Consider the following 54,378-nt stretch of genomic DNA (forward strand, 5'->3'; position numbering starts at 1 on the left):
GGGTTCATTGGATGGGGCTGACGCGTAAGGGTGTGGGGATCCATGGTACTGACAATCCAAGTAAGATCGGCCGAGGTCGCAGTTCTGGTTGTGTGCGTATGGCCAATTGGGACGCGGCTCGCATGCCTAGTATCCTCCGTCCCGGTGCTGTGGTGATTATCAAATAGTTTCAATACCCAAAGGTAGGCCCGAGGCTTTTTTCTCGCTGAATTACGTGAATGCTCGGCCTAGCTATTGAGCATGCGTAGGGCGCCGCGGAGGAGCTCTTCGGTTCCGATGTCTGGCTGAGCAGCTACGACTGCTTTCACCGCTTTGCGGGCTTCGGCCTGCTTATACCCCAAGCCAATGAGTGCGAGTTCGGTGTCGTTGATCGCACTCGGAGCGCTGGATTCGCTGGCAGTTTTCCACCCATCCGCGACACCAACTTTGTCTTTGAGTTCCAACACGATCCGTTCCGCCGTTTTTTTTCCGAGACCTTTAATTTGTGAAAGGGCTGCGACATCTCCTTCAACCACAGCGGACTTGAAGGCATCAACGCTCATCCCACTGAGTACTGCCATCGCAATTGCAGGACCAATGCCAGAGACGCGATCGATGAGTAGGAGAAAAACATCGCGCTCCGCGTCTGAGGCAAAGCCGTAGAGACTCTGTGAGGTTTCACGTACCTGCAGATGGGTGCGTAAGTCGACCTCCACACCCTCGCTTAAGTGTAAAGAATCAAAAGTCGATACGGGAATGTTTACTAAATATCCCACTCCTGAGACATCGATGATGACTCGATTCGGGAGTGCTTCTAGTACCGTTCCTCTTAGGCGCGCTATCATTCTCATAGCATTACAGTCACAGCAAGCCTATGACCAGTCTCTTCATCGAGCAATCCATGAAAAAACAATTGTTGGAGGTCTGTTGGATCGTAATTCATTCAGGATAAATGTAATGTGTTCTGGTGGTGCGCGCCAGGACATGCCCAATCGCTCGACTGACGAGGCTTCGCGTGTCGGAAATTAAAAAATACGACTTTTTGGATGATTTCTCTTGGCAAGGTTGATCTGATTTCATAAATGTTGAAATTTGCAGTCGCTTTTTTTGGAGTGGTGTGCTAAAGTGGGTTTGTTATGGCAACTACTAAAAGAACTCGCTTTTCTCGTCGCGTCCCGGATCACGTGACTGATGAGATCGTTCATGTCCTTGGAGCGGATGATCGCTTGTTTGGTTTCAATGAACTATTCGAGAGTGTTTTTGATCGCCTCAAAGAACGCAACGCTGTGAGTGGCGGGGAAGAAATGTTACGTCTTCGTGCGTACGAAAAGCTTCAAAACCTAGTCACGCGTGGCATGGTTGAAAAGCAGGGCAAAGAATACAAAGGTCTTTCGCGTCTTCCTGAAGCACACAGCTCGTTCGAAGCAGAATAGACTCCCCAATTTAGAATCACTCTAACCACGTTTTCATTAGAAAACATATCTTTAACCTTTAATTGTAGCTCACACTGGTGTAACCAGTGTGAGCTACTTCTTTTTAGGGGGTAGTATTTGAAAGAACCCAGACTGAGCAGATGCTAGAATCCTATTTACCCGTAGTCTTACAGGCCGTCATTGCGATTGGCTTTGCAGCCATAGCCCTTGGGTTGAGTGTGTTGTTAGGTAAGAAGGGTTCTGGGATGGAAGCGAAAGACACAGTCTACGAGTGTGGCATGTTGCCCATTGGTGGAGGCACGCCCCGATTCTCGGTGAAGTTTTATTTGGTGGCGATGTTATTTGTGCTGTTTGATATTGAGGTGGTATTTATGTATCCATTTGCGGTGCAGTTTCACGATTTAATCCGCGAGAGTTCTACGGCATTGTATAGCGTTTTAGGTTTTGCTGGCATATTGGCGGTGGCCTATGTTTACGCCTTGAAGAAGGGTGCGTTTAGTTGGAACGAATAGGGGCATCCAGGCCGCTAGTATGCTCAAATATGTGAAGCTTTGAGCAAGAATTGATAAGTCCAATTTGTGGTGCTGTGATGCAAGCGATTGGATGCCTGAATTCACTCTTGCCCCTTTGGGATCGATGTCCATACTACCCGCGTGACTGACAAGAACCAGATTAGAGAAAATTTACGTAGCGAGGGCTTTGAGCTTATTGACAGCACGCTATCGTTATTGGTCGATAGCTTGAGTGATGCTCTGAAGAGCCTTGGCGAAGACGACCTTATTCCATTCTTGCCGTGGCGTGGGGAGACCCCGGCCTCTGAGGCTCCGGAAGGAGTTCAGCAGCTTTACTCGATTGGCTTCCAGCTGCTTAATATGGTGGAAGAGCGTGTGTCTTCAGCAATCCGTCGCGAGCGTGAAAAGGAAATTGGCGCGGAGTCGATTCGTGGGCTCTGGGCGCGTTCGCTCTCCGAGATGCAGAAGCTTGGGATGACTGAGGATCAGATTATAGAGGTGCTCAAGGATGTGCATGTTGAGCCGGTACTCACCGCTCACCCGACCGAGGCAAAGCGTGTGACTGTGCGCGAGCGCCACAGCGAGATTTACCAACACCTCGTGGTCAGCGACTATGAAAAGTATAGCAAGACTGAGCGTAGCCGCGTGCAGAACAAAGTAACTGCTGCACTCGAAACGCTATGGCGTACGGGGGAAATTCACCTTCACCGACCAGATATCAACGCGGAATTGCGTAATGCCCTCTATTACTTGCGCGAGATTTTCCCGGCTGTTTTGACTCGACTGGACGGGCACTTCTACGACGCGTGGAAGGAAGCGGGCTTCTCTACGGACAAGCTGCAGTCTGCTGACGCCATGCCACGATTGACGTTTGGCACGTGGATCGGTGGTGACCGAGATGGCCACCCGTTGGTCACACCGGAAGTGACTGAGCGCACACTCAATGACCTTCGTGATCACTCGTTTGTGCTCCTTCGCAAGGAGCTCAAGGAAGTGGCACATCATCTAACTATTTGTAGCCAGCTTCAGGATACTCCGGAAGAACTTACGACACGTATTGCGCAAATCCAAGGCTCCCTGTCGGATCCAGTATGGGCAGCAAAAGTGATGGCGCAGAACCAAGAAGAACCATGGCGCCAGATCGTTTACCTCATGCGAGGCAAGCTTTTCGAGACCGCTAATGGTAAGGGCGGCTACGCGACTCCAGAGTTGCTCGATGAAGACCTCGCCTTGGTGGAGAGAACCTTGAATGAAATCGGTTGTACCCACCTTGTGGAGCTCTACATTCTTCCGCTTCGTCACAAAGTGAAGACCTTTGGATTCCATCTAGCCACGATTGATATCCGCCAGAACTCTGAGTACCATGATAAGGCGCTCTCTCAGCTGCTTGTCCGTGCAAAGATTGCCGACGGTGAGAGTTTCGCTGATTGGTCAGAAGAAAAGCGTTGCGAATTCCTTAGCAAAGAGCTTGAGACCACACGTCCCTTCATTCACAACCGTTGTTCTGCAGGGGCAGAGGCTGACAATGTACTCAATGCCTACCGGGTGATTGCGAAGCGTATTCACGATCACGGGCATCACGGGATCGGTGCGTTCATCGTTTCGATGACTCGCTCGGTTTCTGATCTTTTAGTGGTGTATATCCTGATGCGTGAAGCTGGCCTGCTCATCAATACGGAAGATGGCTTGGCCTCTCCAATTGAAGTGGTGCCACTTTACGAAACGAAGGAAGACCTCGATGCGTCTGAGCGACTACTCGCTGGTTTCCTCGACCATCCAGTCACCCAGCGGAGCTACCAGTTGCGCTTCCAAGGAGCTCAGCCATTCCAACAGGTGATGTTAGGCTACTCAGATTCCAACAAAGATTGTGGAATTCTCACGGCGGCTTGGGCACTGCACCGCGCGGAGAAGGCGATGGTGGATGTGGCAGCAGAACGCGGCATCAAGCTTGGTTACTTCCACGGCCGTGGTGGCACGGTGTCTCGTGGGGCTGGCCCAGCTCAGTGGTTCATGGCTGCATTACCGCATGGATCCATGTCTGGTCATTTCCGTATGACCGAGCAGGGTGAGACCATTGCGCAGAAGTACGCAAACCTCCCGAATGCTACATTCAATGCTGAGATCCTTCTTGCTTCAGCAGCGGCGACGGCTGCAGATCATCAATACGGCAACAAAGTGGAGGATCCATGCATCGAGCTTGTGCCGGCACTGGCGCAAGGTTCTGAGTCGGCATACAAGGAGCTCCTACGCACTGAGGGCTTCATTCCATTCTACCGCGAGGCTACCATCATCGATGCGCTTGAAAACTCACGTATTGGTTCACGTCCGTCACGCCGTACTGGCAAGACAAGCTTCTCGCTCGACGACCTTCGCGCGATCCCATGGGTGTTCTCATGGACTCAGGCGCGCTACTACCTGCCAGGTTGGTTCGGTACTGGTTCTGCTCTGAAGGCGCTCAAAGATGAGAAGCCGGAGAAGTTCCAAATGCTTAAAGAGAATCTGGCGAGCTCGGTGTTCCTTACTTACGTGCTCACCAACGTGGAGACCAACCTCGCATCCGCGAATCGCGAGCTTATGGAAACATACGGTGCGCTCTGTACTGACGCTGCGCTCCGCGATAAGTTTCTTGGGATTATCACCGATGAGTATGAGTTGACACGAGAGCTTCTTGCTGAGGTCTTCAACGGTTCATTTGCAGAGCGTCGTCCGCGCATGCACAAGACCCTAGAGATTCGCGAAGAGCCGCTCAAAGTACTTCACAAGCAGCAGGTGGGCTTGATCTCACAGTGGCGTGCACTCAAGGCAGAAGGTAAAGAGGAAGAGGCTGAAGCCATGTTCCCGAAGATCCTTCTTTCCATCAACGCAATCTCCAGTGGTCTTCGCACCACTGGTTAAGCGCTGATCTATTAGTCATAGAGCCCGCGCCTTCTTCACGGAGGCTGCGGGTTTTTTATTCCTAAGCTCGAAATGCGGTGAGCGTTGAGTGTTGTGCTTAGCCTTCTGGTATGTGGCCAGAGTCTACGGCTTGTCGAACCCGGGTATGAATGTAGTCCCAGAGCTCTGGGTTGGCCTTCGCTATCTTCTGGTTGCGCTGCACAATCTGAGCGTAGCTTACCTTATTTTTGATCCAGGCTTCGTAGTTGGTGTTGAGGTTGTGAAGGATCGGAATCATGCGGTCTAGAGCTGCTGCAAATTGCGACTCCTGCGTTTCCTCAGCTTCAAATTCATCCCAAATCGCACGGAATTGCTGCGCTTGTGGTGAGGGTAGAAGTCCAAAAAGTCGATCTGCAGCTGCTTGCTCGCGTTCGGCTTTGTCCTCGTAACCTGCATCATCATAGCAAAAGGTGTCACCCGCATCCACTTCGACAATGTCGTGGAGCAAGAGCATATGAATCACTTTATTGATGTCGGTGCCTGGTTTCGCGTAGTCAGCCAAGGTCAGCGCGAAGGTGGCTACCGCCCAGCTGTGTTCGCCCGAATTTTCATAACGCGACTTAGACATTAGTAGCGTCTGACGCTGCACCTCTTTGAGGCCGTCGATCGCTTTGATGAAATCGATTCGTTGCTGGAGCTCGGACATGCAAGATCAGTAGCACGTGGGGGGGATGATGAGAATCCTAGATTACATCGTATGGGTGCTGTTCGCTTTCCGAATTGCTTTAATGCGCTTCTAGCCAGTTGTTGCCGGTGCCAGCGTCGGTTTTTGCTGGGACTTGGTGTGGGAGTGGGAGGGCGGATTGCATGGCTTCTAGAATTTTTGGGACGAGTTCATCTTGTTCGTCTAGGGCGAGGTCGAAGATGAGTTCATCGTGGACTTGGAGGATCATCTTGGTGCGGTACTTGCCGGTGCGGAGGAGTTCGTCTACTTTGATCATGGCGTGCTTGATCATGTCGGCGCCGGTGCCTTGGATCGGGGTGTTGATGGCGGCGCGTTCGGCATTTTTGCGGGTCATGCCATTGCGTGAGGTGATATCGCGGAGGACGCGCTTGCGGCCGCTGAGGGTGGTGACGAAACCATCTTGTTCTGCTTGCTCGATGGTATTCTCCATGAAGTCTTTGATGGCGGGGTATTGCTTGAAGTAGGTGTCGATGATTTCGCCGGCTTCGCCGCGCGGGATGCCGAGGCGTTGGGAGAGTCCGAAGGCGGAGATGCCGTAGATGATGCCGAAGTTGACCATCTTGGCGGTGGCGCGCATGTCGCGGGTGACTTCATCGATTTCCACGCCGAAGACTTTGGCGGCGGTGGCGCTGTGGATGTCTTGATCGTTTTGGAAGGCTTCGATCATTGCTTGGTCGCCGGAGATGGCAGCCATGACGCGGAGTTCGACTTGCGAGTAATCGCAAGCGAGGAGGGTGAAGTCGTCGCCGCGTGGGATGAATGCTTTACGGATCTCGCGGCCGGCTTCGCTGCGGATCGGGATGTTCTGGAGGTTTGGATCCGAGGATGCGAGGCGCCCAGTGGCGGTCATGAGCTGGTGGAGGTGGGTGTGGATACGGCCATCGCTCGGGCAGATGTGCTCTGGCAGGGCATCGACGTAGGTAGACTTGAGCTTGGTGGCCTCGCGGAATTCGAGGATCTCGGCGACGATTGGGTGTTTTGGCGCGAGGGTTGAGAGGGTGGATTCGTCGGTCTTGAACTGGCCGGTTTTGGTCTTCTTTGGCTTTTCAACAAGCTGCATTTCGCCGAAGAGGATTTCTCCGAGTTGCTTTGGTGACTTGAGGTTGAATTCTTTGCCAGCTTGTTGGTAGATCGATTTGGTGAGCGATTCGATTTTGGTGGCGAGGGTTTCGCCGATGGTGCCGAGTCCGTCTTTATTGACTGAGATTCCTTCGTGCTCGATGCGTACGAGGACTGGGAGGAGGGGGGACTCGATCTCGTAGAAGACTTCACTTTGGCCGGATTCATCCAGTTTTTCGGCGAGGATCTCGGCGAGTTGGAAGGTGATATCGGCATCTTCGCAAGCGTAGTTGGTGAGTGCCTTGGCGGGGATGGCCGTCATATCGATGAAGTCTTTTTTCTTGGTCTTCTTTTTCTCGGCGAAGGAGAAGAGGTCGTCTCCAAGGCCCGGGCTCTCTTGGTCAGGGCTTGGGTTTTCTGCCGCTACCTCAGAGAGTTTGATCGGGGTGTAGCCGAGAATGGATTCGGCGAGGAAGTCCATGTTGTGGCGTTGGTCTGGGTCGACGAGGCTGTGCGCGAGCATGGTGTCGAAAAATGGTGGCGCTACGTCGGCTCCTTGGGCAAGCATGACTGAGAGGTCGAACTTGAGGTTGTGGCCTATCTTGGTGGCGCTGGACTTGAATGCTGCACCTAGCGTTGTCAGGATTTGTTCGAGTGATAAGCTTGGGTTTGGTGTGACGAAGTAGGCCTCGCGAGCTTTCCATGAGATGGCGATGCCGAGGATGTCTGCGGTGCGTGGGTTGAGCGCGGTGGTTTCGAGGTCGAAGCACCAGAGGTCTTGCTTCTCGAGGTTCCTGGCGAGCTTTGTGAGCGCCTCAGGGGTGTCGACGAGTTGGTAGTTGGTCTTGAAATCTGAGAAGGTTTTGAGCTCAGCTTGTAGGAGGTCGGCTTGTTCGAGGCTTCCAGCGCTGGTGGTGCTGTGGCCGCGACCGGCTCGGAAATCGTTTCCGAAGAGTCGTTTGCCTAGCGAGTTGAACTCGAGTTCGGTAAAGAGCGATTGAATGGCTGCGTCGTCACGGGTGCCGAGGAGGAGTTGGTCGAATGTGGTGTCGACTGGCACATCGAGGATGATGGTGGTGAGGGTCTTGGAGAGGAGCGCTTGTTCCTTATTGTTCTCCACATTTTCCTTTTGCTTCCCTTTGAGTTGTTCGGTGGATTCTAGGAGGGCTTCGACCGAGCCAAATTGCTTGATGAGTTTTTTGGCGGTCTTTTCACCAACGCCTGGAACGCCTGGGATGTTGTCTGAGGCGTCGCCCCAGAGGGCTAGGATGTCGATGACTTGCTTTGGGTGCTCGATTTCCCACTTTTCGAGAATCGCTGGGACATCGAGGAGCTCGACATCGGAGCCTTTGCGGCCGGGCTTCCACATGGTGGTACCCTCACTGACGAGCTGGGCGTAGTCTTTATCTGGAGTGACCATGAAGGTGTGGAAGGATCCTTCCTGGTCGGCTTTCAGTGCCAGAGTTCCAATGATGTCGTCGGCCTCGAAGCCGTCGAGTTCGATGACTGGGATGTGGAAAGCTTCTAAGAGTCTTTTGACCTCAGGGATGGCCTTAGCGAGGTCCTCAGGCATGGCTTCGCGCTGGGCCTTGTATTCGGGGAATATTTTGTGACGCGGGGTAGGTGCTTTGGTGTCAAAAGCGACGCCTAGGTGGGTGGGCTGATGGTTCTCAAGAATGTCGAGCAGGGTGTTGATGAATCCAAAAACAGCAGAGGTATTCATCCCTTTGCTATTGTAAATTGGGTTTCTGATGAGCGCAAAGTGGGCTCGGTACACCAATGCCATACCGTCGAGTAGGAAGAGTCGCTTTTCAGATGATGCCATGCAAGTATGATGCTTGGGCGGCGCTAGGGGTCAATGATTTGTCTTTGAAATAGTGAAATAATGATCGATTTCAATGGGTAATAGGTTATGAGTTCTAGCAGTTGAGAAGATGATTAAGACGAGTATCTACGTAATTGTATTGTGTGCGGTGGGTGGCTATGTGCTGCAGCCATTGGTTCATCCCCTGATTGTAAAGAATCTAGGGATCACGGTGGATGAAGAAAAATTGCAGGCACTTGTCCAGCAATCCAAGGATCAGATTGCAGAAGCTAAAGAGAAGGTGCAATCGCAAGGTGATGCAGATAGCGCCGAGCCAGAGCAAGAAGCAGAGGTGGTTATGGCGGGAGACGATTCTGAGGCAGAGGATGCTCCAGAGGAGCCAGTGCTAGACAATTCTGTGGTGGGTGTCATGCGCAGCACCTTGAAAGAAAACCCTACATCACGATTCAGTTATGATGATGTGCAGGAATGGCATGATGTGGGTGAAGTGCGTATCGAGGGGAAGATGTACCGCGAGGGTGCTATTGTGGTGGAAATGGAAACCATTCTCGGAAAACATCCGCACAGAGTGCAGGCTTTGATTGCTGGAGATACAGTGGTGCGTTGGATTTTGTTGAGCACCGATGAGAGTGTGCTGTAGAGGCTGACTTCTATGATGCGCTGAGTTGATTGGAGCTACTTGAGTAAGTAATAAGTGGCTTATTGACCTTGTGTGGCGAATGTTTCGCATAAATTGTGTGTGAATGACTTGCGTCTTGTTTGGTGTGCTAAGTGAGGGGGTCTCCAGTGAGTTACGCCTTTGTGTCTAACTGCATTCGGAGTGGGGTTTTGAAAAAAAAGCAATTCGCGAGCAAATTAATTTTGACAGTTGCTGTTTAATTGGTAATTTCCGCCCCGCCTCATTCTCTAAACAGACTTTGAGTGTGGCGAATAAACCAAATGGTTGCTCTTGTAGCTCAGCGGTAGAGCGCGTCCTTGGTAAGGACGAGGTCGGCAGTTCAAATCTGCTCAAGAGCTCCATTAGTTTATTTCTCTTGCATCCAGCAAGAACCCAAATCTAAAGCGCAAAAAACATCTAATATTATGGCTAAAGAAGCATTCGAAAGAAACAAGCCACACGTGAACGTCGGTACTATTGGCCACGTTGACCACGGCAAAACTACTCTCACCGCGGCTATCACCAACACACTTGCTGAAGCAGGTGGTGCTGAAGCTAAGGCTTACGACGAAATCGACGGTGCTCCAGAAGAGCGCGAGCGCGGTATCACGATCTCTACTGCTCACGTTGAGTACGAAACAGAAGGTCGTCACTACGCACACGTTGACTGTCCAGGTCACGCGGATTACGTGAAGAACATGATCACTGGTGCTGCTCAGATGGACGGCGCGATCCTCGTTTGTTCCGCTGCTGATGGCCCAATGCCACAGACTCGTGAGCACATCCTTCTTGCTCGTCAGGTAGGTGTTCCAGCAATCGTAGTTTTCCTTAACAAGGTTGACCAGGTTGATGATGATGAGCTTCTCGAGCTTGTTGAAATGGAAATCCGTGAGCTTCTTTCAGCTTACGAATTCCCAGGTGATGACATCCCAGTAGTGATGGGTTCAGCACTCAAGGCGCTCGAAGGTGATACAGATCACAGAGCAAACATCCACAAGCTTATGGATGCAGTTGATTCCTACATTCCTGAGCCAGAGCGCCCAGTGGATCAGCCATTCCTCATGCCTGTTGAAGACGTGTTCTCCATCTCTGGACGTGGTACAGTTCTTACAGGTCGTATCGAGCGTGGTATCATCAAGAAGATGGAAGAAGTTGAGATTGTTGGTATCAAAGACACAATCACAACAACCATCACTGATATCGAAATGTTCCGTAAGCTTCTCGACGAAGGTCGTGCAGGTGAGAACGTAGGTCTCCTTGTTCGTGGTCTTAAGAAAGAAGACGTAGAGCGCGGTCAGGTTGTTGTTAAGCCTGGTTCCGTTACTCCACACGCTAAGTTCACTGGTGAAGTGTACGTGCTTTCCAAGGATGAAGGTGGTCGTCACACACCATTCTTCTCCAACTACCGCCCGCAGTTCTACTTCCGTACCACTGACGTGACCGGCGCTATCAAACTCCCTGAGGGTGTTGAGATGGTGATGCCTGGTGACAACGTTCAAATGGAAGTTGAACTCATCACAAAGATCGCGATGGAGAAGCGTATGCGCTTCGCTATCCGTGAAGGTGGTCGTACAGTAGGTGCTGGCCGTGTGGCTGACATCCTCGACTAATTTTACGCGCTGGGTTTCAGGATATTCCTGAAAGCTGGATTTATAAGGGTGCTCTCAAGCGAGCTTGAGAGCGCTCCTTATCCCGCGTAACGTAATTTCCAAGGTTCAAGGGGTGTAGCTCAATTGGTAGAGTAGCGGTCTCCAAAACCGTTGGTTCAGAGTTCGAGTCTCTGTGCCCCTGCCACCTTTTAAAATTACAATTTAATTCACTATGTTTGATAAGATTAGAACATTTCTTGAGCAGGTTAAGTCCGAGCTCAGAAAAGCGACATGGCCATGGGATTCTGATCCTAAGGCGAAAGGTCTAAAGAAGTATAAAGAGTTGGTTGATTCCACAGTGGTGGTCATCGTGGCAATTGTCCTTCTAGCGGGCTTTGTTGCTGTATCTGATCTTTTCTTATCCAAAGCGTTGGTCTTGCTCACAAGAGCGATGAGCTAATGCTTGACTTGCTTAGTTGGTCTTCCGCTAAGCAATTTTTCTCTCACAAATACAATATTTCTCATTTCACACGATGCCTAAGATTCCACCAGCACGCAGCCAATGGTACGTAGTTCATGTCCTTTCTGGTCAGGAGCAACGCGTCCAAAGGCGTATTCTTCGCCAGATTGAGGCGGAAGAGATGGGTGACAAGATTTTTGAAGTCTTGATGCCGACTGAAGTGGTTTCTGAGGTTCGCAAAGGAAAGACTTCTGAGCGCAAGCGTAAATTCTATCCAGGTTATATTTTGATCAATATGTATCTCCTCACTGAGGATGAGCAATTGGTTGAAGATACATGGTACTTCATCAAGGAGATGGAAGGTGTGATTGGCTTCGCGGGGACTAAGGTTCGTCCGATTCCGATGCGTCAGAAGGAAGTGGATGCGATGCTTGCTCAGATTAAAGAGCGCGAAGAAAGTGTGCGTCCAGCAGTGGCATTCGAAGTTGGTGATACCGTTGTGGTGAATGACGGCCCATTCCAATCTCAGAATGGTGTGGTCGAAGAGATTGACGTTGAGCGTGGTAAGCTACGTGTTTCCGTTACTATCTTTGGTCGTTCAACTCCGGTTGAGCTCGAATTTTGGCAGGTTGAACAAGGCGAGTAAACCTGTGTCGTGGATGTTACTATTCCACTCTCTAATATCGCAATTAACAATTAACAACTAACCCTATAGCAAATTATGGCTAAGGAAATTAAACAAGTTCTCAAACTTCAGATCCAAGCGGGTCAAGCGAATCCATCACCACCAGTAGGTCCTGCACTCGGTCAGGCAGGTGTGAACATTATGGCATTCTGTAAGGATTTCAACGCTGCTACTCAAAAGCAAGCTGGTGACCTCCTTCCAGTAGTGATCACCGTGTACAAGGATGCGTCATTCGACTTCATTACCAAGCAGCCACCAGCAGCAGTTCTTATTAAGAAGGCTGTAGGTATTGCTTCAGGTTCTGGTGAGCCAAACAAGAACAAGGTGGCTCACATGACCAAGGAACAACTCATGACAGTTGTTGAGCAGAAGATGCCTGACTTGAATGCAAATGATCCAGAAGCGGCAGCAAATATCATTGCTGGCACCGCTCAGCAGATGGGTATCACCGTTGAGGGGTACTAATCTGAGCCCCTGGCTTTGCCAGTGGTAAAAATAAATTTAGCACTAAGGTGCTTGACAAAGGGGGGTCTAAATGAGAGTCCCCTTTGTCCGCTCTGCACGCATGGTGTGTGTTGAGTAACAAAACCGCAGGAGTATCTGATGCATCGGGTACGATTGCACTGCAACTATAAATACAATGGCTAAACGTAGTAAACGTTACACACAGGCCGCAGCTTTGGTTGATGCAACCAAAGCATACGGGCTCGATTCTGCTGTAGAAGTGATTAAAAGCTTCCCAGCACCTAAGTTTGATTCAACTGTAACCCTTTCATTCGCACTTGGTGTGGATCCTCGTAAGAGCGACCAGATGGTGCGTGGTTCAGTAGCACTCCCACACGGTACAGGTAAGAATGTGCGCGTGGTTGTTTTTGCAACTGGAGACGCAGCTAAGGCTGCAGAAGCTGCTGGCGCAGACAAAGTGGGTATGGATGACCTTATCAAAGAAGTTCAAGGTGGTTTCACTGACTTTGACGTAGCGATCGCAACTCCAGACGCAATGGCTGAAGTTCGCAAGATTGCTCGTGTGCTTGGTCCACGTGGTCTCATGCCGAACCCTAAGACTGGCACCGTAACAGAAGACACCGCTGCAGCAATCGCTGAAGTCAAGGCTGGTCGTATCGATTACAAAATTGACAAGAGTGGCAACGTTTCTGCTGCTGTAGGTAAAGTGTCCTTCGATGCAGCAAAGCTCGTTGAGAATGCTCAGGCCTTTGTTGATAGCATCGTTAAGGCGAAGCCGGCATCTGCAAAAGGTAACTACATCAAGTCCGCTACTGTAACTGCTTCCATGAATCCAGGTGTGAAGCTTGATTCAAGCGTCTACTCAGTAACTGCATAATTTTACGAAAGGAACGATCACTATGAATCCTAATAAATCTTTCATCATCGACGAACTTTACGAGCGCGTAAACGCTTCTCCATTCGTCATCGTTGTGGACTACACTGGTACGACTGTGCCACAGTTCGCAGACCTTCGTTCTAAGCTTCGTGACTCAGGTGCTGAGTGCCACGTAGCCAAGAATACTTACATGCGTGCAGCAATGACCAAGGCTGGCCTTCCAGACATTGGTGCTGAACTCGTTGGTCAAACAGCGTTCATTACTGGCGACAGTGATGTGTGTGCTGCAGCAGGTGCTGTTAAGGCATTTGCTAAAGCTGCTGACAAGAAGGACGTGTTCAAGGCTGGTGTGCTCGACGGCGAGGCTCTCGACGTTGCTAAGCTCACGACTCTTGCGAGCCTTCCATCACGCGAAGTGCTCCTTGCACAGCTCCTCGGTGTCATCAACGAGCCTGGTACACAGATCGCTCGTGTGCTTAACGAAAAAGTTAAAGCAGACGGTGGCGAAGGTGCTTCCGCTCCAGCTGAAGAAGCAGCTGCTGAATAATAAACAATCTGAACTGATAGCAGTGTGGGGTAACTTGCGCTGCTTGATAACCAACCTTGGTTCCTCGTCGGACCTCCGGTCTGGAGAACTGAAATGCCCCTGATGCTCAGGGCGCGACGAAACCTAACTATAGAAAACACAATATAATGGCTGATCTAGAAAAAATCGCTGAAGAACTCGGCAAACTCACTGTAATCGAAGCTGCTGAGCTCGTTAAGAACCTCGAAGAAGCATGGGGCGTATCCGCTGCTGCTGCTGTAGCTGTTGCTGGCCCTGCTGCTGGTGGCGAAGCTGCTGAAGAGAAGACTGACTTCGACGTAGAACTCACTGAAGCTGGTGGCAACAAGATTGCTGTCATTAAGGCAGTACGTGGTGTTGCATCCGGTCTTGGTCTTGCAGAAGCTAAGAAGCTCGTTGAAAGCGCACCAGTTGTAATTGCTGAGGCTCTTGATAAAGACGCTGCAGATGCTGCTAAAGCTGCTCTCGAAGAAGCTGGCGCTAAGATTACACTCAAGTAATTTTTGAATAATCTTCTTGAGGTGACTCCGTTTTTACGGGGTCACCTTTTTGCGCCTCATTGATCAGAGTTCAAGTTTCTGTTAGTTAATGCTCGAAATTTGAACTCTGGTGAATGAGACTCCATCAATGTAGTTGCTGGAATCTCACAAACTGGAAACAGGATCCTAAACCAAGCTGCCCGAATCAGTAAAATGATATCGGGTTTAACCGCCTAAATAATACTCGTACTTAACCATGGCCGAAAGACGCTACTTCGGAACAATTGATGAGGTGATTGAACCACCGAACCTCATCGAAGTTCAATCCAAGTCCTACGAGGACTTCCTTCAGAAAGATGTGCCTGCTACTCAGCGCATTGAGACTGGTCTTCAAGCAGTCCTCAAGGAAGTTTTCCCAATCAAGAGCTACGATGAGACCATCGAGCTAGACTTCAGTGCATATGACATTGAGGAGCCTAAAGCCACTGCGCTTGAGAGCCTTCAGACTGGAGAAAGCTTTAGTGCTGCTCTCTATGTTACCTTCAACTTGAAGGATGAGACTGGCACCAAAAAAGAGCGTGTGTACATGGGCGAATTGCCAATGATGACACGTCGAGGCACCTTCGTGATAAACGGTGCTGAGCGTGTGATCGTTTCACAGCTTCATCGTTCTCCGGGTATTTGCTTTGAGAAGTCTCTTCACCTTAATGGCAAAGAGCTCTTCAGCTTCCGTATTATTCCAGATCGCGGTTCTTGGCTTGAAACACAATTTGACACCAACGATCTTCTTTACGTCTACCTCGACCGTCGTCGCCGTAGAAGAAAGTTCCTTGCCACCACATTCCTTCGTGCACTTGGTTACCCAAGCAATCGCGAAATTTGTGAGCAATTTTACGCCATCAAGAAGCTCAAGCTTGCTGAAGAGATGGATGAAGAAGAGCTTGCATCAATGGTGCCTTTTGAAGACGTCATGGATGGCGAAGTTGTCGTTGCAAAGTGTTACGAGCCACTCACTATCGGTGTGGTGCGTCAGCTCCTTCCACTTGGTCTTAAGAACCTGGACGTGATTGACTCACGCGAAGACGAAGTACTCATCAAGTCCCTAAAGAAAGACCCATCACACGATGAAGAGTCTGCACTCAAGGACATCTACAAGAAGCTTCGCCCAGGCGATCCACCAACAGCCGCGAATGCTCGCGCACTTCTCAAGCGTCTCTTCTTTGATGACAAGAAGTATGACCTCACCCGTGTAGGCCGTTACAAGATCAACCAAAAGCTCGGCATCGAAGTCGAATCCTCGACCCGCACCATGGTGGGCGAAGATTTCCTCAATGCTACCAAGTACCTTCTCAAGCTGAAGAAGGGTGATGGTGTGCTGGATGATATTGATCACCTTGGCTCACGTCGTGTGCGTGCTGTAGGCGAACTTCTCGCTAACCAGTGCCGCGTAGGTCTTGCTCGTACCGAGCGTCTTGTGAAAGAGCGTATGACGCTCTTTGATGTGAACATCGAGGGTATGACCCCTCAGAAGCTAATTAACCCAAAGGCTCTCTCAGCGGTGGTTCGCGACTTCTTTGGTCGTTCCCAGCTTTCCCAGTTCATGGACCAGACGAACCCACTTGCAGAGCTTACGCACAAGCGTCGTCTCTCAGCACTTGGACCTGGTGGTTTGAACCGTGACCGTGCAGGCTTCGAAGTGCGTGACGTTCACCCGTCGCACTACGGACGTATTTGCCCGATTGAAACTCCTGAAGGTCCAAACATTGGTTTGATCAACTCGATGTGTACCTATGCGCGTATCAACGAGTTTGGTTTCATTGAGACACCATACCGCAAGGTGAAGAATGGTGTGGTTAGCAACGAGATTGAGTACGTCACTGCTGACCAGGAAGAAAGCTTCCTCATTGCTCAGGCGAACAACCCGATCGACAAGGGTGGTAAGTTCCTCAACGAACGCGTGACTGCTCGTGAGAGTGGTGGCGAATTCATTGAGGTTGAGCCATTGACAGTTGATTATATGGATGTTTCGCCAAAGCAACTTGTTTCTGTTGCTGCTGGATTGATTCCATTCCTCGAGCACGATGATGCGAACCGCGCCTTGATGGGCTCAAACATGCAACGTCAGGGTGTGCCGCTTCTCATCTCCGAAGCTCCGTTCGTGGGTACAGGTCTTGAAGCAAAAGCTGCTCAGGATTCCCGCGCAGTGGTAGTGTCGGAATCAGAAGGTGTGGTGGCCGCATCCACTGGTGAAGTCATCATCGTCACAAAAGATGGTGAGCTCCCAGTTACTGACAACGAGTTTCTCTCAGACAACACCGCGGTGAAGACTGACTTCAGTAAGGGTGTGTTTGTCTACCCACTGCGTAAGTTCATGCGTTCCAACGCAGGTACTTGCATGAACCAGAAGCCAGTAGTCCACCGTGGCGACAAGGTGAAGATTGGTTCTGTTCTCGCTGATGGTCCGAACACCCAAGGTGGTGAGCTCGCACTCGGCCGTAACGTTCTCGTGGCCTTCATGCCATGGAATGGATACAACTTCGAGGATGCTATTGTGATCTCCGAACGCGTGGTGAAGGAAGATGTGTACACATCCATCCACATCTCTGAGTACGAATGTGCTGCTCGTGATACCAAGCTCGGCCCTGAAGAAATCACTCGTGATATTCCAAACGTCGGTGAAGAGGCTCTCAAGAACCTCGACCACGACGGTATTGTACGCATTGGTGCAGAAGTGAAGCCTGGCGATATTCTCGTCGGTAAGATCACTCCGAAATCCGAAACTGAGCTCGCTCCAGAAGAACGCCTCCTACGTGCGATCTTCGGTGAGAAAGCTGCAGACGTGAAGGATACTTCACTCCGCGTGCCATCAGGCACCATCGGCATCGTTCAGGATATTCGCATCTCAACTCACGGACTCGCTCGCCGCAAAGGTGGTGACATGGATCCTGCTGAGATGAAGAAAAAGCTCAAGAAGATTGACGACGAGTACAAGAAGAAGAAAGACGCCCTCACGGACCAGCTCACTGAGCGTCTCTCCGACATCCTTCTCGGCGAAAAGATCCCACTCGATGTAGTGAATGCACAGTCAGGCGAAATCATCATCCCTGCGAACCGTAAGATCACCAAGACTCTCCTTCGTAAGCTTGCAGCGATCCACGATCACATCGAAATCGATCCATCACCGATCCGTAACAAGATCCTCGAAATCATTTCTACCTTCGAAGGTCGTTTCTCTGAGCTCGATACCGATCGCGAACGCCGTCTTGACCAAATGGAGTCAGGCGACGAAGTCGATCCAGGTGTGATCAAGGAAGTCAAAGTCTACGTCGCGAAGAAGCGCAAGCTCTCCGTGGGTGATAAGATGGCAGGTCGTCACGGTAACAAAGGTGTTGTCGCGACAATCGTACCTGAAGAAGATATGCCGTTCCTCGACGACGGAACTCCAGTGGACATTTGTTTGAACCCACTTGGTGTACCATCTCGAATGAACGTTGGTCAGGTTCTTGAAACCCACCTTGGTGTTGCAGCCAAGGCACTTGGATTCAATGTAGCCACACCGATTTTCGACGGTATCCCTGAAGCAAAAGTTTGGGACTTCATGTCCGAAGCTAAGAAAGTTGATGGATTCACTTGGATTGGAGACGGCAAGGACGGCTCCACAGGTGGTAAGTCCACTCTCTACGACGGTCGTACTGGCGAGGCATTCCACCAGCCAGTCGTGGTAGGTCAAATTTACATGCTGAAGCTCGGTCACCTTGTGGCTGACAAGATTCACGCACGTGCAGTTGGTCCGTACTCACTTGTTACCCAGCAGCCGCTCGGTGGTAAGGCTCAGTACGGTGGTCAGCGATTTGGTGAGATGGAGGTGTGGGCTCTCGAAGCCTACGGCGCCGCCTACACCCTACAGGAGATGCTTACAGTCAAGTCCGATGACGTTCAGGGCCGTACGCGAATCTATGAGGCGATTGTCAAAGGTGACAACAACCTCGAAGCTGGTACTCCAGAATCGTTTAACGTTCTCATGAAAGAGATGCAATCACTCGGTCTAGATGTTCGCCCAGGTAAGGGCTACGTCAAGGATTCCGAATCAGCTGCCCCTGGTGCTGACTTAGGATCTGACGACTTCTCACTCGATGATCTTACTCTCTAATCAACACGAAAAGTGGGCGGCAATCGCCGCCCCATATTCCCAATTACTAAAAACAAATAACAATTTACTAATAAAATGAGTGTTGAAACTAACTTGCGTGAACTATTCGGAGTCGACGAAAAGCCTGACTCATTCGATCACGTCGCTATCACCGTTGCGAATCCAGAGATCATCCGCGGATGGTCTAAGGGCGAGGTGAAGAACCCTGAAACAATCAATTATCGTACATTCAAGCCAGAGAAGGGTGGTCTCTTCTGTGAGCGTATTTTCGGTCCAACTCGCGACTGGGAGTGTGCTTGTGGTAAGTACAAGCGTATTAAGCATAAAGGCGTCGTTTGTGACCGCTGTGGTGTGGAGGTGACTCTCTCCCGCGTGCGTCGTGAGCGTATGGGCCACATCGAGCTCGCAGTGCCTGTGACTCACATTTGGTTCTACAAGTGTATGCCATCACGTATCGGCCTGATGCTCGATATGTCTGCGCGTCACCTTGAGCGTGTGATTTACTACGAAGACTTCATCGTTACTGAGCCAGGTGACACGCCACTTGAGCGCGGCCAGCTTCTCACTGAGCTTGAGCTTCGCGATGCTGAAGACGACTACGGCGAAGATTCATTCCGTGCTGCCATGGGTGCAGAAGCTCTCCAAGACCTTCTTTCCCAGTGTCAGCTGCAGGAAATGATCGTGGATCTTCAGGAAGAAATGGAGAACACACGTTCTAAGCAGACCATGAAGAAGCTCGCCAAGCGCCTTAAGCTTACGCAAGGCTTCCTTTCATCCAAGACTCGTCCAGAGTGGATGATCATGAATGTGCTTCCAGTGATCCCACCGGACCTTCGTCCATTGGTGCCACTTGAAGGTGGTCGCTTTGCTACTTCTGATCTCAACGACCTCTACCGTCGTGTGATCAACCGTAACAACCGCTTGATGAACCTTCTTCAGTTGAAGACACCTGAAGTGATTATCCGCAACGAGAAGCGCATGCTTCAAGAAGCGGTGGATGCACTCTTCGATAACGGCCGTCACGGTCGTGCTGTCACAGGTGCTGGTAACCGTGCGCTCAAGTCGCTCTCAGACATGCTCAAGGGCAAGGGCGGACGTTTCCGTCAGAACCTTCTTGGTAAGCGTGTGGATTACTCCGGTCGTTCTGTGATCGTGGTTGGTCCTGAGCTGAAACTTGGTCAGTGTGGTCTTCCTAAGAAGATGGCACTCACGCTCTTCGAACCATTCATTATCCGTCGTCTCAAGGAACTCGGCTACTGTCACACAGTGCGTTCTGCGAAGAAGATGATTGACCGTAAGACTACTGAGGTTTGGGACATCCTCGCTGAAGTGACCAAGGGTCACCCAGTGATGTTGAACCGTGCGCCGACACTTCACAGGCTCTCTATCCAGGCATTCGAGCCAGTATTGATTGAGGGTTCTGCGATCCGTGTGCACCCACTCGTATGTACTGCATACAATGCGGACTTTGATGGTGACCAAATGGCGGTACACGTACCACTTTCTGTAGAGGCTCAGATGGAAACGCGTCAGCTTATGCTTGCGCCAAACAACATCTTCTCACCTTCTTCAGGTAAGCCTATCACCACTCCTTCTCAGGATATTATTCTCGGTAACTACTATCTCACCTACAGCCGTATACGTACCGCTGTTGAGATCGAGGCAAACAAGGAGAAGCATCTCCCACTCTTCGAGAATACGACTGAAGTTGAATTCGCAATTGCATCCCGTAAGCTCCGTTACCACGACCTCATCCGTCTGCGTAACCCTGACTTCGGCAAGGATACTGTATACGGCGATAAGGAGCTCAAGATCATTGAGACCACTCCTGGCCGTGTGCGCTTCAACGAAATCTGGCCTGAGGGCGTAGGTTTCATCAACTTCACCGTTGGTAAGAAGCAAATTGGTGATGTGATTTGGCGTTGTTACCAGGCAGCTGGTAAGAACAACACCGTCTTGGCTCTCGATAGCCTCAAGACACTTGGCTTCACCGAGGCGACTCGCTCAGGCACATCCATTGGTCTTGTTGACATGGTGATCCCAGCTGAGAAGCCGGCAGAGCTTGCCAAGGCATATGAGGAAATCGATAAGGTTGACAAACTCTACCGCGACGGTGTCATCACCAACAACGAACGTTATCAGAAGGTGGTTGATATTTGGACCCACGCCACAGACAACATCGCGAATGCGGTATACCGTCAGATGGAGCACAAAGGTGGTGAATACTTGCCAAACCCACTCTTCATGATGGTTGACTCTGGTGCTCGTGGTAACAAGGCACAGATTAAGCAGCTTGCAGGTATGCGTGGTTTGATGGCCAAGCCATCTGGTGAAATCATCGAACGCCCAATTACCTCAAACTTCCGTGAAGGTCTCTCAGTACTTGAGTACTTCATTTCCACTCACGGTGCGCGTAAAGGTCTCGCGGATACAGCTCTCAAGACTGCTGACTCCGGTTACATGACTCGTAAGCTTGTGGACGTGTCTCAGGACGTGATCATCCATGAAAGAGATTGTGGCACCGTCAATGGTATCACTGTCGGCCCAATCTTCGATGGCGATGAGGAAGTGGCAACACTCCCAATGCGTATCTATGGTCGTACTTCTTGTGAAGAAGTGAAGGATCCAGTATCTGGCGAAGTGATCATCAACGTCAACGATATCATCAATGAAGATCAAGCGAAGCGTGTGGAAGACATTGGTCGCCAGACACTCAAGATTCGCTCAGTTCTTACTTGTGAAGCCGAACAAGGTTGTTGTGCTCTTTGCTATGGATTGAACCTCGCTACCGGCAAAATCGGTAAAGACGGTGAAGCCGTGGGGATTATTGCAGCTCAGTCTATCGGTGAGCCTGGTACACAGCTTACAATGCGTACCTTCCACGTTGGTGGTGTGGCTACCGCATCATTCAAGCAGCCAATCATCAAGGCAAAGTCTGGTGGTACTGTAGTTTACAAAGATCTCCGTACCGTTAAGGATGCAGATGGTAATTGGGTTGTTCTTAATAAGAAGGGCGCCGTGTCGATCCAGGATAAGAGTGGCCTCGAAGTAGAGGAACACGCACTGATCATTGGTTCCGTTATCTCCGTCAAGGATGGTGAAAAAGTGAAGAAGGGTGCTACCTTCGTGACTTGGGATCCATACAACGTACCAATTCTCACTGAGAAGCCTGGTAAGATTGAATTCCGCGACATGATCACGGGCATCACTGTTGGTAACGAGACTGATAAAGAGACCGGCAAGAAAGGTATGGTTATTACCGAACACAAAGAAGATCTTCACCCATCCATCGTGATTGTGGACGAAGCAACTTCCGAAGTGCTCGCCTCCTACCCAATTCCAGTTGGTGCTCACATCTCTGTAACTGAAGGCCAGATCATCGGTGGTGGTGGCCAGCTTGCGCGTACTCCGCGTAAGGCTGAAAAGACCAAAGACATTACTGGTGGTCTTCCACGTATTGCTGAGCTTTTCGAAGCCCGTCGTCCAAAGGACGCTTGTACGATCGCTAAGATCGACGGTGAAGTTTCCTTCGGCCCGAATGTGCGTGGTAAGAAGAAGGTGATTGTATCCAATGTCGAGACCGGTGAGTCCGCTGACCACCTCGTCCCAATGGGTAAGCACGTGACTGTTGCTGAAGGTGATATACTGAAGGCTGGTGATCAAATCACTGACGGTCCAGTGGCTCCGGAAGACCTCCTCGAGGCTTGTGGTGCACAGGAACTTCAGGAGCACCTCGTGAATGAAGTTCAGGAAGTTTACCGAGTCCAAGGTGTGGAGATCAACGATAAGCATATCGAGATCATCATCCGTCAGATGCTCCGTAAGGTGAAGATCACTGAAACTGGTGACACTGATTTCCTTTGGGGAGACCAGGTAGACCGCACCGCATTCAACCGAGCAAACCGCACAGTGACAGCACAGGGTGGTAAGCCGGCTGAAGGTGAAGCTGTACTCCTTGGTATCACCAAGGCGTCTCTTGAAACTGACTCCTTCATCTCTGCAGCATCCTTCCAGGACACCACACGAGTCCTCACAGAAGCTGCAACCCTCGGCCGCGTTGATACGCTCCAGGGCTTCAAGGAAAACGTGATCATGGGTCACCTCATTCCAGCAGGTACTGGCTTCAGAACACACAAGAGCTCACGCTTTGAGTTCACTGTTGAAGAGCCAGAGCCAGTGCAGGAGGAGTCCGCTGAAGAAGGCGCAGAGACTGCCTAAGCTGCGGTTCTCTAGCACATTCTAGCTAGCAACTATTTCAGCCCGTTTGAGCGCAATCGCTCAAACGGGCTTTTTTTCGTCTGTGATGCAGGAGCATCTGGCAAAGTGCTTAGCATAGGTAAAGTACCTAGATGGTGGCTTACTATTGCCAAGCTCGCTTTTTAGCCACTAATTCAGAACTATGGTTAGACTTTTCTAGCCTTAAAACAAATTAGCTGTTATATGGGAGACTATGATGAAATGGAGTGTCGGAATGATGGCATGCCTTTCGGCTGCTCTCTGGGCTAATCCAGCGGGAGAGTCACAGCCTGCAGGTGCTAGCTATGAGGAGGTTGAATGGGGGAAACTGCAAGGAGCTGCAGCTTCCTTTGTCGATGCATTTAATGAGCAGGATGCCAAAACACTGGCTGCCTTGTTTGCAGAGAATGGGGTGATTGAGCTCGGTCAGGATGTTTCGATCAAAGGCCGAGAAGCCATACACCTGTACTACCAAAATATTTTCGAGAGTAACCCAGGTGCAAAGATCGGAATGGAAGCCACTTCTGTGAAGTTCGAGTCACCAGAGCGCGTGATCGAACGAGGCGCACTAGTGATGCAGAATGACGATGAAACAAGCACCTTCTACTATGCCGCGATCGTAGCCAAGCAGGATGATGGTTCCTGGCGGATTGAAAATAGCCGCACTGTCCAGCCGGCGGAATCTTCGAGTAATGACGCCCTTGAATCTATTGAAGGGTTGATTGGTGAGTGGGTAGCGCAATTTGATGAGGCATCCTATAAAGTACAGTTCCGGTGGGACCCCTCTGGTGCATGGATGATTGGACAGGGGCGCTTCATTTCTCCAGGGATCGAGCCCGTGCGCACGACAACGAGAATTGGCTGGGATGATAAAGCTGGTCAGATCGTGTCTTGGTCATTTGATTCATTGGGTGGCTATTCTCACTCTACTTGGCGACGAGTTGAGGGGGTGTGGAACATGGATGCTGCTGGGGTGAACGCTGATGGTGAGTCCACCAAAAGCCTGCAGACAGTGTCAGTCGTGAAACCTGAGCAGATCGTCTGGAGCTTTACCAAGCGTGAAGTCGATGGTGCTCCACAAGATGATTTTAACATGCGGCTGGTGAAGTCACCGCCTAAGCCGTTTGCAAATAGAGAAGGAGGTGAACAATGAAGCGAATCAAAAGAAATACCAATCGATACACCTGGCTTCTATCGGTTCTTACCATGTTAGCCATTCCAGAGATTGACGCTCGAGGTCTAGGTAACCGAGGAGGAGGAGGTGGTGGTGGTGCTCGTGCTTCTGCCCGTGCTGCAGCACCACAGCGGAGCCATTCGCGTCCAGCACAGCGACCACAGAAGGTGCAGCGGAATCCGATGACGTCTTCACGACCGGCTCAGCGGCCCAATGTCAGTCGTCCTAGCACACGACCCTCAGTATCCAAGCCCACGACAAGGCCATCAACAAAGCCGGCGACTAGACCGCAAAGTCGTCCAACAACGCGGCCCTCGACTAAACCCTCGACGCGCCCATCTGTTGGAAACAATCAAAGACCTAGCACGCGTCCCTCGATCAAGCCTGGTGATAAGAAATACGCCAAGCCGTCGATTGGGCTAGATGGTAAACCCATTCAAGGGAAGCCTAGCGTGCGCCCTGAGCGCCCAAGTGGCGGAAAATTGGCTGATAAGCGGCCAGCGCAGAGACCGTCGATCGGCAAGCCCATCGCAAAGCCGCCGATTAGCAAGCGCCCGTCAATTGGCAATGGCAAGCGAGCCGACTGGAGCAAGCGCCCAGGTGTCGGACATCGCCCGGGAGGCGGACGTGTGAACATTGGCAATAACGTGGACATCAACTTCTCACGTAATGTGAATTGGTCTGTGAATAGTCGCCATTGGGGCGGTCGACCATGGTGGGGTTGTGGAGCTTATTACCCATGGCACCGTGGCCATTGGCATTACGGATGGGGCAGATACCCATACTATTACCGTCCAGGGCGGGTGATTGCCTGGGGCTTGGTAGGATGGGGAATTGGTAACTTGATCTTCAACTGCGGTTACCATTCATACTATAATCCGTACCCTACTCAGACGGTGGTCGTATACAACAATAGTGGCTCTAGCACGGTAGACTATGCTCAGCCAGTGACTCAATCTGCCGAGCAAGCTGTGGAGCAACGTTCGGGTATGACCGAGGCGGAGAGTGACAATGTCGCAGAGAAGGCCTCCAAGGCATTTGATGCTGCTCGTGATGCCTTCAAGAAGAAGGATTATCTCACCGCGTTGAAAAAGACAGACGAAGCAATTAGCTTTGATCCAGGAGAAACTGTGCAGCATGAGTTTCGAGCTCTGTGCCTTTTTGCATTACAGAAGTATGGTGATGCGGCATCCGTGTTGCATTCGTTACTTTCTTCAAGTCCGGGTTGGGGTTGGGAGACTATGATCGACCAATACGATTCGTCGACCACCTACGAAAACCAGCTCAGAGCATTGGAGGATTATGCTACGAAAACTCCGGGTTCCGCTGAGGCGCATTTCTTGCTCGGGTATCACTTCATGACTGCTGGTCACTTTGATCAAGCGAGTGACGCTTTTGCTAAGGTGGTGGATCTTCAGCCAAAGGACAGCGTGGCGGCACAGTTGTTGAGGCTTACGCAAAATACCACAGATGGTGATGGTGAAACAAAAGCAGCGAAGTCTTCAGGCAAGGAGTATCGTCCTCCAGCCCTTGAATCGCTGCAAGGTGAATGGAAAGCCAAGACCGATAAAGGGACCATCACTCTAAGCATCGACAAGGATAACAAGTTTGTCTGGCTCTATGATGATGGTACGCAACCATTCAAAATGGAGGGTGAAGCTAGCATGGATGAAGGACTTCTGGTTCTTAGCGATACAGAGAGCCAAATGGTCGCCGCTATTGAAATGAAGGATGATCAAACACTCAACTTCCTGATCGCGGGCGGAACCGAAGGGGATCCTGGTATCGACTTCAAGAAAGCATCATAGATGCGAATACGTTTCTCATAGTAGTGTGTAATAACAAAATGAGGCACCTCGTCCAACGGGGTGCCTCATTGATGTTATAAAGAATAGCTCAGAGCGTTATAGCTGATCAATTGCGTCTGCGCAGAATTGTGACCACGTTTCGAGGCGATCGTAGATCGCCGTGTTGATTTCAGAAGGGGCGCTGAGCTGGAGATCGACGATGGCGTCCTCATTTGAACGCACATTGGAGCCAGTGACGTCAAATAAGTGGACCACTCCTAGGTGGACCTTCCCTACTTCATTCGAGTCGTCATTGAGTAGACCAATGATTTTCTGTGTGTACGTGCCGTCGATCACCACTTCTTCAGCGATCTCACGTTCGACGCCAGCCATGTATGTCTCATAGCCAAGGTGGTCTTCGCGTTCGTCTTCAGGGTTAATGTGTCCGCCGATTCCCATGGAACGCTTGGCGTGGAGCCGAGCCTCTCCACCAGCTTTGCCTCGAGAATAGTGTACGAATTTACCATTGAGGCGAATCAGCACATAGGGGATGAGCTGTTTGTGGCTGGGATCCTCTTCCGCGGCTCCACGATCCATAAAGAAGTTATTCTTCGGATCTAAGATAACCGGAAGATAGCTGTCGACGTCTGTAGATAGCCCTTGAAAAGAACCCAGCTCGTCAAACTGTGAGCGTGTGATCACGAGCACTTGCTCGCCCTTGTAGTCTTTGCCCATGGATTATGCAGATTGAGATTTGATGAGCTTGGCAATCTGCTGGATGTCTCCATCTGCAGCCCAAACGTGCCGAAGAAAGTCAGCTGGGTGGAGATTGCCATGTTTCCTGAGGAAGTTGCGGTCGCCACCGCAAGAATACATGATGTCCGGATCGAGCTCGCCGCGGAGTTTATGCTCAGCTTTGGCGATGATGCGTGGGAGGTATCGGATCCCGTCGAATTCTTCATTCTTTGCTGGAAGGTCACTTGGGCTGATCTCATGCTCACTCAACACCCCGCTTTGCATCACATTGAGGTAGTCCCGACGCACTGCCGCTATGAGGAGTGCTGTGGATTCTGTTGGTTCACCTGCATCTGCTAGGTCTTCCACGAAATCGAATAACTCACGCGGCTTGTACCCGATACTCTCTAGAAAGGCTAAATCGTCTTCACTGTAGTAGGACTCAAAGTCCATGTTGCCGCTTCGAAATGCTTCGATACAGCGGCGGAATAGTTTGAGAAAATTGTCATTCCAAGTCATAGCGATAATGTGCAACTCTGATAGAGTTCTGTCAATCTTGGAGAAATCCACCTAAATATCTTACGTTGGAGATAGATTGTTTTTTCTTGATGAAAGTGAGGTTAAGCGTATAGCTTACGAATGCTTAATTTCGTGTTTTAGGATTTTTCTGCCATTGTTGTGACAATAATGGCGTTGAATTATCGCATCAATCCCATACCTCCAATGTGGTACGAAACGTGCTGATAATAAGAGAATCTCACAATGCTGGAATATTTGTGTACGATTTGAGTCAAACCCAATATGACCCTACCCTCGATCTTAGGATCGAAGAATAAATACAAACCTATGAAACAAGCCGATAAACCTGTAAAACTCACCGCATTTGTAAAAAAACAATACCAGCGCCTCCTCGACCTTCGGGACGAAATGGTAGATACTACCGCCGGAAAGACTCAGGACACACTCCGAAGTCATCCAGAGGGGAGTGAAGCAACTGGATCCGGTGAGCACTCAGGTGATGCAGGAAGTGATGCCTATGACCGCGATTTGGCGCTCAGTATCCTTTCCAAAGAGCACGATGCGCTCTACGAAATCGAACAAGCGATCCTTCGGGTGGAAAATGGCGTCTACGGCATTTGCGAAATGTCTGGCCAAAAAATCCCAAACACACGACTCGAGGCGATTCCATTCTGCCGCCTCACCATCGAATGTCAGGAGCTATGGGAAGAAAAGCACGGTAAGAACCGCTACCGCCGCTCTGATGAATCCGGCTTCTCAGGGCTTACTCTCTAAGATCTCTTAAGTAAATCGATCCTTTTAGCACCCTCAGAAATCAATGATTTCAGAGGGTGCTTATTTTTTACCGATGAATGACTTAGATCATGTGAATCCTGTTGGATTTCACGTTCTTGAGAAAAAAAGAATCAGTTTGACTTGACGATGTCGTGGAATTCGGTAGGTTGCGCCCCCCGAATCGAATCAATTTAAGAACCATGCCACGCGATATCATCATCCTCGAATGCACTGAAGCACGCGCAGAAGGTAAGTCACCTTCTCGCTACACATCCACACGCAACAAGAAGAGTCTCAACACGCCAGGTCGTCTTGAGAAGGTCAAGTACAACCCAGCACTTCGCCGCCGTACTCTTCACCGTGAGCTTCGCTAATTCGTAGCATTCGCAAACACTCAAATTTTATTATATCATGTCCACTGAACCAAAAACAGTAGAGCGCCGCATTGCTTTCCGTAAAGCAAACCGCTGCATGACTCGTCGTCGTATCGACCTCCCAGCTGAGCAGATCGACTACAAGAACACCGACATCCTTTCTAAATTCACTTCTGAGACTGGCAAGATTTTGCCACGTCGTGTTACAGGAGTATCTGCAAAGCTGCACCGCAAGATCACACGCGAAATCAAGCGTGCTCGTTCCTGCAACCTTCTTCCATAATATTTGGAAGATAGGGTGTTGATACCAGATTAATGGTTTTTTGTGAGCTAGCCTAACGTCACTGTGGGCTAGCTCATTTGTTTTTAATTTTTGCATCATCATTGTCATGCCAGCGAGTATTCAAGAATTGAAGGACACTCAAAACGAGCGCGATGAACGTAACATCGCGATCGACAGAGTGGGGGTGAAGGCCCTTAAGTTCCCCGTAGAAGTTCGGGAAAAAGAAGGCGGCAGCCAGCGCACCGTAGCGACTACTGCGCTAGCAGTTGATTTGCCTGAGCACTTCAAAGGCACTCACATGAGCCGCTTTGTCGAGGTGCTGAATAGCCATGGCAATTGCCTCGACGTGCGTGAAATGAAGACGGTGCCAGAGGAATTACTCGGCCGGCTTGAGGCGTCTCGCGCACATGTGGAATTTGAATTCCCATTTTTCCGGGTGAAGCCTGCCCCAGTCACAGGCAAAGGCGGTGTGCTCGATTATACCGTGAAGTTTGAAGTGGAAGCCTGTGCCAATGGTGATTCGGACTTTATTTGTACAGTCATGGTTCCAGTGGCCACCCTCTGTCCGTGCTCTAAGGCAATTTCAGAATATGGAGCACACAACCAACGTGGCTTGGTGACTTTCTCCGTGCGCGCCAAACAACCAATCTGGGTGGAAGACTTGATCGACCTTGTAGAGAGTTCCGCGAGCTGCGAGCTCTACAGTCTGCTCAAGCGACCTGATGAAAAGTACGTTACAGAGCGGGCCTATGAAAATCCTGTTTTTGTCGAGGACCTGGTTCGAAACATCGCTGGTAAGGCGAATCAACAGGACAATATTGTTTGGTACAAGGTTGAAGCAGAAAACTTCGAATCCATTCACAATCACAATGCCTATGCCATGATTGAAAAGGCTTCTGCCTCCTAAATCAGGGATTCAGTCATGCTGATTCTAAATGCCAAAGTAAGCGGGTTTTCCTGTACTTTGGCATTTTTGTTGTCACGAGCCTGAAAGTTTAGAGTTGAATCGTTTTCTTACTCTTGCTAGTAATCGGGTTATCACTTTATGAAAAAATCGTTGGTTCATCCGACGCTGTACGGCACGCATACAGCAAAAGCTTTCCCCCAAGCGAGTCATAGAAGAGGAAGCTTTTTGGTGGAGTCCAGCATTTCCTTGTTCCTTCTTGTGGCTATTTCAATGGTGCTTTTTAATGCATCCATGAATATCCTGAAGCCCCGCAATTGGGTGATGCAGCAAAACTTAGTGGATGCCTTTCTTTCCACCGAAGTTGCCGCGGCGAGCCGGGTGGATTTTGACACTATCGCAGCGGGTACGTCTAATTGGGGGGCGGGGAACGCAGCAGCAGCGGCTATCGCTGATGCCGCCACGACAAATAATGTGCAGATGGGGCTCTTGCCTGGCTTTGTTGCTGGGGGAGCGGGGCGTGCGTACACCGCGACCGTGTACCGTCTGAGAATTCCCATTCAAGCGAATGCTGCAGCTGCTACTTTCTTGCCTGCTGCAGGTGGCTTTCTTGATATGTCGAGCATGGGGATTCGATGTTACGAGCTTCAGACTCACGTGGTGTATAGCCTAGATGGAACCAACTATGTGAAATCCCGTTCCGTAATCAGATCGCAATAAAATCGGATGATGAAAATTTCAAAGAAAAGAAAAGGCTACACTTTGATTGAGCTCACGGTAGTGATGGTTTTGGTGATGTTGATTGCCACTGCCACTCTCGGACTCTTTCAGCAACAGATTCAGTTTTTAAACTGGTGGAATACTCAGAAGTTTATTGGTGAAGATGCGCCATTCGCCAATAGCATGATTGTACGTGTGTTCTCAAAGGCAGATGAATTTAAAATTTATGCAGACCAAGCGACTGCGCTGGGCGGTACCGGTGTAGGGACTACAGCCGGTGGCGCTGTCATCATGTTGGGGTTTTCTCAAGCGGATGGATCGAAAGACTATGGCCTGATCGCTTACGATGCCGCTAATGATCGGGTCGACTTTCATGTGTTGAATGCGACTGCGACTGGGATTGACTCATCGTGGACGATCGTCAGTGGAGTTGCGAATGCTAGCTTTGATGTGGTGGGGGGAGTGATGCAGCTTCAGCTCACGGGTTCCTACGGTGGACAAGTAACTTACGCAGCAAATCCAAGCCTATGAAGATTCAAAAATACCAACGCCGTGGAATGGTCACCTTGTTGAATGTGGTGGTCATTGGTGGGTTCTTGCTTGGAATGATGGCGGTGGTTTACCGTGCATCGATTCGCTCGGTCGAGGGGCAGAAGAAAGTGCAACTCTTGATCGACTATGAAGCTCGTCAGCAATCACTACTTAGATCACTCGTGACGCTCACGCCGCAATTTGCCGCGAATACCATGATGGATAATTCAAGTGGAGATGCCTCTGCAACGTTCGCGGGGATGTTCACAACGGCTGGTAATATGGCAAAACTGGGCGAGGTGCTTACTGCACAAGAGCGCATAGATATGGGCTTTGGTGGCATGCGCAGCGGAAATAAGGGTGATGCGGGCGCTGCGTATAATATCACTGATTTCATTGGAGGTGGACTGGCTACAGTTGCGAGTGGGGTGCGTGGCGGAGTGCAACCTGCAGGGTATCCACCAGTGATGGGGTTTGCTGGGGCTAATAATACCGGTGTTGCGCCAGAGTTGAGCAGTAATGCTACCTATGTGGGCACTGGAATTGCTAGTCGTGGAGGTCTTGTTGATTTTGCGATGCTTACATACCCAGATATCCATTTCGGGTATAAGAATCCCGGAGCCAATTTTATAACGCGCCAGAATTGGTGGCAGCTCTACGTACATCCTCGCAGAGCTGATCTCGCTACGGTTGGGCTAGGGACTGCTGGAATGGCGATGAACCAAAGTCGTTATGAGTATATTTTATCAGTGTATGAGATACCTTCTCAGCTGGCTATTAGTGCTGCCGCTTTCATTGATATTGGAACAAATGTCACTGTAGCAGATACAGTAGGAGCAGGGAATGATGTGGTGGTGCAAGGGAATGTATTTGCAAAGGGGGCCAATGTAGCTCAAGGGGCGATTGCATCGATAGCGACAACTCAAGGCGCGACACTTGCTGCAGGAACAACGGTTGGGGGGCAAGCATTGGCAGCCACTCAAGGTGCTAATGCGAAAGAGGTCTACGAAGCGGCAAATCAAGCGTTTTACCCGATATCCAAAGCATCTGATTACGCTAGGTCACTCTTTGTACCGATTAACCCAGGCTTTGCATTCTTCGATCGCTTTGCGAATGTGGCTGCTGGTACTAACATGTACAGTGCCGACACTTGGTATGATTACTCACGTGGGTGCAATCAGTGTGTGATGCGCTTAGATGTTGTCGAAACAGATCTAGCTGGCAACCCGATCACATTGCAATACTCAACCGCTGGTGGTGCTTTTGGCACATTCATCTGTAAGGGGACTAGTACCTTCAGAGGTGGAGCATTTGTCGAATGGCCTGACGTAGGGGATTTAGACTTTAACACCTTTCCGTTTGAGTCGACGTTAAATAACGCAGGGACTGCTGCATTGGCTATCCATTTAGATCGTATTGAGGCGTGGTTACAGACAGTGGATGGTGGAGCTGTGGCCCTTGCGAATATCCCTGATTACGATTCGATTGTGATCAATGCTGACGATACCATTGTAGGCGGGAATGCGGTTGCGCCTACCCAAAATGTGAGCCCGGTTACAGTCCAATTATATGGAGGAGATGATTTGAGTGGCTTCACTAACGGATTTAGTATTGTTAGTAGTTATGAATTAGAGATTCTCGACAATTTCAATAACACTCCAGTCACTCCTGGAGGTACAGATTACCCACCCACATCGATCTTTGCTCCTGTTGTACGTTATGGTGTGGGAGGAGCTGTGGGTACTGTAGGTACTGTGAATGTGGTAGGAGGAATTTCTAGCCTCAATACGACATCCACCGCAAACACTAGAGTGGATATTTTCCAGTTTGAAGATTTGGAAGGAGGAGCTGTAGGTAATGTGACAGCTGAGCTGGATACAATAAACACCTTAGATCAGCTTCCTCCGGTCAATATGATGAATTGGTTGGTGGTGATTCAGAAGCAAGGGATGTGACCGGGCTTCAGTTGGCATGGATGCTACATGAAACTGAGCGAGTCCATGTCAAAGATGATGGTGACATCATCAGGTGCAGGGGTGGCTTTGAGGACGGATTGGACGTGTCGGTGTAGTGCCCTTGCGGAATGCGACTTGAGCATGAGTTGGTAGCGGAATTGGCCGTGTGCGCGTGTGAGTGGCGAGGGCATCGGTTCGCCGAGTTCGATGCCTGAGGGGAGGTTTTTACTGAGGCGTTTGTGGAGGTTTTCTAAGGTGAATTCAGCGCGCCGCTCGTGGTTGGATCGAGTCCCAAGAAGGGCGCAATGAGCGAATGGTGGGTAGGCGAATTGCTGGCGAAACTCGAGTTCTTGATCGGCATAGCCGTCGAAGTCGTGGTGGCGAGCGTATTGGACACTGGGGCTGTGGGGTGTGAAGGTCTGGACGATTACCTCCCCTTCGAGCTCGCCCCGGCCAGCTCGTCCAGCCACCTGGGTGAGGAGCTGGAAGGTACGCTCCCCTGCGCGAAAGTCTGGCACGTGGAGGCCGAGGTCGGCATTGAGCACACCGACGAGCGTGACGTTGGGGAAATGAAGGCCTTTGGCAATCATTTGCGTGCCAATGATGATGTCGATTTTTCGTGCTTTGAATTTGTTGAGAGTGTCGCGTAGGGCATTCTTGCGGCGCATGGTGTCGGCGTCGATGCGAGCGAGTCGTGCCTGAGGAAAGACCTTCTGAATGATTTCTTCTACCTTCTGGGTGCCATAGCCTTGGAACATAATGGCTTCGTCTCCACAGCTTGGGCATTTCTTTGGCGGGAGCGCCTGGTAGCCACACATGTGGCAGATGAGTCGCTCTTCAGTGCGGTGATAGGTGAGGGGGATGGCACAGTGTTGGCATTCGATCACGTGGCCACATGGTGGGCACTGTAATGATCTGGCGAAGCCGCGGCGGTTGAGAAAGAGGATGATTTGTTCGCCTTGTTCGAGCTTCTTGTCCATGGAGGAACGCAGCCTGTCGGAGAGGACGGGGAGCTTGCTCTTTTGCTTTTGCGCCTCGATACGCATGTCGAGCACGCGCATGATTGGCATGGCCTGTGAGTCTGCGCGCTGAAGGAGCTTTACCAGAGAATACTTGCCGATGCGGGTATTTTGGTAGGACTCTAGCGATGGCGTGGCGGAGCCCAGCACGACGGTGGCTGATTCGAAGTGGCCACGCAGTACTGCCAGGTCTCGGCCGTGATAGCGGGGTGAGGTCTCCTGCTTGTAGGTGTTCTCGTGTTCTTCATCGACAATGATGATGCCGAGCTGAGTCAGAGGAGCGAAGATGGCAGAACGGGCGCCAATGACGATACGAGCCTCGCCATTGCGGATGCGATGCCATTCGTCGAAACGTTCGCCTTGTGACAGATGAGAATGAAGCACGGCGACCTGATCTTGAAGTGCGGCAAAGCGTGATTTAAAGCGCTGCACTGTCTGGGGGGTGAGCGAAATCTCCGGGATTAGAACCAGGGCGCTTTTCCCTTGGTCGAGGTTGCTTTGAACTGCTTGAAGGTAGACTTCGGTTTTGCCTGAGCCTGTGACCCCATGCAGCAAGATCGGTTTTGGAATCCCAGAGTCATGTTTTGGTGGGGAGAGGATGGTCTTTAGGGCTACTGCTTGCTCGGGGTTTAACTGGAGTGGCTTACTTTCTAGAAATTCTTGATCTTCATCGGGGTTGCGACGTACCGCCTCATCGAGGATTCGCACGACACCCTTTTTTGCGAGTGCCTGAGCAGGAGCGCTGGCGCTAGAACCCCCCAAGTCTTTCAGCGACATTTTGCCGTCGTTTGCTTCAAGTTGCTTGAACAAGATGTGTTGTTTTGGTGCGCGTTTGGCTAATTTTTCTCGTTCTTCTTCACTGGGTGTTTGAACGAGTTCGACGACTTTTTGAGTTTTTTCGCTATGGGCGTCTTGGCGAACGGACTCGGGCAACAAAGCACGCATGACTTGCTCAAGCGGTGCCACGTAGTAATCGGCGATCCACCTACCAAGCTTCATCAGCTGAGGCGTGATCAAGGGCTCTGGATCGATCAGTGCTTTGAGTGGTCGCAGCGTGAATTTGCTGTCTGGGACCGGGCCTACCTCGAGTACCGTACCAGTGGAGTCTTTGGCCCGCAGTGGGATGCGAACTCTACAGCCGAGCTGCACGGGCATCCCTTCGGGGATGAGGTAGTCGAAGACTAGCTCTGATGGGCCATCGATGAGAACTCTAGCGGATTGCTGCACGCTTTGAGTGTGGAGGCAGAATCTCTGCGTGTGAAGTGTTGATTTCGATCCATCTGAGGGAGCTAGCAGGGAGTGCTTTCATGGAAGCTGATAAGTAGCGGCATGCCGTGCTTGATATGATGATGAGGGGGGCCCCAATCGAGTATCGTGTTGTTGCGGTCTCGCTAGGCTTGGGTCCTGAAACTTTCTTATTCCAGAGCCCGTAGTTATTTGATACCCACCTTCTTATCTATGCTAAAAACTCTCATATCTAGCGGGCTCTTACTGAGCTTGTTCTCTTTTGCTGAAGCTCAATCAATGACTGATGCACAACGAGAAAGGCTGCAAAAGCAACTCAAGAGTATTCTGGAGCAGACAACTGAGGCTGATAGCCTAAAAAAGAAGTCGGCTTATTCAGCCTACCAGCGAGCGATGAGCTCAGGGGCTGCATCATTGGAGTTGTACCTAAAGTGTGTGGAGAAAGTGGACTTTCTAGATGCGGGTAAAAGTTCGAGTGAGTTTCGTGAATGGCGCCGTGCGAATGCTGAGCTTCTGGGCGATTCTGACTTTCGATTGGCTCTGAGGTACCAGCTACGTTGGTTGGTGTTGAGTATTGAGGCAAACAAACGTGGGGAGCAAAGGATTCACACTATGGGTGAGGAAGCTCGGGAGCTTGTATCATCGATGCTCTCCAAAGCTGATGATCTGATGGAGCATCGTAAGCTTTTGTCTCAAAACGTGCTACAATCATACTTTGCACGAGCTTATGGGTTCACTGAGATCAAGGTGAAGCGATGGCCAACGGCGCCAGCCAACGTGCAGGCGATTTATAAGTCCGTGATTCTCCCTGATTTGGTTGAGCGAAAGAAAGTGAGTCAGGTGCGTGCAGCCTGGACGGAGATGATCAAGTTTGAGGAACTGCGGATGGACGCATGGAATAAGTCGAAGAGCAGTAAGATAGGGATGAAGAAAAATATGGGCTCGGCCGCGCTGAAGAAGTGGCGGGCTGAGGTCTACCCAGATCTGGTCTGGAACATGGAGCAGGATGTGCTGAAAGCTGGGGGGGAATACCAAGCAATCAGCAACATGATCACCCATATCGGCAATAACCTCAAGCACAAGAACGCCCTCAAGTGGGCCAGTGAGCTCGACGGGTTGCTGAATGTGGAGGATGAGCCTAAGGCTGTGGATGCGGCCCCTCCAGCGCCCAAGCCGAAGGTGGTGAAAGCGCCTGTGAAAGAAGTGGAAGTCGCACCAAGTCCCGCCCCCGCGACCAAGGCGGAGGCGAAGCCTAAGGAAACGGTGATTAAGAAGTCTGGCTACATCGAACTACCGTTGTAGCCTCTCAATGGTGAAGAATTGGTGGGCCAGTCGATGCTCTCGCGGTGAGCTGTCCCCTCAGGATCGCGTGGGTTCCGTCCTGGTAGTCAGGAGATTTGTTTAATTGTTGAAGCAAGAGTTGCGCTGCTTGTCGGCCCATGAGTTCCAGTGGCTGAGACATGGAGGTGATACTCGGTTCGGCTCCAGCAGCGATACTCTGGCCTTCGATACTTGCTATACTGATTTCTTTTCCAGGTGTCAGCCCGTAGCTACGAGCTGCATCGCAGGCTCCCAGTGCGCTGAGTTCTCTACTGGTAATGATTGCGGTTGGGGCATGGGAGCGACTCAAGATTCGGTGCGCAGCCTCGCGGCCTTGGTTGTACCCATGTTCTCCTGGTTGTTCCCACGCGTTGTTCCATGGAAGGTTTAATTGCTGACGGATATGTGCAAAGGATTGGGACTTCACGTGTTCTGACGCTTGCTTTGATGGACCAGAAATGAAGCCGATTCGCTGGTGACCTAGTAAATGCAAGTGATTTACAACCTGTCGTATGGAATGCTCAAGGTCGAGGTCGACCCAAGAGGTGTGATCATCATCGCAATGGTGGCCAATTACGACCATGGATGGCCTAGCCTCTGACTCAAGCAATGCCCACGAGCTCGGAGCTGTTTGTGGGAAAAAATGCAGAAGGCCGTCGATCCTGCGTTGCTGGATCAACTTGCCAAGTTGCTTGCCTTGGAGGGCCTTAGACCCGGTATCATAAAGTACAGTGTGGTAATCTGCCTGCTCGAGTACTGGGTGTGCCCCCCGGAAGATGTCCGCATAGAATGGGCATCCCATGTGGCTGCTGAAGTCAACCGCGATACCGATTTGCTGTGACCTGCCTGAGGCAAAGTTGCCAGCTAAGGCATTGTACTCATAGCCGAGACGTGCGGCGGCTTGGATGACGCGCTCTCGTGTTGAGCTTTTGACGCTGCCTGAGCCACTGAAGACTCGAGAGATTGTCATCTTCGATAGACCTGTAGCTTCAGCTAAGTCGGTCATTGTAGAATGAGCGCTGTGCTTGCGCGGTCGTTTTGATTTCTTTGTTTGATCGTTCATTGAGAGGTTGGAAGGAATTGAATACCCAAGTGACGGGGAGGTAGCAATGGAGGTGGCCAGAAGGTAAATTTCGTCTGTTAGAAATAGCAAGTAAATTGTTAGATTTTGGGTTGAGGTTGATTGAATCGGTTCTGGATTTTTTCATTTCCAGAGCTGCTTAAAGGCGCAAAGCATGAAGATTTATCGATTCTTTCTTTTCTCCTCGGTGTGATGCCTCTAATGGTTAAAGCAATGAGTAACGCAGAAGAATCTTGGTACTTCACCCAGAATGGAGAGCGCAAAGGGCCGATCTCGATAGACTTACTAAATAGCTTGGTAGGGAAGGGGAAGCTCGACCCTGTGAGTGATTTGGTCTGGGGGCCAGGATTGAACGACTGGACTAAGGCAGGAGAGTTAGAGGCTTTGAAACCTGCGTATGCTGCGCTTGAAGCGGAAAAGGTAGCCGCAGTTGTGCAAGCTGAGCCAGATGCTGTTGCGGCTCCTCAGCCTGTTTTGGAGGAAGAGGATAGCCCACCGCCGCCACCTGAGTATGTACCAGTACCCACACCTGTATTGGAGCAACAAGATGCAGAGCCTGTATCTGCAGCTGAAGACAACGAGGTATTAGCTGCCGCGATGGAGGAACGCCGCCAGAAGCGAGAGCTCGAGCAAGGTTTGAGTCGAGGGAAGTTTATTGGCGGGTCCTTTGCTCTTCATCTGATTGGTATTCTGATCATTGCGGTCATTTATGGGCAGCTTTTCATGAATCTTGGAATGGAATTAGAAAATTCGTTGCAGATGGCGGAGCAGATGGAGTCTGCGGAGACTCAGAAGTCCATGCTGTCTGCCGGCATGCTAGCGAATGCGGTCTCGTTGATTATGACCTTGGTGACTGTATTGATGGTCATTTCTCGCTTAACGAATTTGGGCATGTCACGGTGGAATTTTTTGTGGTTTATGGTGCCTCTCGCGAACATTTGGATTGGTTATCGTGTGGTGGCTTGTCCGGCTGGTTATGCAAATCACACGACCCTCGACGGAGCCGGCAAAGGACTGGCGTTTCTTTACTTTGCGGCAATGTTACTGCCGTTTGTGTTGATCGGTGGAATTTATTTCGCCGCGAGTTCCGGTGCCTTTGGCGATGGAACCGAGCTTCAATCATTGCTAGAGAATCTGCAAAGCCTAGAGCAGCTTAACCAATCACCACTTCCTGACCAACACTAAGCCCTCACTCAAAACCTCTATGGGAAAAGCCATTCGATACCGCGCGATGATTCTGCTGGTTGCAGAACTATTTTTTATAATCACTTCAGCCTACTGGGACGAATTACACGATGAAGCACACTTTATGGTGGCATTGTATTTCGTTTTTTTCTGTGTTGGTGGCTATAGCCTAACCAATGATAAAAAGTGGCTGATGCGCTACGGTGGGTATTGTTTGATTGCCCTATTTTGTAGTTGGTTCGATGGAGGAACCTGGGTGCATTTATTGGGCACTCTTTGTATCCTAGCCGTCTATTACATGATCTTTAAGGCCGCTGTCTGGTATAGCTTGTTCCGGGCTAAAGTGGATCAGGCTGATCAGATTTTAGCGGGGGTCGCCGGCTATCTCTTGTTGGGCTTGTTCTGGACTGTGGTATTTATGTTCATTGGGCGAGAGTTTGCAGGTTCCTTATTGAATCAGGTGTCAGGCACTGACGCGACCGCTGCTGAGGCGCTATATTTCGCTTTTGTGACGGTGACCACTCTGGGGTACGGCGATATTGTGCCGGTGGCTCCGATTGCCAAGATCATGGCGATATTGGCTGGAGTCAGCGGGGTGCTGTATATCGCGATTTTGATTTCTGCGATTGTGAGTGGGGTAAAAGTGGAGAATAAGGATGATGTTCATCCTAGCTAAATTGGAAAGAGCGTCTCATGTCGTTTTGAGTGTGGCTCGAAAATGTTAGGCAAACAGTATGGGTGTATTTGAAAGGTATCTATCTCTATGGGTGGGCTTAAGTATCCTACTTGGGGTGGCATTCGGTAAGCTTTTCCCAGAGGTATTTGCCGTAGTGGCGGCATTCGAATACGCGCATGTGAACTTGGTTGTGGCGGTATTGATCTGGTTGATGATCTACCCGATGATGATTCAAGTCGACTTCAAGGCAATCAAAGATGTTGGTAAGAAGCCTGTTGGTTTGGGGCTGACGCTCACAATTAATTGGCTGATTAAGCCTTTTAGTATGGCCCTTTTAGCCTGGTTGTTTTTCAAAGTGATTTATGCGCATTGGGGGGAGATCGAGCAGGCAGATGAATACATTGCAGGAATGATATTGCTGGGTGTTGCGCCATGTACGGCCATGGTTTTTGTGTGGAGTCAGTTGACGAAGGGAGATGCCAATTACACCTTGGTGCAGGTGGCTGTGAATAATCTGATCATGATTGTTGTGTTTGCGCCAATCACAGCGTTCTTACTGGGTGTTAGTAACATTCAGGTGCCGTGGAGTACGTTGGTGATCTCTGTGGTGCTCTATGTGCTTCTGCCATTGATTGCGGGAGTGATTACCAGAGCGAAGCTGGACCGGGCACATGACCATGCCGGCCTCGAGCGTTTCGTTGCAAGGCTCAAACCTTGGTCTATTGTTGGTTTGCTTGCGACTGTGGTGTTACTTTTTGGTTTCCAGGCAGAGACGATTATAGCTCAGCCGATTACCATTGTATTGATAGCGATCCCGCTGTTGCTGCAGACTTATGGGATTTTTGCCATTGGGTATGGTGCAGCGAAGAAGCTCAAATTGCCATTTTCGATCGCAGCACCTGCTTGCATGATTGGAACTTCGAATTTCTTTGAACTCGCAGTGGCTGTTGCGATCTCGTTGTTTGGCCTGCATTCCGGGGCTGCATTGGCGACGGTGGTAGGAGTCTTGGTAGAGGTGCCTGTGATGTTGTCTTTGGTGGCGTTTGCCAATAAGACGCAGTATTGGTTTGGTGGAGTAAAGGGTCGCTGAGTAACTGAGCGAGATCCTGAATCAAGCGGGGCTCAGCTTCTCTTGTTCTGTCCTTTAGAATTTAATGTTGCATCATCATGATGATAAACTACTATGTTCTTAAGAACAGTGTTCAAATTATGAGTGATGCATTAACAAAGCGCCAACAAGAGGTTTACGATTACTTAAAGCAAATGTCTCGAGAGACTGGGATGATGCCCTCATCTCGTGAAATTCAAGAACACTTCGGCTTTGCGAGTCAGACTGCAGCGATGAACCACCTTAGAACTCTAGAGCGTAAGGGGGTGATTCAGCGTGCGGCAGGTAAGGCAAGAGCCGTGGCCTTCACGGAGGAGCTAGAGCGCGAAGAGATCGTTGATATCCCAGTCTATGGTGCGATTGCTGCTGGCTTTGCGCAAGAGACTGAGCAAATGAGCGACGGTTGCCTATCGATTGATGTTCGTAGCCTGGGTATCCCAAGAAATGCCCGGACTTTCGCTTTGAAGGTGCGAGGTGAGTCAATGATTGATGCCCATATCTGTGATGGTGACACAGTGGTTTTAGAATTTCGTGAGCCGCGCCGTGGAGACGTTGTCGCTGCTTTGATAGATGGTGAAACCACGTTGAAGCGCTATGTGATTCAGAATGGAAGGCCGTACCTCCAAGCTGAAAATGAAGCCTTCCCTGATTTGATTCCTGCGCGTGAATTGGTGATCCAGGGGGTGATGGTCGCATTGCTCCGTCAGTCAGCTTGAATGGATGCGGGCTTCAGTTGAAAGATTACGTAGGGAGGCCAAAGGCTCGCCTTTGTTGGCACTAGCCTTGTACAGACGTCGTGTCCACAAAAGCTGGAAAATCACCAGTATCTCCGCGTTTTGTGGTGGACTGGTGTTAAGCAGCGCTGGCCTTTTGGGGGGCGCAGGTTTTCTCCTCGTGATTGTGGTGCTACTGCTTCTGCGCCCAGCCTTTGAGGTTTACTTTTCAGCGCGAGCGCATTGCCCTCACTGTGGTGCAGATGTGTTTATGGATCTGTGCCAGAAAGAAAGCCAGGATGGTATCGAGTCAGGCTTGGTGTGCCCGTATTGTGGGCGTGATGCGACAAAGCAGGGAGCCGATCCAAGTGCGATGACTGTGGATGTGTGAGCTGTACTTGTCTTATCCTGGCGGCCAGAGCATCTGGCGCTCAGCGAGGATGTGAAGGTGGAGGTGTGGGACTTCTTCTCCGCCATTTGGCCCATTGTTGATGACGGTGCGGAAGCCTGCTTCTGCGAAACCTTCTTGCTGTGCGACTTTCTGCACGGTGAGCATCAAATGGCCGAGTACCGCCTGATCTTCAGAGGTGGCTTCGGCGATGCGCACGATGCGTTTTTTAGGGACGACTAGAAGGTGGACTGGTGCTTGTGGGCTGATATCGCGAAAGCAAATGCATTGTTCATCCTCGTAGACGATGTCTGAGGGGATCTCGCGATCGATGATCATTTCGAAAATGGTCTTATCGGACATGGTGCGTAATAGGTTTGGGTATTGATTGAAGGGGGGCAGACTATTCAGTGGTGTCGACGCGGAGCATGGGGGATACAACTACTTCGTCAAGGTGGCCGGCCATGGCGACTTGACCTTGTTTGATGTGGTCTGATTCAAGGTGTGCGTCGAGGTGGGATTGGCTCTCCCATTCTTCAAAGAAGATGAATTGAGCTGGATTCTCAACCGTCTGGTGGAGAAGGTACTGGACACAGCCGTCTTCTTTCAGTGTGGGGGCTACGAAATTGATGAGCTCTTGGCGAACGAGTTCTATGGATTCAGCTTTGGCTGTGATGGTCGCAGATACGTAAAGTGGCATGGTATTGGAATGGATGTTGGTTCGTGGATTAGTCTTCGTCTGAGTCGCCGCGTTTTTTGCCTTTGAGTTTGGCTTCGATAAAGGCGTCAATGCCGCCATCCATCACACCTGAGATGTTTGCGGTTTCTTCGCCCGTGCGCAGGTCTTTGACCATTTGATATGGCTGGAAGACATATGAGCGGATCTGGCTACCCCAGCCGATGTCGCCTTTTTCACCGTACTCTCGCTCAGAAGCTTCTTTTTGTTTGTCTTCTTCGATTTGGTAAAGCTTGGCTTTAAGTAGCTCCATTGCTAGCTCGCGGTTTCTGAGTTGTGAGCGCTCTTGCGTGCAACGGATGATGATCCCAGTGGGCTTGTGCTTGAGGATCACAGCGGTCTCGACCTTGTTGACATTTTGACCGCCAGCACCCCCAGAGCGAGCTGTTTGGATGTCGACGTCTGCCGGATTAATTTCAATTTCGATGTTGGTGTTCATCTCCGGTGTGGCGTCCACTGAGGTGAAGGATGTGTGACGCTTGCCTGCGGAGTCGAAAGGCGAGATACGCACGAGACGATGCACGCCGCGTTCATTTTTGAGGTGCCCGTATGCAAAGTCGCCTTCGACTTTGATAGTGGCGCTGGAGATGCCAACGCTGTCACCTTCGGTGTAGTCGATAGAGGAAACTTTGAAGCCTTTGCTTTCGGCCCACCGAGTGTACATACGCAGTAGCATGGCGGCCCAATCGCAGGCTTCCGTACCGCCAGCTCCTGAGTTGATTGTTAGGTAGCAGCTTGAGGAGTCATTGGGTTTATCGAGGAGTACCAGGACTTCGAAGGAATCCAGCGCAGAGTCGATTCCAGCAAATTCGCTGGCGGCTTCTTGAGCTGATTCTGCATCTTCGTATTCCTTTGCCAAGCTGATGAGCTCGAGCAGATCATCCAGCCGTTGCTCTAGCTCGAGAAGGGGGGTGAGCTTGCGTTTGATTAGGTTTGCCTTTGCTACCACTTCTTGGGCTTGGCTCGCATCGTCCCAAAAGCCTCCATCTGCCATTTGCTGATCAATCTCATGAATTTGAGATTCAAGCTTGGGGACGTCAAAGGTACCTCCTGAGTGTGGACAATCGGCTCTTGATAGAGCTTGTGTCGACCGCCAGGAGGTCAGCGTTGTATGGTTCAGACATGCGGGTGTTGTGCTATGTGTGCGCTAAGATTTCAACTAGAATCTTGTGCGAGAGAATATGCTGGGTGGGCAGCTCAGCTTGAGGCTTATTGCTCGAGCTGTTGGTCTTTGAGAATGCCGCGAAACTCCACGAGAATGTCTTTCGGAAGACGCACATTGAGGGTGATGGGTGTCTTGTCATCAAAGACGGTGAGTTGCTGCCGTGCTCCTAGATCCATCATTTCGCGTAGGCTGAAAATGCCGTATTCTGCCGCGTGCTTTCTAACTAATGAGGTGACGGCTATGGCCACAGATTCCTCGATGTCCAGTGCTGGTTTAATCGTGAAGGTGGCCTTTTCTAGGATTCCAGCGGCAACCAATTGATCAAGCTCTTTGCCAATGTCATGAGCAAATTGTTCGATGTGTGATGTGTCATCTCCTGAGTCGATCCCCATGGCGTGGATGGCGTGGCCTGCATTTTGGCAGAGGATGGATATTTTAAGCCACTGTTCGGCGTGTGGGGATGCTGCGGCCAGCGATGGGATTAGGGCGAAAATAAGAAAGAGAAGTTTCATCTCTATCCTTTTAAACAGGAATCCATGGTGCTGGAAAGTTAGAAATGAGTCGATGTTTGCTGGCTGTCACGCTGCGTCTCTATAAAGTGCTATGTGAAGGAGTAATGTACGGTATCATTGGTAATTTACTGGACAATTTTCATCTATCTGAGGTAGCATAAGAAATGCGTTTGCACCCCACCTTTTACGCATGGATCTGTATTTTTATCCTCCACATACCAGCTCACTCGAATGATCAGGTGCTGATGGGGGATGCCTCTCGCGTGAGTAAAGAGGAGGTATTGCAGCGTCCCTTACACCGTTTGCCGGATTTGGCCGCGATGGATTTGGCAGAGCTGCGCGCTTTTTTTGCTGTCGTGCCAAAAGCAGGAAAGGATTGTGCGAGCTTTGTGACCGTACCCAGCATGGATCTTGCTGAGCCGGTGAAGGACTTAGTCTTGGAGTACATCGATCTCAATCGTTCGGGCGCTCACCAGAAACAATACCAGATGGCGATTGACGATACTCTGGATGTGCCTCGATCGGGTTATTTGATTTTTGAGGAACGTGGTGAAACGCCGCTTTGGTCGCATCGGGAGTCATGGTGGATTTCGCTGGATGATGCCGCGTTATACTATTTTTCTGAGTCCATTCCTCACAAACACACTGAGGTGGCACCTGAAGCGCCAGTACTTCGCTTTGCTGTGCTCGATCTAGCCGAAGAAGTGCGTGATCAATTGGCCAGCATGGTTTGGTATTTATCTCAGGTACGGTCTGAGCCAGTTGGAGAAGTGGTAGGAGAGGCCGGGACTGAGTTCGGTGTCTATGATGCTCAAGCGCAGCTGACATTGGTGGATCGAGAGGAATTCCAAGTAATCTATCAGGCTGAGCGTTGGCTGGAAATGGCTCATCCGATTCAGGAGCGTTGGCAATTTGATTATAGCCCAGCTCTCTCAGCTAGCCTTGCGTCAGAATATTTGCATGTTCATGGTGGTCGTGTGTTGCGAGAGCAAGCGGGAATGGAGCCTATTCAATTGATGGGGTGGTCATCTGCAATGGGCTCGGACGAGCTTCTTCCGCAAGCCAGTGCAGCTAGGGAGAAGGCGTTTGTTCGTTTACTCGGGCTATTGCGAAACGGTTCAGCTCCAGATGGATTTCTTTACACTGCGGCAAGATTAGTGGGGGAAACCGGGTTTGATCAATGGCGCGAGGAGCTTGGCCAAATGCTGAAAGATCGTCTCAGTGATCGTGATGGGAAGGGAAGGGTACAGATTGCAGAGGAGGAATTACTTCGAGCGGGTCGCACGATTGAGCTGTCTGCTGGAAAAGTACATGCTACTGGGCTTGCTGAATTGGCGGTAGAAGGTTTGGAGTTCTCGACATGGGCAGTCATGCAGATCAATGCTCTGGAAGCGGGGGAGCAAGCTGTGGCTTTAAAGCATGCCTGGGAGATGGCCGATGTTCTGGATCGAGGTTGGGTGTTCCAATGGATAGCGGGTTTAGATCCAAGCTTGGCGAAGCAAATGTACGCGTCATTAGACAATGAAGAGAAGCTCCCATTGGCGGCGTTTTATTATACGAAACTAGTGATGCCTCCGGCTTTGAAAGAACCTAGTGTTAGCGTTCTGATGGAAAAGGTTCTGCTGAGTACTGAGTTGTTACCCGATGTGAAGATTGCAGCAATAGCCGCCTGTTCTAACGCGATGTATGTCGGTGCTCATCCGACGTTCTATGAGGTGCTTGAACGGGTGATGGAATCAGCGGATCGAGAGCTGGTGCTTGGCGGGAGTGCGGTCTATCGTGCCGCCTTGATTGCCGCTATGGAGTACCCTCAGTTTACAGAAAAGCTGCCTGATATGTTGGCGGACTTGGAGCATGTGGGGCTAGAGGTAGATGACGAAATGGAGGTGCTTAGCGCGTTTTTGGATTTTGCAATCCATCGGGATGCTAGTATTCGAAGTGAGGTTTCAGCTTATTGTGAAAGGCGATTGCTGAATGCTCCGGGTATGGTGGAGAGACGCATTGAGCTATTGATTCAGTATGAATACTTTGAGCTTATCTCCATCCTAGAGAGGATGGCGACTCGAGATCAGGAAGAGTCTCAGAGTGTGCTTGCGCGCATGGGTTTGATGGCTCAAAGTTATCCAGTGGGGCGGTACAGTTACCATTCGGCTCGCTACGCAAGATGCTTGGCGGCAGACTTGCCCTGTGCAGCGCGTAGTCGTGTGTGGGCGGCGATGGCTCTGGAGCATCCAGTGCTGTTTTTTGATGAAGGGGTAACGGAGCTGGGAGAGTCCTTGCTAAAGCTCATAGACGCTGATGTTCCTGAACGTTCGGCATTGATTGACGCAATGCGCCAGGAGGGCTGCCCTCGATTAAGAGCCTTGGTGCAGCTAGAGTGATAGCGGACAAGCAGTCGATGCTGTTCAGTCTACAGAAGCAAAAAAGCCCGCCATTGCTGGCGAGCTTTTTTTCATGCACTTCATGAGTTGAAGTGGCATCCCGTAGGGGATTCGAACCCCTATTGCCGCCGTGAAAGGGCGGAGTCCTAACCATTAGACGAACGGGACACTATATGGTTAGCGCTGAGCGCGGGCGCAAAGAACCATGCTGCTGTGAAATTGGCAAGATGATTTTTATTTTAATGTGCATTTTTTTAGTGATGCATTCGCACTCTCTCGACTTCTATCCAAACTATCAGCTGATAGATAAACCTGCTATGTAGTCTAACGCTGGATACAATTCGCCTTGACCTAGGGTGGTGAGATGGTTTGATCAGTCGGCCTGTGATCCACACTGTGGAGATGGGGCAACAACACGCAACAATCACATGAAAAATACAATGGCACGCCGAGGAATGCGAGCATTTGGGTCTGGGCTTTTGAGCCTCCTAATCGCAGCGAGCATCGCAGGTGCACAAGATTTCACTGATAAGCCAATCCGTAGTCTCGAAATCCGTTATGATGGAGCGAAGACTGTGGACGAATCACGTATCCGTAACTTGATGTCGGTGAAGGCCGGTCATAAGTTTAGCGCGGAGAAGTTAGATGATGACATTCGCTCGCTTGTCGAGAGTGGATTGGTAGACGACGTGAGGATGGATGGTGAAGAATACGGCGATGGGATGAAGCTCATTGTCGAGGTCACCACACGACCTTCTCTCGCAGGTGTCGGTTTCACTGGGAACTCGGAGTTTACCTCAGGCAAATTGGCTAAGGAATCTGAGCTGAAGCCGGGTTCACCTATTAGTGATGCATTGATTTTTGAGGCTCGCAAGGCGATCGTGAAGTATTACAACGGCTACGGTTATCCCGATGTGACGATCACACACACACTGCAGCCAACCAATCGTCCAGGGTATTCAGATTTGATCTTGAATATTAACGAGGGCGAGCAGAACGAAGTGCGTCACATTGTTTTCCGCGGGAATGAGTCGGTGAAGACTCGCGTGCTCAAGTCAGAGATGAAGACCAAGGAGAAAGGGCTGCTTTCCTTTATGACCAAATCGGGCCGCATTGATGTGAGCAAGTTGCAAGAAGATGAAGAACGCATCCTCGATTATTACCGCAACCGGGGGTTCTTGCGTGTTTCCAGTACCGGTTTCAAGCGCGAGGCTGATACCAAGCGAGGTCGTGTGAATCTCGTGATGGATATCAACGAGGGTATCCAATACAAAATCAATCAGATCGCTTTTGCTGGTGACATGAAGGTCTTCTCTGAAGCGGAGCTTTTACAGGTGCTCACTTTGAACCCAGGGGAGAGCTTTTCATCCAAGAACATGCGTAAGGATAAAACCACTGTACGTAGTTACTATGGTTCGCGTGGTTATGCCGATGCATCCGTGGTGGAAGATATCCAAGACGCAGGACCTGGAATGGTCAATATCACATACCGCGTGATCGAGGGGCGACCGTACCGAGTGGGCCGCGTGACAATCGAGGGCAATAACAAGACGAAGGATAAGGTCATTCGCCGTGAAGTCCCTCTCAAGCCAGGTGATAATTTCAACTCAGTGGATGTTGAGACATCGAAGAAGAGAATCCAAGGTCTCAACTACTTCTCTAACGTAGTGACTGAGACCAACCCATCTGTGCAGGATGGTTACCGTGACCTCCGAGTGATTGTAGATGAAAAGAACACAGGTCAGCTTAGCTTTGGTCTCGGGTTCAGTTCCATCGACAGCATTGTGGGTTACATTAACGTAGAAGAGTCTAACTTTGACATCACCAATCCATGGAGCTTCCGCGGTGGTGGTCAGAGATTCGGACTCAACCTGCGTTTGGGTGCGGAGACACAGGATTTCAGACTCTCTCTCACGGAGCCATGGTTCTTAGGTCGTCGCCTTTCCTTTGGCGGCGAGGTCTTCTACCGTGGTGCTCAAAACTTGAGTGACTACTATGAGCAGACTAATGTGGGTGCTGGCTTGTTCCTGCGTAAGCCACTGACAAATCGCTCCTACATCAATGCATCGCTTCGCTATGAGAAGATTCGTGTGGATGTTGAGGATAACGTGCCAGCTGATTCATTGTTCCAAGAAATTGGTGGCAAATTCACTCGTCCAGCACTCGAGTTGAGCTACACCTATGACAGCCGCGATGCGCTCCAGACACCACGTAAAGGGCACAAGTTTGAGACTGGGATCACAGGGATTCTTGAGTCACTTGGTGGTAACTCGAATTCCTTTATTTTCAATGTGAGTGGATCCAAGTTTTGGAACCTCTGGTTTGACTCGATTCTCGAGTTGGCGGGTTCTATGGACATGGTAGAAACGAGTAGTGGGCCGACTCCAATTTATGACCGTCAGTTCCTTGGTGGTGCCCGTAACCTCCGTGGTTTCGAATACCGTGATGTGGGGCCGCGCGATCCAGCTACAGGTGGTGTGATCGGTGGTGACTCCGCAGCTTATGCTACCGTTGAGTGGTCATTCCCTCTGATATCCAGTGTGCGTGGTGCTTTGTTCTACGACGGTGGTTTTGTGAACCTCGATAGTTGGGACTTCAGCTTCGACAACTACCACTCCGACTTTGGTGCTGGTCTTCGCATGAACCTCCCATTTGGGCCGATTGCACTCGATTACGGTATTCCACTTCAGGTGCCAGATGCTCGTGCTGATAAAGGTGGGCAGTTCAACTTTTACATCGATTACGAATTCTAGGATTTAGATTCGATCTCAATTTCATATCAAAGCCCAAGGTCGTAAGCTGCCTTGGGCTTTTTAGGTATAGGCACTGACCGCTCATTCGAGGTGTGGACAGGGTTTATAGAGGAGTCGAGTGGCTCCGGTAGGTGGAAAAGTGGTCTTGGCTTCTAGCTTGTTGCGTCGTCTTTATAGAGGAGCGAGACTGGGATAAATAATACAGCGCTACCCAGCATGAGGTAGGTGAAAAACCAAAAGTACGCTGCGCCTTCTAGCTTGTAGAAGCCCCCTGCTACGAATTCGTAGTGGTATGGTGATGCCGCGGTACTGTTTGATCCCGAGGGGGTGAGGCCTAATGCTGCTTTCCGTTGATCGAGCCAAGATTGTTTTTGAGTGGTACTTAGATTAGTATTCTTTAGATCCTCGTAGGTGACGATGAGTCCGGTGTCCCACTGTGAGAGTGGTTTTTGATCGGGGCCTATAGATTGAATACGGAAGCTTTTACCGTTGAGTAATCGGTAGCTCAGCATCGATCCCCAAGGGTCTTGAAGGTCGGCAATCATGGCTTGACCTTCATCTGAGGAGGGGAATTGAAGCTGCCGTGTGTGGTGGTCTTGGATGAGTGCGGCTGCAGCTTGAAGCTCGAGGTGGGCAGGGACTTCACGGTGTTGCACAGCGGAGAGATCATTGAAGTGGATAGAGATGTCGTCCGGAGTGCCGATCTTTTGATCGAAGCCAGGGTAGTCGTGCTGGTAGAGCTGCTCTTGGTGGCTAGACTGACGGACTTTGCTGTCTGAGAGAAGGATGCTAGCGTCTTTTGCTTCGTTCGCGAGTGGGCTAGGAGTCTGGATGTAGTTGTTGATGATGGCTGTGAGCCCATTGCCGAGGGCTACAGTGATAAGGAACAGAGACATCACCATCGACTTCATGCTGTTTGGTGCTTGGGTGTAGGCAAATTCAAGACAGACAATCGAGACCATTACCTCGGCAGAGGTGAGCATCAGGTAGGCTAGTATCTGCCAAGCGATGCTGGGTTCTTGGCCTGCATCGATCCATTCTTGGGTGAGTGCAGAGAGTGCGAATGCTGCTGCGGTAAGAAACAGTCCCACCCCGATCTTACGCAAAGATGTGAACTTCCACAGTCTATCAACTGCTGGATAGAGGACGTAAGTGAATATGGGAATGAGCAGCAAAATCATGAAAGGGTTGGCTGCTTGAACTTGTGAGGGCAAGATTTCTATCCCGAAGAGCGTGCGATCCATGTCTATCGCTTGGAACACCCAAGTGGAGGCAGTTTGATCGAATAAGGCCCAAAAAATGGCCGTAAAGCTGAAGACACTACAGAGTTTGAATAAGGTCTTGATCCCTTTCCAAGAGAAGATTTCGCGAGTGAATTCCTTGCCGGCTGGCGGGATGTGGATGAAGGAATGGCGACCCATCCAAAAAACAAGCGTCGCAAGTGCCATCAAGGCGCCTGGGATGCCGAATGCCCAGTGTGGCCCGTACCATTTCAAGATCCAAGGGATGCAGACGTTTGAGATCGCTGCTCCTAGGTTGATCGAGAAGTAAAACCAATTGAATGCTTTGGTGATGAGGTGTTGGTTATTTGGTCCAAATTGGTCTCCGACGTGAGCTGAAACGCATGGCTTGATTCCGCCTCCGCCGATTGCGATGAGGCCCAAACCTGCTAACAACCACCATGCAGCTGGGCCAACGACCCCCATGTATGCCAGGCAGAGGTGACCTAGGCAGTAAACGATGGAAAGCGAGATGATTGTTTTGTATTTGCCTAGAAAGCGGTCGGAGAGGATGGCTCCAAATACTGGGGTGAGGTAAATGGCCAAGACAAACCAGTGCACGTTTTCATTGGCTTTTGCCGAGCTCATGGGGTCGCTTACCTTGTCCCCTAATAAGTGGAGGTACTGGGTCATGAAGATGACCAAGGCGGCTTTCATTCCGTAAAAGGAAAAGCGCTCTGCAGCCTCGTTTACGACAATGTACGGAATGCCTTTGGGTAGCTCACTGGTGTCACTGGGGCTGCTGCGATACATGGCTAACACATATCGAATTGCAGCTGTGAATGGCGAGGAAAAAGAGGCAAACTAGCTCGCTGGAGAGCTTGCATGACTGAGAGTCTAGCTATGTCTTATAGACAAGCTGACTCTGAGTCGCGATATGTAGGGGTGTTCTTTGGGGTGATGATTGTGAGGATATCTTCGACAGATTGCGCGACCCAATTAGGTTTGTGTACCTGGAGCTCAGCTGCATCTTCGTAGCCCCATGTCACAGCAATGGAGTGGATACCAGCATTGCGTGCTGTGAAGATATCGACTCGGGAGTCGCCAATGAGGATGGAGTTGTTGCTCGATTGGCCTAGCTCACCGAGGAGTTCATGCACTCCAGAAGGGTTTGGTTTCTTTTCGATACCGTCGCGCTGACCTAGCACGCAGGCGAATGGATCGTCAGGGAAAAGAAATTTGCAGATTTCGGTGGTGAAAGCGTGCGGTTTATTCGAGAGAACGCTTAGGGTACAGCCGAGCTTCTTGAGTTGGGCTATGAGTTCATGGATTCCATCGAAGACGATGGTGCCGGAGTTCCAGTGTTCGCCATAGTGATCCATGAAGGCGGCATGCACAGACTCCACTTGCGCCCCTTGGTCATCGCCAGCGGCTAGTTCACAGAGGTTGAAGGAGCCGTTGCCAATGAAGCTGCGGACTTCTGCTTCACCGTATGTGGGGAGCTGATGCGCCTGAAGGGCGTGATTCAGTGAGTTGGTAATCCCAGGGAGGGACTCGACGAGGGTGCCGTCGAGATCGAAGATAATGTGTGAATGCATAGTGTGATTGGGAGGTCGGGAGAGGAGCATGATTTGAGTTTCCGTGCAAGTGTGGAAGCTTAAAAAAGTGAGACATGTGTCACACTCCATGTACCCCGCTATGATTGTGGTTGTTATTTAAGAAGAGGGGGAGAATGATACACCATCATGTTGCCTGAGATCCAAACAAAGATTCCAGGGCCGCGCTCGGTTGAGCTGGCGGCTGAGCTTCGCAAGTATGAAAGTCACAATGTCACGTATGTGGCAGATGACTGGCCTGTTTTTTGGGAGCGCGCCAAGGGCTCAATGGTGTGGGATGTGGATGGCAACCGCTACATTGATATGACCTCGGCTTTCGGTGTGGCTGGCTTGGGGCATACGCATGAAAAATTGCAGCAAGCCATGGCTGAGCAAAGCGCGGTGTTGATGCACGGTATGGGTGATGTTCACCCAACGGCTCTGAAAATGCAGGTTTGCAAGAAACTTTCTGAGCTTAGCTACGAGCGATGGGGGCAGGGCACTGCCAAGACTGTGCTGGCGAACTCGGGGTTTGAGGCGGTGGAGACAGCGATCAAAACTGCTTTTATAGCCACAGGAAAACCTGGGGTGCTACACTTTAACAATGGTTACCATGGGCTTGGTTATGGCGCATTGTTGGCGGGTGGCTTTGATAAGTTTCGAGGCCCATTCGATCCGCAGATTGCTCCAGTGCGTCAGGTACTAGATTTTCCGCGTGAATCCGATGGTTTAGAGCAGCTGAAAGCTCAGTTAAAGGAAACCCAGAGTTCTGAGCTTGGGGCGCTGGTTGTGGAGCCGATTCAAGGACGTGGTGGTAAGGTCGTGCCGCCGGCTGGATTTTTGCAGTTGTTGCGCGATTGGTGTGATGCCAATGCGGTGGTGCTCATCTTTGATGAGATTTATACGGGCTTCAACCGAACTGGGAAGATGTTTGCCTGTGAATGGGAAGGTGTCTTCCCGGATCTTCTTTGCGTGGGCAAGGCGCTGAGCGGAGGCTACCCGATCTCTGCCTGTGTTGGTCGCTCCGAGGTGATGGACAAGTGGCCAGTGAGCCCAGGCGAGGCATTGCATACGAGTACGTTTTTAGGAAATCCAGTGGGCTGCGCGATGGCGGTGGAGGCACTGCGAATGCACGCGGATCCGCTGGTGGCTGTGAATGTCGAACGCCAGGGTGATGAGCTCCGGGCGATGCTGCGCGATGTTGATTCTCCATTGATTCACGAAGTGCGTGGCCGTGGGCTGATGATCGGGGTCGAGCTGCGCCACCCAGATGGCCGACCCGCTGGCGATGTGGCAGGGCCATTGTTAGGCAAGATGCTTGAGCGTGGTGTCGTCATGTTAGCCGACGGTCCAGAGGGTAATATTCTCGCCTTCACTCCTCCATTCTATATCACCCTAGGTGAATTAGTCTACGTGGTGCAGCAGCTCACCGAGCTCCTTAGAGATGCCAGCGGGAGTGCTCTACGATTGCCTTACTAAAAGCGTTTTAAGTGTGGTGTGCCAGCCCGCCTCATCGGACATGATGGAACGGGATGTGGTTGGCCTCCAGCCAACGGGGCTCTTATTATTCGGAAATCCCGCCATGCGGCTTCGCCTTTGGCGGGGCTGGTATGTTGATCGCCGTTGGCGATTTTTTTGGCTTGGGGGAGTTTAGGTGCCCTAGGTTTAGTGATGGCGTCCTTGTCTAAATTGAGTTTTTGCTCATGATCATTCCTAATGAAGGAGTTACTCTTTATGTTTATTTTTTTTATTGGGTCATTAGCTTTGACCTTGCCAGCTTGCTTTTACGCGATGCGGGTAGCCAAAGAAAAGGGAACTCTATTAAAGTGGAGAAATTGGGCGTGGTGGGTGCATTATGGGGGGCTGCTTATACCGCTTCTATGCGTGTATTATATTCAGAAGTCTGGCTGGTGGTTTGAGAGTGTGGATTTCCTCTATTGCAGTATCACCTATGTTCTGGCTTGGTCGGCGTCTATCATAGCTGCGGTGTTTTATTATAGAACGTGGGGGTTGCTGAGAAAGCTCCACAAGGAGGCTGATGAGTTGAGGTATGGGAAGTTCAAAAACTTTGTCAGCAACGACCGTCACCGTGATGATGGATTGTAACGGGGAATTCGCCGGAGGTGAAAAACATACCAGCCTAGGCAGAGGGGCGAGGCGAAGCGAGTTCCGCTTGCCTAGGTATGTGGGAAGGGGGGTGAACGTTGGCTGCAGGCCAACAACGCGGGAGGCAAGGTTGTGGTGGGTTATTGAGTTGATGTTGTTGGCCTTCAGCCAACGGCACCCTTTTTCGAGAACCCAGGGTTGTCGCATCTCCGCTGAGGCTCCGATGATTTGACCCTGGGTTGGTATGTTGATCGCCCTTGGCGATTTCTTTTGCTCGGGAGAGTTTTGGTACCCTGGGGTCTGAGTGTTTCATGGTACTGGTTCGCCGGAGGTGAAAGACATACCAGCCTAGGCAGAGGGGCGATGCGAAGCGAGTTCCGCTTGCCTAGGTATGTGGGAGGGGGTGAACGTTGGCTGCAGGCCAACAACGCGGCAGGCAAGGTAGTGGTGGGTTATTGCGTTGATGTTGTTGGCCTGCAGCCAACGGGTCCCTTTTTTGAGAACCCAGGGTTATTGCATCTCCGCTGAGGCTCCGATGGCTTGACCCTCGGCTTGTGTATTGGAAAGTATGCTAACATTCGCTCGGAAAGCAGATTGGCAAGATCATCCCTGGGCTAGATCCGTCATCAACTACGAGATCGCATATCAGCATGATTTGCCTTTCTGCCTTCCTCGCTTTTTTCGAATAGTTGCAAGAAGCATTTGCCAAGTAAATAGCTCGTACACAAGCCTGATTGATAGAGTGAGGATCCTTCCAATTGATTCAAAAAATCACTAAAATGGAACAGATTAAATACCAATTAGAAGTCGGAGTAGATGTGGCAAAAA

At 50.6% G+C, this 54,378-nt stretch carries 48 protein-coding genes and 3 tRNA genes (1 of these 51 cut by a window edge); 35 read left to right on the forward strand and 16 right to left on the reverse strand.

What is annotated here, in order from left to right; all coding sequences use genetic code 11:
* On the forward strand, nucleotides 1-167 hold the 3' end of the coding sequence (locus tag F454_RS15755) for a L,D-transpeptidase (protein ID WP_018970119.1). The gene continues 973 nt to the left of window position 1, outside the view; only the last 167 of its 1,140 coding nucleotides appear in the window; the start codon falls outside the window, past its left edge; it ends in the stop codon at nucleotides 165-167.
* A gap of 60 nt (nucleotides 168-227) precedes the next feature.
* Here F454_RS15755 and ruvA read toward each other — a convergent pair whose 3' ends face one another.
* Nucleotides 228-830 carry a Holliday junction branch migration protein RuvA gene (gene ruvA / locus F454_RS0107965; RefSeq protein ID WP_240471550.1) on the reverse strand — a complete coding sequence of 201 codons (603 nt, stop codon included), beginning with the start codon at nucleotides 828-830 and terminating at the stop codon, nucleotides 228-230.
* Between the two features lie 285 nt (nucleotides 831-1,115).
* Between ruvA and F454_RS0107970 the strand changes: the two genes are divergently transcribed.
* The 3 genes from F454_RS0107970 (at nucleotide 1,116) to F454_RS14650 (ending at nucleotide 4,819) form a co-directional block, all read left to right on the forward strand.
* The gene (locus F454_RS0107970) at nucleotides 1,116-1,412 is read left to right on the forward strand and encodes a hypothetical protein (RefSeq protein ID WP_083912936.1); all 297 of its coding nucleotides are present in this window, start codon (nucleotides 1,116-1,118) and stop codon (nucleotides 1,410-1,412) included.
* 140 nt (nucleotides 1,413-1,552) lie between these two features.
* Nucleotides 1,553-1,924, forward strand: coding sequence for an NADH-quinone oxidoreductase subunit A (locus tag F454_RS0107975; RefSeq protein ID WP_018970122.1), 372 nt, complete (start codon nucleotides 1,553-1,555; stop codon nucleotides 1,922-1,924).
* Nucleotides 1,925-2,065: 141 nt separating this feature from the next.
* On the forward strand, nucleotides 2,066-4,819 hold the full coding sequence (locus F454_RS14650) for a phosphoenolpyruvate carboxylase (protein ID WP_018970123.1): 2,754 nt from the start codon (nucleotides 2,066-2,068) through the stop codon (nucleotides 4,817-4,819).
* Nucleotides 4,820-4,916: 97 nt separating this feature from the next.
* Here the strand turns inward: F454_RS14650 and F454_RS0107985 are convergent, their stop codons facing one another.
* Nucleotides 4,917-5,504, reverse strand: coding sequence for an HD domain-containing protein (locus F454_RS0107985; protein WP_018970124.1), 588 nt, complete (start codon nucleotides 5,502-5,504; stop codon nucleotides 4,917-4,919).
* A 79-nt stretch (nucleotides 5,505-5,583) separates the two neighbouring features.
* On the reverse strand, nucleotides 5,584-8,427 hold the full coding sequence (gene polA / locus F454_RS0107990) for a DNA polymerase I (protein WP_018970125.1): 2,844 nt from the start codon (nucleotides 8,425-8,427) through the stop codon (nucleotides 5,584-5,586).
* Nucleotides 8,428-8,536: 109 nt separating this feature from the next.
* Between polA and F454_RS0107995 the strand changes: the two genes are divergently transcribed.
* The 13 genes from F454_RS0107995 to F454_RS0108055 all read left to right on the forward strand — a co-directional run bounded on the left by F454_RS0107995 (nucleotide 8,537) and on the right by F454_RS0108055 (nucleotide 23,744).
* A complete protein-coding gene (locus F454_RS0107995; protein WP_018970126.1) occupies nucleotides 8,537-9,067 on the forward strand; it encodes a hypothetical protein in 531 nt (176 codons plus the stop codon).
* Between the two features lie 305 nt (nucleotides 9,068-9,372).
* Nucleotides 9,373-9,447, forward strand: a tRNA-Thr gene (locus F454_RS0108000).
* A 63-nt stretch (nucleotides 9,448-9,510) separates the two neighbouring features.
* On the forward strand, nucleotides 9,511-10,695 hold the full coding sequence (gene tuf, locus F454_RS0108005; RefSeq protein ID WP_018970127.1) for an elongation factor Tu: 1,185 nt from the start codon (nucleotides 9,511-9,513) through the stop codon (nucleotides 10,693-10,695).
* Nucleotides 10,696-10,803: 108 nt separating this feature from the next.
* A tRNA-Trp gene (locus tag F454_RS0108010) sits at nucleotides 10,804-10,879 on the forward strand.
* A gap of 27 nt (nucleotides 10,880-10,906) precedes the next feature.
* Nucleotides 10,907-11,134 (forward strand): preprotein translocase subunit SecE, encoded by a 228-nt coding sequence (locus F454_RS0108015; protein WP_018970128.1) that lies wholly within the window; start codon nucleotides 10,907-10,909, stop codon nucleotides 11,132-11,134.
* A 73-nt stretch (nucleotides 11,135-11,207) separates the two neighbouring features.
* A complete protein-coding gene (gene nusG, locus F454_RS0108020; protein ID WP_018970129.1) occupies nucleotides 11,208-11,780 on the forward strand; it encodes a transcription termination/antitermination protein NusG in 573 nt (190 codons plus the stop codon).
* A 75-nt stretch (nucleotides 11,781-11,855) separates the two neighbouring features.
* Nucleotides 11,856-12,284, forward strand: coding sequence for a 50S ribosomal protein L11 (gene rplK / locus F454_RS0108025; RefSeq protein ID WP_018970130.1), 429 nt, complete (start codon nucleotides 11,856-11,858; stop codon nucleotides 12,282-12,284).
* Between the two features lie 175 nt (nucleotides 12,285-12,459).
* Nucleotides 12,460-13,161, forward strand: a complete 702-nt coding sequence (gene rplA / locus F454_RS0108030) for a 50S ribosomal protein L1 (RefSeq protein WP_018970131.1) — start codon at nucleotides 12,460-12,462, stop codon at nucleotides 13,159-13,161.
* Between the two features lie 22 nt (nucleotides 13,162-13,183).
* Entirely contained in the window at nucleotides 13,184-13,708 is a 525-nt protein-coding gene (gene rplJ / locus F454_RS0108035) for a 50S ribosomal protein L10 (RefSeq protein ID WP_018970132.1), read from the forward strand.
* 146 nt (nucleotides 13,709-13,854) lie between these two features.
* Nucleotides 13,855-14,226: a 50S ribosomal protein L7/L12 gene (rplL, locus tag F454_RS0108040; RefSeq protein WP_018970133.1), complete on the forward strand. Its 372-nt coding sequence runs from the start codon at nucleotides 13,855-13,857 to the stop codon at nucleotides 14,224-14,226.
* A 235-nt stretch (nucleotides 14,227-14,461) separates the two neighbouring features.
* Entirely contained in the window at nucleotides 14,462-18,355 is a 3,894-nt protein-coding gene (gene rpoB / locus F454_RS0108045; protein ID WP_018970134.1) for a DNA-directed RNA polymerase subunit beta, read from the forward strand.
* 75 nt (nucleotides 18,356-18,430) lie between these two features.
* Nucleotides 18,431-22,573: a DNA-directed RNA polymerase subunit beta' gene (gene rpoC, locus F454_RS0108050; RefSeq protein WP_018970135.1), complete on the forward strand. Its 4,143-nt coding sequence runs from the start codon at nucleotides 18,431-18,433 to the stop codon at nucleotides 22,571-22,573.
* A gap of 232 nt (nucleotides 22,574-22,805) precedes the next feature.
* The gene (locus F454_RS0108055; protein WP_083912937.1) at nucleotides 22,806-23,744 is read left to right on the forward strand and encodes a YybH family protein; all 939 of its coding nucleotides are present in this window, start codon (nucleotides 22,806-22,808) and stop codon (nucleotides 23,742-23,744) included.
* A gap of 48 nt (nucleotides 23,745-23,792) precedes the next feature.
* Here F454_RS0108055 and F454_RS16340 read toward each other — a convergent pair whose 3' ends face one another.
* Nucleotides 23,793-23,960 carry a hypothetical protein gene (locus F454_RS16340; RefSeq protein WP_156817197.1) on the reverse strand — a complete coding sequence of 56 codons (168 nt, stop codon included), beginning with the start codon at nucleotides 23,958-23,960 and terminating at the stop codon, nucleotides 23,793-23,795.
* 257 nt (nucleotides 23,961-24,217) lie between these two features.
* Between F454_RS16340 and F454_RS0108065 the strand changes: the two genes are divergently transcribed.
* The gene (locus F454_RS0108065) at nucleotides 24,218-25,573 is read left to right on the forward strand and encodes a tetratricopeptide repeat protein (RefSeq protein WP_018970138.1); all 1,356 of its coding nucleotides are present in this window, start codon (nucleotides 24,218-24,220) and stop codon (nucleotides 25,571-25,573) included.
* 96 nt (nucleotides 25,574-25,669) lie between these two features.
* On the opposite strand, the gene F454_RS0108070 is transcribed toward F454_RS0108065, so the two are convergent.
* Both F454_RS0108070 and F454_RS0108075 read right to left on the reverse strand, forming a co-directional pair.
* Complete coding sequence (locus tag F454_RS0108070; protein ID WP_018970139.1) at nucleotides 25,670-26,287, reverse strand: hypothetical protein; 618 nt, start codon at nucleotides 26,285-26,287, stop codon at nucleotides 25,670-25,672.
* 3 nt (nucleotides 26,288-26,290) lie between these two features.
* Complete coding sequence (locus F454_RS0108075) at nucleotides 26,291-26,806, reverse strand: hypothetical protein (RefSeq protein WP_018970140.1); 516 nt, start codon at nucleotides 26,804-26,806, stop codon at nucleotides 26,291-26,293.
* Between the two features lie 327 nt (nucleotides 26,807-27,133).
* Here F454_RS0108075 and F454_RS15760 point away from each other — a divergent pair, with 327 nt between their 5' ends.
* The 7 genes from F454_RS15760 to F454_RS0108110 all read left to right on the forward strand — a co-directional run bounded on the left by F454_RS15760 (nucleotide 27,134) and on the right by F454_RS0108110 (nucleotide 32,347).
* Entirely contained in the window at nucleotides 27,134-27,580 is a 447-nt protein-coding gene (locus tag F454_RS15760; protein WP_018970141.1) for a TraR/DksA family transcriptional regulator, read from the forward strand.
* A gap of 200 nt (nucleotides 27,581-27,780) precedes the next feature.
* Entirely contained in the window at nucleotides 27,781-27,954 is a 174-nt protein-coding gene (rpmG, locus tag F454_RS0108085; protein WP_018970142.1) for a 50S ribosomal protein L33, read from the forward strand.
* Nucleotides 27,955-27,991: 37 nt separating this feature from the next.
* Nucleotides 27,992-28,237, forward strand: coding sequence for a 30S ribosomal protein S18 (rpsR, locus tag F454_RS0108090; protein ID WP_018970143.1), 246 nt, complete (start codon nucleotides 27,992-27,994; stop codon nucleotides 28,235-28,237).
* 106 nt (nucleotides 28,238-28,343) lie between these two features.
* A complete protein-coding gene (gene folE2, locus F454_RS0108095) occupies nucleotides 28,344-29,144 on the forward strand; it encodes a GTP cyclohydrolase FolE2 (protein ID WP_018970144.1) in 801 nt (266 codons plus the stop codon).
* Nucleotides 29,145-29,435: 291 nt separating this feature from the next.
* Nucleotides 29,436-29,861, forward strand: a complete 426-nt coding sequence (locus tag F454_RS0108100; RefSeq protein WP_156817198.1) for a hypothetical protein — start codon at nucleotides 29,436-29,438, stop codon at nucleotides 29,859-29,861.
* Between the two features lie 6 nt (nucleotides 29,862-29,867).
* On the forward strand, nucleotides 29,868-30,392 hold the full coding sequence (locus F454_RS0108105; protein WP_018970146.1) for a prepilin-type N-terminal cleavage/methylation domain-containing protein: 525 nt from the start codon (nucleotides 29,868-29,870) through the stop codon (nucleotides 30,390-30,392).
* A gap of 26 nt (nucleotides 30,393-30,418) precedes the next feature.
* Nucleotides 30,419-32,347: a hypothetical protein gene (locus F454_RS0108110; RefSeq protein ID WP_156817199.1), complete on the forward strand. Its 1,929-nt coding sequence runs from the start codon at nucleotides 30,419-30,421 to the stop codon at nucleotides 32,345-32,347.
* A 23-nt stretch (nucleotides 32,348-32,370) separates the two neighbouring features.
* On the opposite strand, the gene priA is transcribed toward F454_RS0108110, so the two are convergent.
* Nucleotides 32,371-34,593, reverse strand: coding sequence for a replication restart helicase PriA (gene priA, locus F454_RS0108115; RefSeq protein ID WP_018970148.1), 2,223 nt, complete (start codon nucleotides 34,591-34,593; stop codon nucleotides 32,371-32,373).
* Nucleotides 34,594-34,890: 297 nt separating this feature from the next.
* Between priA and F454_RS0108120 the strand changes: the two genes are divergently transcribed.
* Complete coding sequence (locus F454_RS0108120; RefSeq protein ID WP_156817200.1) at nucleotides 34,891-35,913, forward strand: hypothetical protein; 1,023 nt, start codon at nucleotides 34,891-34,893, stop codon at nucleotides 35,911-35,913.
* Between the two features lie 4 nt (nucleotides 35,914-35,917).
* Here F454_RS0108120 and F454_RS0108125 read toward each other — a convergent pair whose 3' ends face one another.
* Nucleotides 35,918-36,937, reverse strand: a complete 1,020-nt coding sequence (locus tag F454_RS0108125; protein WP_018970150.1) for a LacI family DNA-binding transcriptional regulator — start codon at nucleotides 36,935-36,937, stop codon at nucleotides 35,918-35,920.
* Nucleotides 36,921-37,139 carry a hypothetical protein gene (locus F454_RS16575; protein ID WP_018970151.1) on the reverse strand — a complete coding sequence of 73 codons (219 nt, stop codon included), beginning with the start codon at nucleotides 37,137-37,139 and terminating at the stop codon, nucleotides 36,921-36,923. Before F454_RS16575 ends, F454_RS0108125 begins: the two co-directional genes overlap by 17 nt.
* 86 nt (nucleotides 37,140-37,225) lie before the next feature.
* Between F454_RS16575 and F454_RS0108135 the strand changes: the two genes are divergently transcribed.
* From F454_RS0108135 to F454_RS0108155, 5 genes are all read left to right on the forward strand, one after another.
* Entirely contained in the window at nucleotides 37,226-38,197 is a 972-nt protein-coding gene (locus F454_RS0108135; RefSeq protein ID WP_169334348.1) for a DUF4339 domain-containing protein, read from the forward strand.
* 19 nt (nucleotides 38,198-38,216) lie between these two features.
* Nucleotides 38,217-38,873 (forward strand): potassium channel family protein, encoded by a 657-nt coding sequence (locus F454_RS15765; protein ID WP_018970153.1) that lies wholly within the window; start codon nucleotides 38,217-38,219, stop codon nucleotides 38,871-38,873.
* Between the two features lie 58 nt (nucleotides 38,874-38,931).
* On the forward strand, nucleotides 38,932-39,963 hold the full coding sequence (gene arsB, locus F454_RS0108145) for an ACR3 family arsenite efflux transporter (protein ID WP_018970154.1): 1,032 nt from the start codon (nucleotides 38,932-38,934) through the stop codon (nucleotides 39,961-39,963).
* A 119-nt stretch (nucleotides 39,964-40,082) separates the two neighbouring features.
* Complete coding sequence (gene lexA / locus F454_RS0108150; RefSeq protein ID WP_018970155.1) at nucleotides 40,083-40,697, forward strand: transcriptional repressor LexA; 615 nt, start codon at nucleotides 40,083-40,085, stop codon at nucleotides 40,695-40,697.
* 4 nt (nucleotides 40,698-40,701) lie between these two features.
* Nucleotides 40,702-41,085 carry a hypothetical protein gene (locus F454_RS0108155; protein WP_156817201.1) on the forward strand — a complete coding sequence of 128 codons (384 nt, stop codon included), beginning with the start codon at nucleotides 40,702-40,704 and terminating at the stop codon, nucleotides 41,083-41,085.
* 12 nt (nucleotides 41,086-41,097) lie between these two features.
* On the opposite strand, the gene F454_RS0108160 is transcribed toward F454_RS0108155, so the two are convergent.
* The 4 genes from F454_RS0108160 to F454_RS0108175 all read right to left on the reverse strand — a co-directional run bounded on the left by F454_RS0108160 (nucleotide 41,098) and on the right by F454_RS0108175 (nucleotide 43,495).
* Nucleotides 41,098-41,445 carry a histidine triad nucleotide-binding protein gene (locus F454_RS0108160; protein ID WP_018970157.1) on the reverse strand — a complete coding sequence of 116 codons (348 nt, stop codon included), beginning with the start codon at nucleotides 41,443-41,445 and terminating at the stop codon, nucleotides 41,098-41,100.
* Between the two features lie 40 nt (nucleotides 41,446-41,485).
* The gene (locus F454_RS0108165) at nucleotides 41,486-41,782 is read right to left on the reverse strand and encodes a putative quinol monooxygenase (protein WP_018970158.1); all 297 of its coding nucleotides are present in this window, start codon (nucleotides 41,780-41,782) and stop codon (nucleotides 41,486-41,488) included.
* Between the two features lie 28 nt (nucleotides 41,783-41,810).
* Nucleotides 41,811-42,942 (reverse strand): peptide chain release factor 2 gene (gene prfB, locus F454_RS0108170; RefSeq protein WP_338049212.1). Its coding sequence is split into 2 segments (ribosomal slippage): nucleotides 41,811-42,863 and nucleotides 42,865-42,942, totalling 1,131 coding nucleotides; the frame shifts between segments, so codons are not numbered across the junction.
* A gap of 85 nt (nucleotides 42,943-43,027) precedes the next feature.
* A complete protein-coding gene (locus F454_RS0108175) occupies nucleotides 43,028-43,495 on the reverse strand; it encodes a hypothetical protein (protein ID WP_018970160.1) in 468 nt (155 codons plus the stop codon).
* Between the two features lie 164 nt (nucleotides 43,496-43,659).
* On the opposite strand from F454_RS0108175, the gene F454_RS0108180 reads away from it, so the two are divergent.
* The gene (locus F454_RS0108180) at nucleotides 43,660-45,876 is read left to right on the forward strand and encodes a hypothetical protein (RefSeq protein WP_018970161.1); all 2,217 of its coding nucleotides are present in this window, start codon (nucleotides 43,660-43,662) and stop codon (nucleotides 45,874-45,876) included.
* 93 nt (nucleotides 45,877-45,969) lie between these two features.
* Here the strand turns inward: F454_RS0108180 and F454_RS0108185 are convergent.
* A tRNA-Glu gene (locus F454_RS0108185) sits at nucleotides 45,970-46,044 on the reverse strand.
* Nucleotides 46,045-46,304: 260 nt separating this feature from the next.
* Between F454_RS0108185 and bamA the strand changes: the two genes are divergently transcribed.
* Entirely contained in the window at nucleotides 46,305-48,629 is a 2,325-nt protein-coding gene (bamA, locus tag F454_RS0108190) for an outer membrane protein assembly factor BamA (protein WP_083912942.1), read from the forward strand.
* Between the two features lie 152 nt (nucleotides 48,630-48,781).
* Here the strand turns inward: bamA and F454_RS0108195 are convergent, their stop codons facing one another.
* Both F454_RS0108195 and F454_RS14665 read right to left on the reverse strand, forming a co-directional pair.
* A complete protein-coding gene (locus tag F454_RS0108195; RefSeq protein ID WP_018970163.1) occupies nucleotides 48,782-50,662 on the reverse strand; it encodes a POT family MFS transporter in 1,881 nt (626 codons plus the stop codon).
* Nucleotides 50,663-50,757: 95 nt separating this feature from the next.
* The gene (locus F454_RS14665; RefSeq protein ID WP_018970164.1) at nucleotides 50,758-51,447 is read right to left on the reverse strand and encodes an HAD family hydrolase; all 690 of its coding nucleotides are present in this window, start codon (nucleotides 51,445-51,447) and stop codon (nucleotides 50,758-50,760) included.
* A gap of 147 nt (nucleotides 51,448-51,594) precedes the next feature.
* On the opposite strand from F454_RS14665, the gene F454_RS0108205 reads away from it, so the two are divergent.
* Together F454_RS0108205 and F454_RS16345 are read left to right on the forward strand one after the other, a co-directional pair.
* Nucleotides 51,595-52,923, forward strand: a complete 1,329-nt coding sequence (locus tag F454_RS0108205) for an aspartate aminotransferase family protein (RefSeq protein WP_018970165.1) — start codon at nucleotides 51,595-51,597, stop codon at nucleotides 52,921-52,923.
* 224 nt (nucleotides 52,924-53,147) lie between these two features.
* The gene (locus tag F454_RS16345; protein WP_156817204.1) at nucleotides 53,148-53,363 is read left to right on the forward strand and encodes a hypothetical protein; all 216 of its coding nucleotides are present in this window, start codon (nucleotides 53,148-53,150) and stop codon (nucleotides 53,361-53,363) included.
* The last annotated feature ends 1,015 nt before the right edge of the window (nucleotides 53,364-54,378 follow it).

Source organism: Rubritalea marina DSM 17716, assembly GCF_000378105.1.
Classification (GTDB): domain Bacteria; phylum Verrucomicrobiota; class Verrucomicrobiia; order Verrucomicrobiales; family Akkermansiaceae; genus Rubritalea; species Rubritalea marina.

What these genes read in the sequence shown, in the direction of transcription:
- lexA (WP_018970155.1), top strand. Translation starts at nt 40,083, where the DNA reads ATGAGTGATGCATTAACAAAGCGCCAACAAGAGGTTTACGATTACTTA.
- F454_RS0108155 (WP_156817201.1), top strand. Translation starts at nt 40,702, where the DNA reads ATGCGGGCTTCAGTTGAAAGATTACGTAGGGAGGCCAAAGGCTCGCCT.
- F454_RS0108125 (WP_018970150.1), bottom strand. Translation starts at nt 36,937, where the DNA reads ATGACCGACTTAGCTGAAGCTACAGGTCTATCGAAGATGACAATCTCT.
- F454_RS0108055 (WP_083912937.1), top strand. Translation starts at nt 22,806, where the DNA reads ATGATGAAATGGAGTGTCGGAATGATGGCATGCCTTTCGGCTGCTCTC.
- tuf (WP_018970127.1), top strand. Translation starts at nt 9,511, where the DNA reads ATGGCTAAAGAAGCATTCGAAAGAAACAAGCCACACGTGAACGTCGGT.
- polA (WP_018970125.1), bottom strand. Translation starts at nt 8,427, where the DNA reads ATGGCATCATCTGAAAAGCGACTCTTCCTACTCGACGGTATGGCATTG.
- F454_RS0108070 (WP_018970139.1), bottom strand. Translation starts at nt 26,287, where the DNA reads ATGGGCAAAGACTACAAGGGCGAGCAAGTGCTCGTGATCACACGCTCA.
- F454_RS0108160 (WP_018970157.1), bottom strand. Translation starts at nt 41,445, where the DNA reads ATGTCCGATAAGACCATTTTCGAAATGATCATCGATCGCGAGATCCCC.
- folE2 (WP_018970144.1), top strand. Translation starts at nt 28,344, where the DNA reads ATGCCAGCGAGTATTCAAGAATTGAAGGACACTCAAAACGAGCGCGAT.
- F454_RS0108195 (WP_018970163.1), bottom strand. Translation starts at nt 50,662, where the DNA reads ATGTATCGCAGCAGCCCCAGTGACACCAGTGAGCTACCCAAAGGCATT.
- F454_RS14665 (WP_018970164.1), bottom strand. Translation starts at nt 51,447, where the DNA reads ATGCATTCACACATTATCTTCGATCTCGACGGCACCCTCGTCGAGTCC.
- ruvA (WP_240471550.1), bottom strand. Translation starts at nt 830, where the DNA reads ATGAGAATGATAGCGCGCCTAAGAGGAACGGTACTAGAAGCACTCCCG.
- F454_RS0108205 (WP_018970165.1), top strand. Translation starts at nt 51,595, where the DNA reads ATGTTGCCTGAGATCCAAACAAAGATTCCAGGGCCGCGCTCGGTTGAG.
- F454_RS16345 (WP_156817204.1), top strand. Translation starts at nt 53,148, where the DNA reads ATGATCATTCCTAATGAAGGAGTTACTCTTTATGTTTATTTTTTTTAT.
- rplJ (WP_018970132.1), top strand. Translation starts at nt 13,184, where the DNA reads ATGAATCCTAATAAATCTTTCATCATCGACGAACTTTACGAGCGCGTA.
- arsB (WP_018970154.1), top strand. Translation starts at nt 38,932, where the DNA reads ATGGGTGTATTTGAAAGGTATCTATCTCTATGGGTGGGCTTAAGTATC.
- F454_RS0108110 (WP_156817199.1), top strand. Translation starts at nt 30,419, where the DNA reads ATGGTCACCTTGTTGAATGTGGTGGTCATTGGTGGGTTCTTGCTTGGA.
- bamA (WP_083912942.1), top strand. Translation starts at nt 46,305, where the DNA reads ATGAAAAATACAATGGCACGCCGAGGAATGCGAGCATTTGGGTCTGGG.
- F454_RS0108105 (WP_018970146.1), top strand. Translation starts at nt 29,868, where the DNA reads ATGATGAAAATTTCAAAGAAAAGAAAAGGCTACACTTTGATTGAGCTC.
- F454_RS0108165 (WP_018970158.1), bottom strand. Translation starts at nt 41,782, where the DNA reads ATGCCACTTTACGTATCTGCGACCATCACAGCCAAAGCTGAATCCATA.
- F454_RS0107985 (WP_018970124.1), bottom strand. Translation starts at nt 5,504, where the DNA reads ATGTCCGAGCTCCAGCAACGAATCGATTTCATCAAAGCGATCGACGGC.
- F454_RS0107975 (WP_018970122.1), top strand. Translation starts at nt 1,553, where the DNA reads ATGCTAGAATCCTATTTACCCGTAGTCTTACAGGCCGTCATTGCGATT.
- F454_RS0108135 (WP_169334348.1), top strand. Translation starts at nt 37,226, where the DNA reads ATGAGTAACGCAGAAGAATCTTGGTACTTCACCCAGAATGGAGAGCGC.
- F454_RS0108015 (WP_018970128.1), top strand. Translation starts at nt 10,907, where the DNA reads ATGTTTGATAAGATTAGAACATTTCTTGAGCAGGTTAAGTCCGAGCTC.
- F454_RS0107970 (WP_083912936.1), top strand. Translation starts at nt 1,116, where the DNA reads ATGGCAACTACTAAAAGAACTCGCTTTTCTCGTCGCGTCCCGGATCAC.
- F454_RS0108100 (WP_156817198.1), top strand. Translation starts at nt 29,436, where the DNA reads ATGAATATCCTGAAGCCCCGCAATTGGGTGATGCAGCAAAACTTAGTG.
- F454_RS0108075 (WP_018970140.1), bottom strand. Translation starts at nt 26,806, where the DNA reads ATGACTTGGAATGACAATTTTCTCAAACTATTCCGCCGCTGTATCGAA.
- F454_RS0107995 (WP_018970126.1), top strand. Translation starts at nt 8,537, where the DNA reads ATGATTAAGACGAGTATCTACGTAATTGTATTGTGTGCGGTGGGTGGC.
- F454_RS15765 (WP_018970153.1), top strand. Translation starts at nt 38,217, where the DNA reads ATGGGAAAAGCCATTCGATACCGCGCGATGATTCTGCTGGTTGCAGAA.
- rpoB (WP_018970134.1), top strand. Translation starts at nt 14,462, where the DNA reads ATGGCCGAAAGACGCTACTTCGGAACAATTGATGAGGTGATTGAACCA.
- rplK (WP_018970130.1), top strand. Translation starts at nt 11,856, where the DNA reads ATGGCTAAGGAAATTAAACAAGTTCTCAAACTTCAGATCCAAGCGGGT.
- F454_RS0108180 (WP_018970161.1), top strand. Translation starts at nt 43,660, where the DNA reads ATGCGTTTGCACCCCACCTTTTACGCATGGATCTGTATTTTTATCCTC.
- F454_RS0108175 (WP_018970160.1), bottom strand. Translation starts at nt 43,495, where the DNA reads ATGAAACTTCTCTTTCTTATTTTCGCCCTAATCCCATCGCTGGCCGCA.
- rpoC (WP_018970135.1), top strand. Translation starts at nt 18,431, where the DNA reads ATGAGTGTTGAAACTAACTTGCGTGAACTATTCGGAGTCGACGAAAAG.
- F454_RS16575 (WP_018970151.1), bottom strand. Translation starts at nt 37,139, where the DNA reads ATGAAAAAATCCAGAACCGATTCAATCAACCTCAACCCAAAATCTAAC.
- F454_RS0108120 (WP_156817200.1), top strand. Translation starts at nt 34,891, where the DNA reads ATGACTGATGCACAACGAGAAAGGCTGCAAAAGCAACTCAAGAGTATT.
- nusG (WP_018970129.1), top strand. Translation starts at nt 11,208, where the DNA reads ATGCCTAAGATTCCACCAGCACGCAGCCAATGGTACGTAGTTCATGTC.
- rpmG (WP_018970142.1), top strand. Translation starts at nt 27,781, where the DNA reads ATGCCACGCGATATCATCATCCTCGAATGCACTGAAGCACGCGCAGAA.
- F454_RS15760 (WP_018970141.1), top strand. Translation starts at nt 27,134, where the DNA reads ATGAAACAAGCCGATAAACCTGTAAAACTCACCGCATTTGTAAAAAAA.
- rpsR (WP_018970143.1), top strand. Translation starts at nt 27,992, where the DNA reads ATGTCCACTGAACCAAAAACAGTAGAGCGCCGCATTGCTTTCCGTAAA.
- rplL (WP_018970133.1), top strand. Translation starts at nt 13,855, where the DNA reads ATGGCTGATCTAGAAAAAATCGCTGAAGAACTCGGCAAACTCACTGTA.
- rplA (WP_018970131.1), top strand. Translation starts at nt 12,460, where the DNA reads ATGGCTAAACGTAGTAAACGTTACACACAGGCCGCAGCTTTGGTTGAT.